Origin of the sequence: Microcoleus sp. B3-A4, from assembly GCF_036705385.1 — a bacterium.
Classification (GTDB): domain Bacteria; phylum Cyanobacteriota; class Cyanobacteriia; order Cyanobacteriales; family Microcoleaceae; genus Microcoleus.
This window is the reverse complement of sequence record NZ_JAUBUI010000046.1, coordinates 1-49,042: the sequence shown is the minus strand read 5'-3', so window position 1 is coordinate 49,042 and position 49,042 is coordinate 1. Positions and strand designations below refer to the sequence as shown.

Genomic DNA, 49,042 nt, shown 5'->3' with positions numbered 1-49,042 from the left:
CACTCATCTTTAACTCGGTTTGAATATATCGATCACTCTCGATCACCAGCAAGCGATCGCTTATTCAGCAAGCCCTAAATAGCTGATTCATAGTACCGCGATCGCACTAACTTTATGCCAGTTAGGGCGATCGTTTTTTTGTGGTGCCAGTTTGAAAAAAGAATGCAACTGTAGACAAGCTCCAAACGACCAGCTTCATCAGTCATTCCCAATTCTAAAATCTAAAATCTAAAATCTAAAATAACCTGACTACTGACTAATCACTAATCGCCACTCGATCGCGCCCGCCAGACTTAGCTCCATAAAGCGCCTTATCAGCAGCTTCAATCAGCATTTTCGGCGAGTTTTGACCTTCAGAAATCGTCGCCACCCCCATGCTGAGAGTCACGCGATCGCTGACAACAGACTTAATGTGGGGAATGGCTAAGGCTTTGACGCGGCTGCGGATTCCCTCAGCAACAGCCTGTGCAGTCACGATATCAGTATTTGGCAAAATAACCGCAAATTCCTCGCCGCCGTACCTAGCAGCCAAATAGAGGCGTTCTGGGGGTGCGCTTGTGCAAGCATCCCCGATCGCCCGCGCCACTTGCTGCAAACAAGCATCCCCCGCTTGATGGCCGTAATTGTCGTTGTAAAGTTTAAAACAGTCAATGTCGCACATAATCAAAGATAGCGGTTCCAAAGAGCTCGACTGCTCCCATTCTCGGTTGATCACCTCGTCAAACCGACGGCGGTTAGCTAGTTGAGTCAGACTGTCCAAATTCGCCAACCCGTCCAGTCGCTGGTTGGCTGCAGCTAGCTGCTGGTAAAGTAAAGATTGTTCGATCGCGATCGCAACTTGAGTACCCAACTGACTCAGCAAATCCACGTCAAACTGCTGCCACTGGCGGGGCGCCGAACAGTGGTGGGCAATCAGCAAACCCCACAACTTCGGCACTTGGCAAGAACCGTTACCTTCCCTAGGTTCTATTCCCTGCTGGACAATCGGCACTACCAAATTGGCCTTCACCTGACACGCCTCCAAAAAATTAAGGTGACACTCGCTCAAATTAGCAGCATGAACATCCTCGATGGCGCGAATGCGGCCCTTTAAATACTGTCCGATGTAAGTATTGGCAAAACAGCAATCGTCAATTCCCATCCCCTTCAGTGGAATCCATCCTTCTCCAACCGACTCCACCACCACATCTCCGTTCCAGTCTGGTCGGAAGCGGAAAACCAGCACGCGATCGGTTGCCAAAAACTCCCGCACTTCCGCTACTGTAGTGTTGAGAATATCTTGTAGATCCAGAGAAGAGCGGATGCGCGATTGAATCTGTGCGATCAGGCGTTCCCTTTCAATTTGTTGCCGCAGCGCAACTTGGGCTTGCTTACTTTTAGTAATGTCCCGACCTTCCGGCAGCAGCAATACTATTTTGCCAGTTTCATCCGCGACCGGTTTAAGAGAAAAATCAACAATTGCCGTCCGATTTACACCTTGAACTTCCACTTCGTAGCGGACAAATTCACCTTTTGCTGATCGAGAAATTGCCTCTTGCAACTGTTCCTGAACTTCCACAGAATCTCCCCACCAAGGCAACTGCCAAAACGGTTTATTGGCAACATCCCGTAGCTTAATTCCCGCAAAATCCAGAGAAGTTTGGTTAGCTTCCAGCAGAGTGCCGTCCGGTTTCAACAAGCTCACAAATTGGAAAGAAGAATCAAAAATTGCTCGGAAGCGCCTTTGAGAATCTCCTAACATTGCCGTCACCTTTTCGCGAGAGGTAATATCGCGGAAGCGCCACACCCTGCCAATAATATTTTGTCCGACTCGAATTGGCTGCGTGTAGCGCTCAAAAGTGCGGCCGTCTTTAAATTCTAGAATATCGCAACCTTGCGACTCCGCATCGCTATAAAATTCTTTAACTCTCTGCAAAAAAGCTTTCGGATCTTTGACTTGCTTAGTGAGGAACGCCAGCCGCACCGTTCTATCCATTGAGTTTCTAACTTCTTCATAAATCCCCCACATTTGAACTAACTTTTCGTTATAACTAATCATTTCTCCGGCGGTAGTAACGGCGAGAATGCCGTCGGCCGTTGCTTCTAAGGTAGCGTGCAGCAAAGACCGCGATCGCTCTAATTCTGCTGCGGTCAATTTGCGTTCTGTGAGGTCTCGGACTGCTTTCACCTGGACTAAACGACCTTCCCAAAATACGAATTTGCTGCGAACGTCAGCAGGAAAAGCAGTTCCGTCTCGCTTAAGAAAAATAGTTTCACAGACTGTATTGCTGGCTGCCGAAATCATTTGTGGCGCCTGTTTGTATGATTTCGGCGACAGTAGTTCCAGCAAGCTCATTCCCGCCATTTCCGCAGGTTCGTAACCGAAAAGCTCGGCAAAATTGCTGCTGACACTCAAAATTGTGTCGCGGTCAGCCACGGCAACTGCTTCAAAATAAGCTTCGCATTCGAGCAAGTGGGATGCTGAGTTGGTGCTGCCATTTTCGCCGGAAGAGCTGTTGTCAATTAGCTGTTGCAATTGCGTATTGGCAGAGTACAAAGCGGTCATGGCTTGCCTGTACATAGCAGTACGTTTCTCGACTTTTTCTGCAAGGCGATCGCGATATTCTCGCAGTTCTTTTTCGACTTTAATTAAATCAGTAATATCTACTGCAAAGACGATTACACCCGCGACTTTACCTGTTTCATCCCGGTAAGGTATTTTATCTGTCCGCACCCAGCATTTTTGACCGGAGGCTGTGGGTAGCAATTCGACTTGGCCTTGTTTGGGAAGGCCAGAATGGATCACTTCCAAATCTTCTAAATAATATTGTTCTGCTTCGTCTGGATAGATTTCATAAAAAGATTTACCTTCTAATTGAGCTGCGGGCACACCTCTCGATGCAGCGGCGGCTTGATTAATTCGCAGCAGGCGACTTTCGGTATCTTTGAGCCAAATCATCGCCGGCACGGAATCAAAAATAATTTGCTGTTCTTGTTGCTGCAGGCGTAGTTCGGCTTCTGCTTGTTTTCTTTTAATTATTTCTTGTTGAAGTTTTTGGTTAGCTTTTTTGAGTTCAGCCGTGCGTCTTTCTACTCTTTCCTCTAGTTGATCGTAGTATTTTGTCAGCAAATTTTGCTGCTGTTCGTGCCGCAGTGCTTCTAATTTTAACTTTTCGCTAGCTGACAAACTTGAGGATACAAAATCTGCTAATATTTGGGTAAATTCGTGTTCTTCTTCCGTCCAATCCCCGTCGGAACCCTGGCGTTCGGCGCTGACTATTCCCGCCATTTGACCTGCTAGCACAATCGGTACGTTTAACAGGGAAGTCGTGCCCTGATCGAGCAAATAAAGACCGACAAGTTCTCGCGTTCTGGGGTCATTTTCTGCTGCCACAGTAGCGATCGCACTTGCAGATTTTAAAGCTTGAAAATATGCCGGACAGTCGGATGCTGTGATGATTATTTGTACGGAATGGAGTTTAGTATTTTGTTCGTAAAGGTCGATGCAGTGAAGCTGCGTTTTGTCTTCGCCATACAGCCAAATACTAGCTCGATCGCAGTTGACAATACTGACAGCGGTTTCTGTTACTTCGCGGATGAAGTCTTCTATATTGTTGCGTTCTTTAAGTTGACTTTTGGCTAATTTTGCGATCGCTAAAGTTGGACTGCGCCAATTTGCTCTCTGGTTGAGCGACGTGGGTGACTGCGAAGCAGCCTTAATTTCTTCGCAAACTAACAGTACAGCCGGCCGCTGGAAATTGGCAATTGAGCGACCATTGGTATTTTCCTCTATTTTCCAATCTACCGCCGGCATTGCGCGCGCGGTTGCTTTTACCCTAATAATCCTGCCGTCTTTGCAAGTCAAGCAGCCTTCCCAACAGGCAATTTTTGGAGTTGGCGTACCGTTTTCCGGCTGGGCCAATCCTGCAAATTCTGCCTGCATTTTGCCTTGCTCTTGGCAGTAAAATATGTTAAAGATTGAATGACAAATTAATTCCTGCGATTTGTAGGCGAGGCGAGACGCGCCGAATTGATTGAGCGAAAAAACTCTGCCCAAAGCGTCTAGAACGAAGTAAATGCCCGGAAAATTATCGTAGAGAGTTCCATACCAATCTGGTTCGACTTGTTGGCTGCACGAAAGTTTTGCTGTCGCGAACTCGCCGTCCGTCTCGATCAACTGAGAATAGTTGGTTTCTGGGTTACTGGAATGACTTTTTTTAGCAAACACTTTTAGCTTAACTCGACTGTAATTAATTTTACTTTCTGGAATTTAACTTTTTTGTGAAACTAAATTAAACCTGTTGTTTGAAAAAAGTTACAAGTTGTAACAAAAATACCACTTGTCCAGCCTCCTGGTTTTCGCTTCCCCATCCAACCACTGTGTTTGTTTCTAGTTGGTACACGGTCTGCAGACGATATTTCCCGCTAGTTGCAATGCCAGCAGGTTTAGCTGCAATTACCGGGTCTGTACTTTTAGCATCCTAGACAATAAAAAAAACCGGCAATCAATAGTTTTAAGTATATATGATAACACTCAAATACCTAGTATTGGGCCTAACCTACTTCGGATTTGGTTTGGGATATTTGCCGGGGCTGCGGGTGAACCGGGCGGCGGTTGCAATTATCGGGTCAGCTTTTGCGGTGGCTTTGGGGATACTCGACCTGAAAACTGCTTGGGAGGCGATCGACCCCAATACGATCGTTTTTTTGCTCGGAATGATGATCGTTAATTCCGCTTTGGGAGCATCAGGTTTTTTTCAACTCGCTTTGGAGTTTTTAACTCGCTTTACTCGTTCTCCTTTCGGCATTATAGTAGCCATTACTTTCGGCAGTGGCATTCTATCGGCATTTTTTCTTAACGACACTACTGCTATTTTGCTTGCTCCTTTAACACTGAGTCTGACTCGCTCTTTGTCTCTCAATCCTATCCCTTATCTTTTGGCTTTAGCAGGAGGTACTAATTTAGGTTCGGTGGCGACGGTGAGTGGGAATCCGCAAAATATTCTCGTCGGTTCTTTTTCGGGAATTAGTTATGTGGAATTTGCCCGGTCTCTGACACCAGTAGCTTTAATTTGTTTGCTGGTTCAAGTAGCTTGGCTATACTGGCTTTATCCAGAAGTGCGTTCTTGCAAATCTTTGCCGGAGGTCACTCAAGTCAGGTATCGATTGTTCAAGCCTTTACTAGCAAAAAGTTTGTGGGTGACAGCAGGACTTTTAGTAGCTTTTTTGGCGGGAGCACCTTTAGCAGAATCTGCCTGGATAGCTGCCAGTATATTGTTAATTACTAGGCGCGTCAAGTCCGATCGCCTCTTGCAGGGCGTCGATTGGAATTTGCTAGTAATGTTTGCGGGATTGTTTGTGGTGACTAAAGCAACTCAACAACTGGGTTTGTTGGACAATTTAACTAATTTGACTGGTACACCGCTGAGTTTGTTAGGAGTAACGGTAATTCTTTCTAACTTAATTTCAAACGTACCGGCGGTGTTAGTTCTGCAATCGGTGATTGTCAAAACAGATAGCCAAGCTTGGCTGTTGTTGGCAGCGGGTTCTACTCTGGCGGGGAATTTAACTTTGTTGGGTTCCGTGGCTAATTTGATTGTAGCTGAGGTTGCAGGGAAATCAGGCGATCGGCTGACTTTTAAAGAACATTTGCGGTTCGGGCTGCCGCTGACTTTCGTTACTTTGGGAATCGCTTATTTTTGGCTCTACTAAAAGAGGATAATCATGAGGCTACGATCCTCATATAATTAAATTTTAGCCTCGCGCTTTTACCTCTCTCTGCGAAGTGGATTGGTTTTCAGGAACCGTACAGGGGGCCGAGGGGAGATGAGAAGAGAATAAATGAGATAGAAAGAGGTAGTTTACAGCCGATCGCCTATTGCGGTATAAAGTCTTTAGGTATCTGTTTTGGACACAATTGTAAAACTCGCGATTTTCCAAGGCTCTATCTTAAATCCTCCTCCTTCGGACAACTTTTCCGACAAATTGCCCGGTCGTTCTAACAAATCTACTAGCCCTACCATTTCTAACCCCAAATCACTCTTGAATTCTAGCACAGCCTCTTTCCCCTCGGATTCGCAACAGCGCAAAATCCACACATTAGAATCGTCTTCCGATTGTTTAAACGCCATCAACACTAAATTGTCTGCCGACAAATTCAAGAATTTACCAACTGCGGGTAAACTCTTGTTTCGATTTTCTCCTAACTGTGGCAACACATTTACTAGCAGCGGCAAATTCAACTCATAGCCGCGCCGAACTGTGCCGGCCGCTTGCCAATTTCCAGCATGGGGATACAGTGCACAAGTAAATTCGGAAACTCCTACATCTGCTTGTTCATCCGGCCAAGTCGAACCCCGAAGCAATGTCAGTCGAATTTGATTCGGTTGAATGTCGCAACCGTATTTGCAATCATTGAGCAAACTGACTCCAAAACCGTCATTGCTGATATCAGTCCAGCGCAAAATCGGCACTTCCCATTTGGCTTTTTCGGCTGGTGTTTGCGGCTTAGTTGTGCGTGCGATCGCACCGCCGGGAATTTCGCAAGTTGCAAAATCTGCTTCTACATTTAACCCAAAGGCTGCTTTTACTAAAACGTGCTTTTCTTGCCAATCTGCAACTGTCTTGATTTTCAGCAGCGGCGAACCTATTTCTACTATATAATCTTGGCAAAACTCCGATTTGCCAATTTGTCGGACTACGCGCAAAATCTGCCGTATTTCTCCCTGTGCTATCCAGGAAATATCTTTGAGTGTCGGGGCGGGTAGTTGATGTTTTTCATAATTTGGATCGATGTTCCAAGCATCCCAATATTGGCCGCTGTCTTGAAATGCTTGCAGTTGATTGCCGCCTGTTGCATTCAGGACTTCTCGGTTATTTACTTTATCCCAAATGCTGGATAAATCCCCGGTTTGTCCGTCTACTGTTGTCCGAATAAATTCATTTTCTAAAACCATTTGTGCGGCTGCAAAATGCGTTTCTTGACTAACTGTGTTTTTTTGTGCTATACCGTATGTAAGTTTTGATAACTCTGTCTTTTTTTCGGTTTCTGGACTCGCGGACGCATTATCCACAGTTTGCGCGTCTTCGCGACACAGCCAAAACACCTGGTAGCCAACGGCAGGGAGATTATTTGCCCAGAATAACAGTGTAGATTGCGATTCGGGTCGATCGCCCCTGACAATCTGCGAAGCCAATCGCTGTCGGGAAAAATCGTAAATTTGCCAAACTGAATCAGCGACATCGGGAAGCGGTACGGCGACAACCTCAGAGCGCGACCAATTGAGAGTATTGAAAATCAAAATCGGTTGAGCGTCTGGCTGGGGGGGATTCGGCAGAGAAATTTGAGCCGAGATTGCATCCAAAGATTTTACCAAGATTTCGCGACAAGTGCGATCGACCTCGGCAAAGGCTAGATTAGCATCCGCGTAGACTTGGGCGATCGCAGAACCGGGCAAAATATCGTGAAACTGGTTAAACAAAATTTGTTTCCAAGCTGATTCTAATTCTGATTTCGGATAAACCGCACCACTACAAATCGTGGCAAGCGAAGACAGCAACTCTGCTTGGTAGAGCAATTCTTCGCAGCGGCGGTTTTGGCGTTTTTGGTCGGCGCGAGTCGTGTAACAACCCCGGTGGAATTCTAAATAAAGTTCGTCTTTCCAAACAGGGAGACTGGGGGGAATAGTTTTGAGTTTTGAGATGGAAGGATTTGCATCCGAAATTGCCGAGAAGTTTGAAAATTCTCGCGCCTGTAAATTCTCCTGGTTGTCCGATTCTGGAACATAGCTTTTGGGCTTAGTTGCCGCAACTTCAGGCAAAAACTGACTCTCAATCAAAGACAAATAATCAACCGCTTTCGCAAACTCCAACCTCGGGAAAAAAGGCGACATTTTCCAGCGTTTCGCCACCTCCAACATATCACGAGTCGGGCCACCGCCGTGGTCGCCAACCCCAGGCAACCAAAGAGCATCTTGCAAACCAGTCTTAACTTGCCAGTCAAAAGCATAACTTGCCATTTTCACTGATTCTATACTTTCGCCAATTGGAGCAGACATCATGCTAAATATTTTAGTACCGTCCAAACCTTCCCACCAAAATGCACCGTGGGGAAATTCCGTTGTATCGTTCCAACGCAACTTTTGCGTCACAAAATAATCAACTCCACCTTGCCCCAAAATCTGAGGTAATTGCCAACCAAAACCGAAAGTATCCGGTAGCCAAGCTACCCGCATCAATTCCCCAAATTTTTCTTTTGCATAACGCTGTCCGTAAAAAACTTGTCGCACCATTGATTCAGCGGAAATCAAGTTTAAATCCGGTTCTACCCACATCCCGCCGACAACTTCCCAACAACCCGCCGCCACCTGTTTTTTAATCGCAGCAAATAAGTCGGGGCGATGTTCTTCCATCCAAGCATAAAGCGCCGGAGTTGAATGGCAGAAAATCAAATCGGGAAACTCGGATTGTAATTTCAATACCGACTCAAAAGTTCGCTGTGCCGCTTGCCAAGTTTCCGGGACAGGCCACAGCCAAGCTAAGTCTAAATGAGCGTGACCCACCAAATAGATTTTACCTGTATATATAGATGTCAACTCGCCGCTTTCTCCTATATATATAGATGTCGGATTGCTATTTTCTCCAACCTCAACAACCTCATCTCTTCTTCCTCCCTCTGCGGCCTCTGTGTCCTCTGCGGTTCCCTCATCTAAATCCCCCGAAAAAGCCCGCAGATATCCCAGTAAATTGTGCCGCAAAACAGACAGCGAGCGATCGAACTTTTCGCGAGCGCCCACCGCCGACCAATCAATTAAATCCATTGCCAAATCAATCTCAGATTTCAGCGTTTCCCCCTTGACAAAGATGGAGCGATTTGCTAATGTTTCACTGGACAGGTATTGGGAATTTACATTTTCTAAATTTAGAGTTAGCGAATTTTGCAAAATCTCTAATTCGGCAGCCACAAAACCCGGGTCGAAACAAAAAGAGTCAGCAGCTTCGTACAAACAAATCGATCGCACTAAAGCACCGTTATCGTGACCCGGACTTACCAACCGCAAAATAACTAAAAATTCATCTCCGGGATGGGCCGACGAACTCAACAAAACTCGATCGGCACAATCAAATAAATCTCCCTGTCCAACTAACTCGCCGTTGACAAAAATTTGAGCATCTTCGGCCCACCAAGTCAAACCCAGCAGCAACCGCAAGCCAACCACAGGATAGCCGTGCAAATTGTCAGGAATTACAAATTGCTGGCCCAAATACAAAACTTGCTTCCCAGACGGCCAAGCAATATGTCCTTTGCTGTTAAGTTCAGCAACAGGGCTGTTACAAATATTTACCGAAGAGACAGCCGAGTCAGAATCGCAGTACCTCCAACCAGACTGAACCTCCACTTGGCTGAGGCGGCGCAACTTCTCGACAGTGGCAGAAATATTGTTGCTAGCAGGTGACACAGAAGCGCTCATATTTCGCTAAAATAGGAATTGTGTATTAATCAAAAATCGGATTGAACCGCCCCGACGCAAAGGACGCGAAGAAATAAAGGTTTCAGAGGGTTTGAAGCTGCGATTAAGATCTCGCTTTGATTTTACAGCAATATTCAGCAATTCCGGCGCGAATCAAAAATCTGAATTCAATAATTAAACTTATGTCCAACGGTTACTACGGCCCATACCAAAGCCGGCTATTAAATTTTATATCGAAACAGTCCCGCCAAGTCGCTGACAATTGCGATCGAACTTGGCGTCAAATTAAAGAAGCAACTCTCACCGCCACCCAAATTCTGCTTTATCCAGCTTATTTGCTGGTGCAAAGTTCCCGACTGCTGGGCCGACAGTTGCGGGAATCAAGTCAAAAAGTAGATTTACCTGAACTGCAAGAATTTGTCGGGGACGAAAATCCCGATGGGCAACAAAATTGGTATCAGGGGGAAACTTCCGACGAAAGTTCGATCGCCGAAATTTTGCACCTCGCCGAAAATTTACTCACCTCGTCGCAAACCGCGAAAACTTTAGCCACCTTCCCGCTGTTAATTAATCAGGGAAATACTGCTAGCGATTTACATCCGGCAATCAATTTTAGCGGGCAACTCACAAAGCATCAAACCACTTCCGTCTTAGAAAACCCGCTTGCTAAAACTGGATTAAAACCGCAACCGAAAGTTGAGGGAATTGCCAGTTTTATCCCAGCCCGCACTTTAGTATTGGTCGGAAGGGAAAATCAGATATTAGATATTTTGACACCCCAACAGCAGGAACTGCTCGAAGGTCGCATAACTTGGGAAGTAGCAAACTGCGGGTCCGAACGGCGGGAAATTACCCAAAAAGAATTAAAATTTAATCTCGGTTTGGAGTCGGCGGCCAAAAAAGCGCAGTTGCCGCCGGTGCGTCGTTTTTGGGAATTGATGGCATGGCTTCAGACGAGTCCGGTTGCCCTCAAAAGAAATCAATTTGGAGAATCAATCCTCGCAGTTAAAAAATCGATCGACCGCAATTCAATCCTAGTCCAAAAAGCCCGCGCCCAGATCGAAGCAAAAACCGCACAGCAGTCAATTGCGGCATCGAATTCGATCGACCGCAATACCCCACAACTAGAAACTAATTTTAACAGCAAGTTCGATCGACCCTCTAGTCCTCTCTCCTTTGTTACATTACTCGATCGCGCCGCCGTCAACCTGGAAGAATTTACCCTCCCGCCCTCGGCAAAAACAATCGCCGCACCCACAGAAAACCCCGGAGTAAAAATTGACACATCCGGCACCGAAACCAATTTAGATTTTTCCGCCCGCGACATCCTCGAAAAATACGCTCGAAACATCGAACAAGTCATTTGGTCGTCAGTAGACCACCTTTTGGGCAAAGAAACGGCTGCCAGCGATAATACGGAGAAATCTGTCGCAATTCAGTATTATTTGAAACAGCGACAAGAACAAGAAAACACACAAAACAGCCCAGAGGTCGATCGACCGTGGCTGAACTGGCAAGACTTATTCGGGGAAGCAGCACCGCAGCATTTAACCGACGGAAGTTCCGAACCCCATGCAGAAGCACAAAGCAGCGCCAAAGTCAAAGATAAAATAGCAGAATTAGGAGAATTGGCAGAAGGTCGATCGACCGCAGTCTCAATATCCCCTTACCCCGAAGCACTTCACAGCCTGCTGGGGCAGCTAAAACAGAGCTTGCTGGCAAAAAGCTCAAAAAGCCAACCCCAAACAGCATCTGATTTATCTGATTTAGCAGTTACTCAAAAAAATAGCTCTGCACTCGCAGCAGAATCAACCCCAGGGCGCGCGCCGGAAACCCAAGTGCCAAAAAACACAAACCCGAACACCGGACAAAAAAACCAATCCCCAGCAGCAATCACCGCGCAAACTAGCAGATACACCGCCGCAACCCCCGCCGCAGCCGAACCAAAAAATCCCAGCGCAGGCGTCCCATCCGAGGGAGACTACTTAGAAACAAAAGCAGAATCGATGGGATATATTAAGCACCCGCTAGAACAAGTGCTCGAATGGCTCGATCGAGTTATGCTGCGGCTAGAAAACATCGCCGAGCAACTGTGGAATTGGGCAAAAATCAACTTGCCAAAAATCCTCAAAAGCAAAGATAAAATTGACTAATCTTTAGCTTATGATAAAAAAGTTGCTGCAACAGCAGCAAATCAGCTCAGTATTATGCCATCTTTGGAGACTCCCACAGTGCTAACCCTCAAAATCGTAGTTAATGTAGTTGTTTTATTTTTTGTTTCCCTGTTCATATTTGGATTTTTGTCCAATGACCCAGCCCGGAACCCCAACCGCAGAGACATGGAATAAACAAGTTATCCCGCCCGGTGGCTGGGGGGTACGCCACCGCAGCCCCCCAGCTAGCCCGCAAACTCGCAAAAATTAGTCGAAAAAAACTTGACCTCGCACTAGCAGCGAGGTTATCTTGTGGCGGAAGCAAGTTCTCAAAGCAGCCATATTTCGGCGCGCCAAAACCACTGCAAATTTTAGATGTCAGATTTAATGTCTAAACAGTTGCCTTTTAGATGCAAAAATTTTCAATAATTTGCACCCTATAAAATCTAAAATCTAAAATCTAAAATCGGATGACTTACCTGTTGTAACTATGCCCTATCCGGTACCGCCGCCAGAACCCTCTGCCATCATCTACATCGCAAAGCCAAAAAAAGTCGCCCTCACTGTGGCGGCCGGCGATGGAGACACCCGCAGCAACCCCGCAGAAATACCGGAACCAAGCCCAGAGATCGTTCAGCCAGAACCCACACCAGCCCCAGCAGAACCTGCCGCCACACTCCTCGGCACCACCCCAGCCACCGATCGGCCTCCAGAAATCGCCGACCCCCTAGCGGAAGTCGAAAGCGGCGAGGCAGTGGTGGGATTTCAGCGTCGGGCCCCTGTGAGAGAACCCGAAACTGCGGAAACTCCGAAAGATTCCTCGTTTACTGCTTACCAGTTGGGTTCGGTAGAAAATGCCATTGCCATTCGCAATCGGAAACGAACCGCAGAGGCGCAGAGAAAACAGGAGAGAAATCTTGTCGCAAAGCAGGAAAGTTGGTATCAGGCCCAAGGCCGGCAGTTAGAAGATAACTCTCCCCAACCTGCTGAAATTCCCGTTCCCGAACCCGCGCCGGAACCAGCACCCAGCGGGCAACAGGAGTTCGACATTCCCGCACCAGCAACCACCCCCGCACCCAGAACACCCCCTGCCCCGACACCGAAACCTAAACCAGCCGTGCCGGGAGTCCGCACCGCCCCTTCTCAGCGGACGGTGCCTTTTCCGGTGACTCCGGCCGATACTATTGAAGTTAAGGCGGACAGCCAAGAATTCGACGACAAGCAGCAAATTGTGACGGCGGTTGGTAATGTCGTTGTGCGGTTCCGGCAAACTGTGATTGATGCCGATCGCGCGATCGTCAACTTAGTCACCCGCCAAGTGGTAGCCTCCGGCAATGTCGCCTATACCCGCGGCCAACAAGTAGTGCGCGGCCAGCGGATGGAGTTCAATCTCGGCCTCAACGCCGGCGCAGTCGAACAAGCCAGCGGCGAAATATTCCTGCCCGCAGCAGGTAGCGAATTGACCCCCACACTGCCGACAGATATCAGTGCCGGGACGATTCTCGAACAGCCCCTGAGCGATCGAATTACCAGCCAGCAGCCCCTGCGCGGAGTCAAATCCCCCGGCGCTGCTACAGTGACTATCGGCGGCGGCGGACAGCTAGCAGCCCCCCAAGTGACCGGCGCCGTCAACCGCGTCCGCTTTGAAGCAGAACGCATCGAACTGCTGCCAGACGGCGCGAGGGTAGCAACAAACATTCGGCTTACTAACGACCCGTTTTCCCCGCCGGAATTTGAATACAGGGCCCGGACGGCGACGATTAGAAGGATTTCGCCCACGGCAGAGGAATTAGTCACAACTAAACCCCGCTTGGTGTTCGACAACCGCGTGAAAATACCCGTGTATCCCCGCAGGCAAGTGTTTGACAGCCGGCAGCAGAGCGGCCCGTGTTTGACCTTTGGTTACGACGGGGGCGAAAGAGGCGGTTTGTATGCCGAGTGCGGTTTTGAGGTGTTGCAAAACGGGCCGGTGCGGCTGACTCTGACGCCCCAAATTTACCTTCAGCGGATTGTGGCAGAGCACGGCGGTAATCCGTTTTTTCCCGACAGCTACGGGCTGAGGGCGAGGTTGGGCGCTAGTCTCGGCCCGCGCACCAGGCTGGACGGATCGGCAATATTTCTGAGTTTTGAAAATTTCCCGAATTTGCCGGAAAACAGCTTTCGGGGCAATTTGCGCCTCCGACAGTTGATCGGCACTCACACTCTGGCAGCAGAATACAGTTATCGCGATCGGCTGTTTAACGGTTCTTTGGGCTATCAAACCGTGCAGAGCAGCCTCGGGGCCGTCCTCACTTCCCCAGTCATCCAACTCGGAGGCACTGGCATCAATCTCAGCTACCAAGCTGGGTATCAATTTATCAATGCTGACACCGATCGACCAGACTTGCTCGAACCAGTGCGGGAAAACAACCGCGTCGATCTGGGCCGTTCCCAAGTTAGCTTCGCCTTGAGCCGCGGCTTCAACTTGTGGGAGGGCGAACCTCTCCCCCGCACTCCCACCCAGGGTTTGAGGTATACGCGGACGCCGGTGGTTCCTTTCTTGCAACTGGCCTTGGGACTCCGGGGAGTTGGTACTTATTACAGCAGCGGCGATCGACAAAATTCGCTCGCCCCCAGCGTCGGCATTCAAGGGCAGTTCGGTCATTTCTCCCGCCCTTTCCTCGATTACACTGGGTTTAACGTGACTTATACCCAGGTGGGGCGCGACGGTATCTCGCCGTTTTTATTCGATCGCTTAGTAGATTTGAGAGTCCTGTCTTTTGGACTTGTCCAGCAAGTTTACGGAGGCTTTCGAGTCGGATTTCAAAGTGCTATTAATTTAGAAAGCGGGGAAACAATCAGTACGAATTACACCTTAGAATACAGCCGCCGCAGCTACGCAATCATTTTGCGTTTTAACCCTGAGCGTCAAGTCGGCAGCCTGACTTTTAGAATTAGCGACTTCAACTGGAATGGGACTCCCCAACCTTTTTCCGGGGACGCGCGAACTGTAGAAGGAGGCGTGCGTTTATCCGATTAATTCAATTGGAAATTGGAAATTGGGAATTGGGCATGAGGAATTGGTAATGGGGAAGTCATAATAGGCAATAGGTAATGGGGAATTGGTAATTGGGTAATTGGAACCAAAAGACAACAGTCAACAGATAACAGTCAACAGTCAACAGATAACAGATAACAGACAACAGTCAACAGACAACAGTCAACAGTCAACAGACAACAAATGACAGAAGTGACGGCAATATCTGCACAAGCAGCGGCTCTGCTGGTTCACTACGGTTTTGACCTAGGTGGCAAAAAAGCCGAGAAATTGGCGGGTGAATGGCTGACCAAGTATCCCGGCTATTGGCTGCGTTTAGCAGTGGTTGAAGCGCTTTATCAAGGGCGCTACAAGGCTGTTTCTGTGGAACAGCTATTGAGTATGTGGCATCGGATAGGTCAACCTCTCTATCATTTCAATCGCGAGTTTGAACGCTTGGTGTGCAATAATTTTCCTCAAAATTTAACGGGGGAAAGTGCTGCTCAACTGTCACCGGAAGATATACTTTTATCGAACCAGGAATCGGAAGTAACTGCAGGAGAGTTAGATTGGCGTGGGCCCTCAGAGGCGCAACTTGATGTGGCGCTTCATGAAAAAGTCCCAAACACAGAGGCAGAGGAAACAGGAAAATTACCTGCCGCCGACGATCGCACAAAAGAAAATACAGAATTTGTAGTATATGAAGATGTGGCTGTTACCGCCATCGCCGATCGAGCCGAAGCTGAGCACAAATTAGCGGACAAACCTGTGGCAAAATCATTTCCAGTTGTCAAACACACTGATTTTCATACCAAGTTAAAAGCGATTGCCCGAGAAGGCACGAGAAGGCAGAAGAAAGAAGGGAGAAAGCAGAAATAGGGTGTAATACCCTTTTCGATTGTCGATTAAAGAATTAGGAATGACTGATGAAGATCGTGATTTGGATCTGCCTACAGTTGCATTTTTTTGTGTAAGTGGTGTAATGTTTGGGAATTACATAGTTGTTTGTGAGAGTTAAGTTGTCGGACTTCCTCCCATCCGAATTTCCGAACAAAAAGAAGCTTGTTCAGTACCGTTAGCTTGCTTAACAACGCTAGTCCGCAACCGCAGATTGGGCATGAGATACCACAGCCTTTCTTCGGCATGAAGGGTGTCTGATTCTGTAATCAATGTCAGCACGTCGTCGCCCATCACGTAGCGGCCGTTACCCTTGTCTTGCAACACTTTGCCTTCGCTGGGATTGTCGGGATTTGGTACGATCGCTAGTATGGTAGAACCGATTTGTTTAGCTTTGTCGCGATCGGGAATACCGTCCCAACTAATCCGAACGCTGGTTAGCCCAGTTGAAGCCGGGTTAATCGAGTGTTGTTGGCAAAGTTTGACCACTGCTGCATCGCTAGCTGTCAGTATTTCTATTTTGAGGTCGGATTTACCTGCCTGCAATTCCCCAGAATTGAGATTGTGTACGGTACGCTGAGAAAACCATTTACCTGCACTTAACTCGAAAAACTCGATAACATCCATGAAATTTGTCTCTAAAGTCAATACTGCTTTATTTGCGATCGTGACTTGCGCGCTATGGAGTCAGAAACCCGGTTTCTTCCTACGTACCTAGCGGTCAAACCAATGATTTTGTTTAGAAATCCGGTTTAAGAGTGCAAGTCCTTTTCTATATTTTAGAGGAAGGGCGCGCACCTGCAAAGCTTTCTGAGAGCTTTGGGCGAAACAGGTTGCAGATGCCGTTGAGGTACAAAACCCAACCAGGGGGACATCTGCCTCGCTGATGCGGCCTAGTTGACACAAAATTAGAGCATCCGCCATCATATTTCGTTATAAAAAGTCTTTTTCGCACTTTAAATAGGATTGCGATACCTAAAATTTTTGAGTTTTGACAGTGTTGATTGAGCGACCATCACCGCCCAAAGACTAGCTATGTTAAGAAAAACAACGATATAAGTGAGCTTGTGTCTATAGATCGGTAAATTGGGCGTTGCTGAGTTGAATTATGTTGGCGACGATTTATTGTAATCGCACTGCTTGAAAATTCTCAAAGCAGACTCGGACTAAAAAACAAGCAATTCATCGAACCATCACCAAACCGAGGACAGCAAGCCCATAGCACAGAGCATTCAAATATGTCATGCTAAGTCTAAGAGAAAAGATTCTCGATCGGCTTTTCGGTAGGGTGCAGCTAGCGATCGCATACATTTAAAAAACACATCCGTAAATTTATGACCGAGTTTACACAAGGGCTGGATAAAATGCAGCCCGCAGAACAGACCCACTACCTGGGAATCCTGCCAAGTCAGCTAGCAGCGACTTCAGACTACGAAAAATTATACAGCTTACTAACAGATTACAATTTTATTAAAGCCAAGCTGTCAGCATCGGGAGTACAGGCGCTAATAGAAGATTACGATTTAGCAACAAGTCCCAATATTATTATCTCAGACCCAAAAGCCGACCAACTCAGATTAATCCAAGAAGCAATTCGGCTGTCTGCCCACATTCTAGCCACAGATAAAACCCAACTAGCTACCCAACTAATAGCCCGCTTGATGTGCTTTGAAAGTCCTGAAATTCAAGCACTGCTAGCACAGGCACAACACCAAACATCCCCCTGGCTGCGACCGCTAACGCCCAGCTTTACTCCTCCCGGCGGGAGATTATTGCGTACCCTCACCGGACATACAGACTGGGTACAAGCTGTAGCAATCACCCCCGACGGCAAGCGGGCAATTTCTGCCTCCTCCGACCACACTCTCAAAATTTGGCACTTAGAAACAGGAGAAGAACTTTCCACCCTCAAAGGTCATCTTACCTACGTCAATGCTGTAGCTGTCACCCCCGACGGCACTAAAGTAATTTCCGGTTCTTGGGACAATACGATTAAAATTTGGGATTTAGAAACTGGACAAGAAATATTTACTTTTGCCGGCGATACTTTTGCCGTAGAAGCAGTAGCAGTAACTCCCGACGGCAAGCGAGTAATTTCAGGTTCTTGGGATGGCAGTATTAAAGTTTGGGATTTGACAAGCAGGGAAATAATTTTTAACTTCAAAGGTCACAGCAGTTTTGTCCAGTGCGTAGCAGTAACTCCTGATAGCAAACGGTTGATTTCCGGGTCAGGCGACAATAGCATGAAAGTCTGGAACCTACAAACCGGAAAAGAACTTTTTACTCTCACGGGTCATGAAGACTGGGTAAAAAGTGTAGCAGTTACTCCCGACGGCGAACAAATAATTTCCGGCAGTTACGACGGAACTGTTCAAGTCTGGAGTTTGTCAGAAAGAAAGCAACTTTTCACTTTAGGAAAACACAGCAGTTTCGTTCAAGCTGTGGCGGTCAGTCCCAACGGCAAACGGGTAATTTCGGCTGCCGGCGACAAAACGCTGAAAGTTTGGAATCTAGAAACAAAAGAAGAACTTTTCACTTTTACCAATCACATTGCCCCAGTGAATGCTGTGGCTGTTACCCCCGACGGCCAGCGGATAGTTTCTGGTTCCTCTGACAAAACTCTCAAAGTTTGGCACTTAGAAAGAGGCAAAGAAAATTTATCATTTGCAGGTCACGATGACTGGGTAAATGCTGTAGCAGTGACGGCGGACGGTACGAAAGCGATTTCCGGTTCAGGAGACAACAGCATTAAAGTCTGGAATCTCAAAAACGGACAGGAAATTTTTACTATTTCGGGACATCAAGATTGGGTAAAAGCGATCGCAATAACACCGGATAGCAAGCGAGTAGTTTCGGGTTCCGGCGACAAGACTGTGAAAGTTTGGAATCTAGAAACCGGAAAGGAAATCTTTACTTTCACTGGTCATACAGACTGGGTAAATTCTGTGGCAGTGACAGCAGACGGAACGATGGCGATTTCCGGTTCGGCCGACAAAACTATTAAAGTTTGGAATCTAGAAACAGGAGAGGAACTTTTTACTTTTTCCGGTCATGAGGACGCGATAAAAGCTGTGGCAGTTACTCCCGACAGCAAGCGGATTATTTCGGCATCCGGCGACAAAACTCTGAAAGTTTGGAGTTTGGGGAAAGAAAAGAACATTTTGGCAAATTTCTGGAATTTAGCCGTCAAAAATCTACTTTTCACTCTCAAAGGTCATGAGAGTTTTGTGAATGCTGTGGCAGTGACGGCCGATGGCAAATGGGCGATTTCGGGGGGGCGGGAACACAATTTGAAAGTTTGGGATTTGTCAAGTAGAAAAGAAGTTTTTACTTTGGCAGGTCATGCTGAGGCGGTAACATCTGTGGCGACTATGGGAACAAAGGCAATTTCTGTTTCGGACGATAATTCTCTCAAAGTTTGGGATTTGTTAAGTCGAGAAGTAATTGCTAGTTTCAGGGGAGATAGTGCTTTGAAAGCTTGCGCTACTGCACCTGATGGGGTGACAATCGTAGTGGCGGAAGCTTCGGGACAGGTGCATTTTTTGAGGTTAGAAGAGGGGAAATAGTCATTGTGGCGATCGCATTTTTGTTTTCTCAAAAGCCCGATCGCCCGTTAGCGAAGCCCTCGAAGAGGATCGCTCTTTTCCCCATCTAGTTTACAATTGTTCCGGGTCAATTCCCATAGATCGCAGTCTTTCTGCCAGTACAGCAGCCCGCTGTTGGGCTTGTTGTGCCCGATATTGGGCTTGTTCCAAGCTACGAGAAACCTCCTCGTAACTTGTAAACAGTTCGCCGTCAGGGCGATAAATTTGCAACTCTTCACCCGACGCTCCTCTGTGGAACAGGCGCCCCGCCTGTGAATTCCTGCAATTCATTAAAAAAAAATCTCATTCACAAAAGAGCGCATCGAAAATAGGGCGGACACCGCCCGCCCTAGAAAACTACTTCCTCAGCAACTTCACCCCGCGAATCGAATAATCCAAAAGCTCAATTGGGTGCATCAAAGTAACTTCCTTTCCCTGCAACTCCAAATGCTTCTTAATTTGCAAAGAACAACCCGGATTAGAAGAAGCAATCAACTCCGCCCCAGTATTCAGCAAATTCTCAACCTTTTGCACTCCCAATTCATCAGCAATCTCCGGCTGAAGCATATTGTAAACCCCCGCACTCCCGCAGCACAAAGCCGCATCCACAGGTTCTTTTAACTTCACCCCCGGAATTTGTTGCAACAACTGACGCGGCTGCAAACTAATCTTTTGCCCGTGCAACAAATGACACGCATCCTGATAAACAATTGTCAAATCTCCCTCAATCAAAGGATTGAGTTTCGCGGTAATTCCCGCACTGGCCAAAAACTCTTGCACGTCCTTAACATTAGCAGCAAATTTCTCAGCTTTCTCTCGATAATCAGGGTCATCTGCTAAAATATGACCGTATTCTTTCAAAGTATGGCCGCAGCCAGCAGCGTTGATAATCACAAAATCAACACCCGTATTTTCAAAGCTATCAATCATTTGTCTCGCCAAAGCTTTCGCCTGTTCCGCTTGGCCTTGGTGTTCCGGCAAAGCAGCACAGCATCCCTGACTTTTAGGAACCACCACCTCGCAACCGTTAGCCGTTAAAACTCGCACTGTAGCTTCATTAACTGGCGAAAATAACAGCCGCTGCACGCAGCCTAAAATCACGCCGACTCGATAGCGTTTCTCCCCTTGTGCCGGAATTACCTCTGGTAAATTATCCCGGAAAGAATCGACAGTAACTTTCGGCAAAATTGATTCCATCGCCGCCAAGCGGGGAAAGACTTTTTTCAGCAAACCTGTTTTGCGGACAAGTTTTGGCAGTCCTAATTTTTGATAAATAAACAGCGGTACAAGTAAAGGTCGCAATCTGTGAGGATAAGGGAAGAGATTAAAAATCAGAGTGCGAATTACATTGTCGGAAAAAGTGCGTTCCTGATTTCTGGCAACTTGGTGGCGAGTTGCAGAAATTAATTTGTCGTATTGAACTCCAGAAGGGCAAGTTGTAACGCAGGCCAAACAGCCCAAACAAGTATCGAAATGCTGTGACGTTGCTTCGTTTAAAGGTGCCTCACCTTCGTTAATTGCATCCATTAAATAAATGCGGCCTCTGGGGGAATCCATTTCTTTGCCGAGTACGCGATAACTCGGACAAGTTGACAAGCAAAATCCGCAGTGTACGCAAGTATCGATTAATTTCGGGTCGGGCGGATTGTTGGGGTCGAAACCTGGGACTTCGAGGGTTTGTAAGTGGGGATTTTGTGCTAAAAAATTGCTTTCTTTGGCAGGTTTTAAATCGTCGCTGGGAACTGGAGATTTTTCTGAAGTTTGCATATATGACAGAAAGAAAGAACAAGGAAAAAGTAATAAAGCCTTAGTTATCTAGGAGAGAAGTTAGAAGCAAGCGACCGCTTATGTTTTAGCAATTAAGAACATCCTAAACGTCGGGCGCGGTTGCTATTCATAGCCAACCTAAATCCGTCAAACAAACAAACACTGCTCTTCATTTCTATTCCTTCGCGGTCTAGCGCTAAGGCGCCTTCGCGGTTCGTTAAAAAACAAATCTGGTTCACCAATAATTCCGACTCGGAATAAAAAACCTGAACTGCGGACTATAAAGTTTAAACTAAATACCGCTTATAAAACGATGTGGACTCAAAATATTTTCCGGGTCAAACTGCTGTTTAATCCGGCGCATTAAATCGATCGCACTTCCAGTATAGCCCCAAACATCTAACTCTTGCTTGATGTCGGTCGGCGCTGCTAAAACAGTCAGAAAACCGCCTTTCGCTTCGCACCCCCTGCGTACCTGCAACAGCGTTGCCGCAGTCGCAGCCTCAAACCGCAAAACCCCCAAACCGCTGCCTGCATGAATCAAAGCGTCCTGTACCGGCAATTCGTTAATTGCCGTTACAGCTTCCGACGGTCTGATTCCTATTTTGCAAATAATTGCCGACTTTGTGCCAGAATCCCACATTGTTTCTGGCAATCTTTGCCATAACTGATGCTCATCATTTTCGCCGCAGCTAGTGCCTTGCAAACCCAACTTTTCGCCAACTTCCAGTAAGCGAGCTGATTGTTGTTTAACACTTTCTGCGATACTTTGAAATCTAACGATTAATCCCGTGCCCTTTCCTAAGCCTAATTTTGCGACTAATTCCGGTGACAGCAAATCGATCGCACTTGGTGTCAAAGCAGAGGATAATAAGATTTGAGCCGTTTGGGACAAAGCATTAATTTCCCCTGTCAGCACTACGGTTCCCGATGATTCAGGGAGGGGATAAACTCGGAAAGTTACTTGAGAAATGACGCCCAAGGTACCGTAAGCACCGGTCAACAGTTTCATCAAGTCGTAGCCGGCGACATTTTTAACAACTCGACCTCCGGCTACCGCAATTTTACCGTCCGATCGCACAAACGTAATTCCCAACAGCAAATCGCGAATCCCCCGATAGCGATGCCGCAAGGAACCCGCATCAGCAGTAGCGACAATGCCACCCAAGGTTGCCTCTTGCGGATAGGCTGGGTCGATCGGCAAAAATTGACCTGCTGCTGCTAAAATTTGCTGCAAATCGGCAAACTTCATTCCCGCTTCCGCAGTCACGGTTAAATCGCCCACAGCGTGTTCTACAAGCCGATTCAGACGCGAAGTGCTGACAGCCACAAGCCCCGCTGCATCAGGAGATACCTTTAAATCCCCCTTCAAAAGACCCACTTTGACAACATCTTGCTCCCCCCTTTTTAAGGGGGGCTGGGGGGGATCGGAGTCTAATTTAACTAAACCACCCCAATCAAGTTTGCTGCCACTGCCACAAGGCAAGACTGCACAGCGATGTTGCTGTGCCCAAGCAATGACAGCCGCCAATTCTTCCTGAGTATTCGGATAAAGGGTACAATCTATTTTCGTGTCGGGGGCAACTGCTTTTTCTACCCGTTCTTGCCAAAATGGCTCTGTATCTTGCCAGCGACAGATGCCAGCAGCCCCGACAATACTTTCTAATTCTTGTATGCTTACGTAATTTTCGGTAGAAAAAGATTTCATGAAGGTTATCAGACGCCCGGTAAAAAAAATTATCAAAACACTGCCTAAAACCATTAAATATTAATACGGGCCCGATATTCAAAACATGAAAAAACAAATGTCTCAAAACCGAATTTCTATGGGAATTACCGGTCTCAACGAAGTGATTGGCGGCGGCCTAATTTCTCAACGCTCTTATCTGGTGCGCGGCGGCCCGGGTACTGGCAAGACTACACTGGGCTTTCACTTTTTGGCAGCAGGTGTGGCTGTGGGAGAAACGCCCCTCTTTATTACTTTAGGAGAACCGGAAGCGCAATTGCGGGCCAATGCCGCAAGTCTCGGTTTTGATATTGAAGCGATGGCGTTCCTCGATTTGAGCCCATCGTCAGAATTTTTTACAGAAGTTCAGACTTATGACATTTTCTCGCCCTCGGAGGTTGAGCGAGAACCGACTACACAAAAGATTATTGAGCGAGTCCAAGCTGTCAAGCCACAACGGGTGTTTTTGGACGCAATTACTCAATTTCGCTATTTAGCTGCGGATGAGTTTCAGTTTCGCAAGCAAGTTCTGTCTTTTCTGCGGTTTTTGGTGGAAGGGGGGGCGACGGTGGTGTTTACCTCCGAAGGCACCTCAAGTGCTCCCGATGACGATTTGCAATTCATCAGCGACGGAGTAATTTATTTAGAACTGCGCCCTGAAGGACGCACCCTGTCTGTCACCAAGCTGCGAGGCTCCAACTTCCGCAGCGGCCGCCATTCGCTCCGCCTGAGTCAGACTGGTATGGAGGTATTTCCGCGACTGCTTCCGGACAACTTTCAACAGGATTTTGTTGCTGAAACGATTTCTGCTGGGGTTCCAGAAATCGACGAACTACTGCACGGGGGACTGGAACGGGGGACTGTGACGGTGATTAGCGGGCCTAGCGGCGTTGGTAAAACGACGGTGGGGATTCAGTTTATGAAGGAAGCCGCAGGAAGGGGGGAGCGATCGGTAGTTTACATTTTTGAGGAGTCAACTTCTACTCTGCTGCAGCGCTGCGAATCAGTTAACATTCCGGTTGGGGCGATGATGGGGCAAGGAAGTCTTTCCGTGATACCTGTGGAACCTTTGCTGTACTCGCCGGATCAGTTTGCCTGTATGGTACGCCAGGAGGTGGAGCAGGAAAAGACGCGGATTGTGATGCTTGACAGTATTTCTGGCTATCAGCTTTCGATGCAGGGGCAAGATTTGGTAAACAATTTGCACGCTTTGTGCAAGTATCTGAAGAATATGGGAGTCACCGTTATCTTGATTAATGAGGTAGAAGCCATTAGCGGAGATTTTCGGCTGACCGAGATCGGGATTAGCTATTTGGCGGATAATCTTCTGTTTATACGCTATCTGGAACGCCAACTGCATAATAGGACAGAAATCCGCAAGGCGATCGGAGTAATTAAAAAACGAGTCAGCAATTTTGAGAGAACTCTGCGAGAACTTGAGATTACTCGCTACGGCATCAAAGTCAGCAAACCGATAGCGGGGCTGCGTGGCATCTTGAGTTCGGCGCCGGTGTGGATTGAGGGGGGAGCGGATGAAGATTGAATCGGGGTTTGTAGTGTTGTTTTTGGGCAAGTGCAGCTAATTTTGCAGTCGTGAATCTACTAATGAGTAGGGGGCGCACCGCGCACCTCACCACTAGCTGTAGGGGGCGCACCGCGCACCTTACCACTAGCCTAAGCCCTGGAAAACTTAAATATATTGGTAATTTTGTGTATTTTTCGACTTTTATCGTAGTGTAGTTTTCAATTCTATAAAATACAGTAGGGGCCCAGGGCACGCGGCCGTGTCCTGTGTCAGATCATCGGTAGTTCACGTAAGTGAAAACCGATGTAATCCCTCGCCGAAAAGTAAGCTAATACCAGATAAAAAAAGAAGCCAACTTTAGGCCACCTCCCAACCCATATATAATCAGTCACTCGCCATTGTAAAATCTAAAATCTAAAATCTAAAATCTAAAATCTAAAATGGTATAACCCGTATTCACAGGAAGCTGATAAATGACTGGCAACTCAATAATTTTAGCCGTAGACCGCAATCAGCGAAACTTGGAACTATTAGCACAATTTCTCAATAAAGAAGGATACCAGATGATCGCGGCTTATAACTTTGAAGATGTTGCACAAGCTATCAGTCAGCCTGCTAGGATCGGGATGGCTTTAGTAGATATTTCTGGTTTCGACCGCCGGATTTGGGAGTGCTGCGAACAACTGCGAAATCACCAAATCCCTTTTTTGATACTCTCGCCCAAACAAAGCGCTGCTATTCAGCACGAAAGCCTCTGCCACGGTGCTCGGAATATGTTGGTAAAACCTTTGATCGTTAGAGATTTGCTGGGAATTGTTCACAGCTTGCTAGGAGAACCTGCGTGAGTCAAATTTTATTGCTTGTCGAACAGAAAGAAAATCGCCGCCTGTTGTTAGAATGGCTAGCTGTTTACTATGAGGTATTGCTGCCACACTCAACAGAAAATAGTGAGGATTTTTTACCATTTAATCAATCTTTTGACCTGGCGATAATTGACGGTATTTCGCTGAAACGCCACTGGCAATGGGTGGCAGCCCAAAAACAGGCAGAACACCCGGTATGCTTGCCTTTTCTTTTGATTACATCCCGCTCGGATGTAGGGATGGCAACGCAATTTATTTGGCAAAGTATTGACGATTTGATTATCGCTCCGATCGAGAAGATTGAATTGCAAGCGCGGGTGGAGATTTTGCTGCGCTCGCGCCAGTTGTCTTTAACTCTTAAATTGTCTCACGACCAACTCGATCGCACTCTGCAAACAGCCCAAGAACTCAACGAGATGAAAACATCTTTGCTGTACATGATTGCCCACGACGTTCGCAATCCTTTGAATTTCATCATCGGCACTACACAACTTCTTACCAAGTACAAGTTGACATTAACAGAGGAGAAAACACAAGAACTCTTAGACAAAACTCAAGCAGCCGCCAAAGGTATCGATCAGTTATTAGACGATGTTCTGCTGCTGGGCCGTGTTGAGTCAGGACAAGCCGGGTTTTGCTTGGTACCGCTAGACTTAGCAAAGTTTTGTAATGAGTTGGTAGGGGAATTTCAGAGCAGCCTGAAGTTGAAACCTCCAAGCGATCCGGTGACGCTGATTTTTGTGAATCACAGTCAATCGGCGATGGTGTCTTTGGAAGTAAGCTTGCTCCGGCGCATTCTGGGCAATTTGCTGTCAAATGCTATTAAGTATTCTCCCCCAAATACCGAAGTAATCTTTGAATTAAAAGTTACTGAAACCGAGGCTATCTTTTCTGTACAGGATACAGGAATTGGCATACCTGTAGCAGACCAAGGACGGCTGTTTGATTCATTTTACCGCGCTAAAAATGTCGGTCGAATTCCCGGTACTGGACTGGGGCTGAGCATTGTTAAAAAATGCGTTGACTTGCACGGTGGCCAAATTACTTTGATCAGTGAAGAAGGCGTCGGCAGTACATTTACCGTAACGCTGCCGATCGCAAAACCTGGAAAAAATCAAATCTCGCCTGCAACGCCTTAAACTAGATGCAGGGATTATGCGAAAATTTACACACTATGCAGTTGTCTGAGCTAAGGCGCGCCTTTTGTGCCGTACAATCAATCAACTGTTGAAGACCGATCGCCTGAGCTTTCAGGCGGAGAGCCCAACTGTTCAACTATTAATGGTTGAAACCTGATGTCTCCAGGTTCAATCGCCACTCTTCTCCACCAAGCGGGCAACAAAAGCAGCCAAAACTTACCCAAAGACACAGAACGCTGCTCGCCAACAAAAACCAAGGGCAGGATAGCCGCCAGTCGTAAGACGGCTGAGAGGGCAAACACCCCTGGCAAGCCACCGAGATTGGTCAAAGTGGCGATAAAGCCACCAAGGGTGATTCCCATTGCCCCAGTGACACCAGGAACCGCCGCCGCGATCGCAAAGTAAAGGGACTGATTGCGTAGTGGTGTCACCGACATCATCAGATTACCACTGCACAGGTCGATCGCCGCCCATGTTGCACCGCCGATGATGTGCAACAGCGGGAACCAGACCCATATAAAAATTGGAGCCGTTCCAGCTTCTAGCCAGAGCACAGGGGTCAGAGCCACCAAGATTCCCACTACTATCATGATGGGGCGGTTCCCAACCCGGTCAGCCAGTTTGCCCCAAAAAACCAGCATCAGTAAGTTAGCACCCGCTCCTAAGCTGTTGTAGAGCGTTACCACGCTGACATCTATATTTATGTCATCGAGCAAGTAAAGGTTAAAGAAGGGAGCGCTGACGTTAACAGCAAAGCTCCATAGGCCAGAGTAAAGCAAAAACTTTAAAAAATTGGCTTCCTTGAGAAAGCTAAAAATTGCCCCTATGGATGATTTTTCGCCTATATCTGAATGCGTTACGTGTACAAGCTTTGGGTTCACATCGGTCATAAAGAACTGACAACCTAGACTGATGATGCCAAGCACAATTCCTAAAACCAAGATGGCACTGTAACCTTGGAGCCTTCCACCGGGCCAGTTCGATACCACGAGAGCCAGCAACGGCACACCAATGAGATTCGTCAAGCTCACAGCACTATTGCGAAAGCCAAAATACCGCCCGCGCAACCGCTGAGGTACTAAAACCGCCAACCAGCTCAAGAAGGAAGCACGACCTAAAGATTCTAAGACTTGAGTTACCCAGATGATTGCCAATGTCAACTGCACTACCTGATGTCCAGCGAGCTGAAATGAGCCTCCCAACCACATTGCTGGCACGAGAATCAGCCACAGCAGTCGCGACAGTCCGAAAATCCAGAGGGAATACCAGTGCCGGCTTTGCAGTCGGTCTCCTATATAAGCTCCCAACGGTTGGAGCAGATTTACCAGTTGAGGAATGGAGGCGAGCATACCAATTTCGACTGGGCCAGCCCCTAAATCCAGCAAGAAATTACTGAGCAACGCGCCGCCGATGATGCTGTAAAAAAGCGTAGCGAAGACACTCTCCAAAGTTAGTGCTCTGAGGCTTGACCGAGTTTCCGGTTTGGAAAGTTTTAGAGGCGGAGTGGTCAGAAGTACCGTCTCTGGTAAGGCTATATCCTCTTGGATTTCCTGAAGAGGGAGAGGACTCGTTCTGTAATCTTCTTCTTGTGTTTCGAGCATACTGGATAGCCAATAGATGAGCTGCTACGCAGCTTAATTGTATAATATAAGATTAAATATTTTAAGTAAGACAGCCCTAGATGCAAGCTAAAAATCACCTCTCTAAAAAGCCAAAAGAAAGATTACTTAAATAAATTAGGGAAAATAAGAATCCCCAAATTAGAGAATAATTATTAATAGCATTATTAAGAGTTAATCAATAAATAGCTAAGTTTTTATAAATTTTATATGCGACAGTAGGTTACTGGATTTTTCAGGGTGAACACGATAAAATAAAGAGCTTTTCCGATAAAAAAAGTCAAGGGAACTTTCGGAAAGCCACCTCTTGGTATGAATAAAGGTTGCTAAAAATGGGAACAAAATCAAAGTTCTAAAGGAGCAAGAGCGTTCAATAACTCTTCTAGGATAAATCGCAGCAAAGATTGAGTTGCTAATATTAAGCCCAAGCGAGATTGGGCGAGTTTGGGCTGTTCTATTTTAACTTTACCCCAAATTCGGCACTGGCTGTAAAAAATCTGAAATGCTTCGCTCAAACTATTGGCTAATTTGAAATAATTGATAGGTTTTTCGCGGTTCTTTACATCAAAAGTAGGATATAAATTGTCTAGCACTGTTAACAGTTGCGATATTAAACTGCGTTCTGCGGGATGCACTAACCGCAGTCGATCGCCCTCGTCAATCCAAGGGATAGGATTTGGATTCGCTAGGAACCAAATTTGCGGCGCTGTAGCCACGTCGGGCTGGGCGATCGAAATTATCCGATCGCGGTGGGCCATTCGCAGCAGGGAACAGCAGCGCGCGTGGCTGTACTGAATGGGAAACAGTCGATCGGCGCATACAGCAGAAGATAATATTTTAGATTCTGAAACTGGAAGGTTCGTTTGAGTTAAACGCTGCAACCAGACGGCTAAACCTGCATCAGTCAACTCCATCTCGATAATTCCCGCCGGCGCTACTTTAACGGCGAAATCCGGGTAGCACAGCGGTTGGAGTGTTTCGGCCAACTGTGCCGCGATTGTCTGCGGTGTCTGCTGCCAAGTTTTAGCCAATTTCAGGGCGATCGCAGACACGTACAGTACCCGCGCGCTATCTTTACTCCGATTTAACGGAAATATTGCACCATTCTCAATTACTTGTTTAGGAACAGGCAAGATGCCCGTTCCACAAGAAAATTCATCTCTTGTGAAATTGGCATCTTGCCCGTTCTTGAGAATGGTGCAATCTATGAGATTTAATGGAATTTCCCCTAGTGTCTCTTGCTGGGCGATCGCGCTTTGGAACTTGGAAAGCAAGAAACACTTCACTGTAACTTCCGGGCACTGCGAGATATTTGCTGTATCCATATCGACCGATCCTACGGTAACAGCGACGATCGACTGTTACCACTTGCACTGTTCTTGTACGTTAAACTGCTGATGTCAGAGATAGTCGATCGGCTCCCCCGGGCGGGGCTACATCGCATTAATGTGCTTTCTAGCGATTTGTTTGCTAACTATACAATAATTTACGACAAATTTTTTGCTGACCTCTACCCTTTTGATGTATTTTTTGCTACATTAAATTTTTAGGTAAAACACAGAAAAGTCAGCATAGTTAAGAAGCGTGCAAGCTCGATCGGGGGTTGGTTGTCTCACTTTGTATCGCACTGCTGGCAGAAGCTGTTTTTCTCACTATTAAATATATCCCAGAGCCTCACTTATGCAATCAACTTCCACACCTCTAGAGAGTATCGATCGACCTTTTATCACTTGGCAGCGAATAATCGACTGGGCCCAGGAACACTACCGCTGCCGGACTTTTAGCAAAGACGAGCGGATTCCCGCAAGACCCGGACTGCTGTATTTAGTCCAGAAAGGTTCTGTGCGACTCGTAGGTAGCGCTCAAGTTAGCGCTGCGGCGGGGAAGTCGAAATCCGTTGACAAAACTACAGAAGAAGCTTTTTTGGGCTTCGTCGGCGCCGGTCAGCCCTTTGAACTCGTTGCTCAGTCTCCGTTTACTCTCCAAGCTTACGCCCACGCCGATCAAACTCACGTAGTGTGGATGTACTGGCACGACTTGGATAATTGGCCTCACTTCCGCAGGGAAATTTTGGATGCGTTTCGCTACCAGCACCAGCGGAAACTTCTCTGGCTGAGCACTTTGGGACAGCGCCGGACGATCGACCGACTGTTGGGATTTCTCACTTTGTTGATCGAGGAGTTCGGCGAACCTTACGTAGGTGACGGCGAACCGGATGTGGTTCGGGGCTATCGGCTGCCTTGGGCCTTGACTCACGCTCAAATTGGCAGCGCCATCGGCTCAACGCGGGTGACGGTGACGAGGCTGATGGGTAAGTTGCGATCGAAAGGTTTGATTAATACTGAGGATGATAATTTAATCTGTTTGCCGGCTAAGTCTAACCCCCAAAAGACAAAAAACCAAAAGCAGGACGTAGATGATTCTCTGGATGATTCCCTGGATGATTCCTTGGATGATTCCTTGGATGATTCTCTGGAAGATTCCCTGGATGATGAAGATTCTCTCGAAGAATCTGCATAAAATCCTGCGGGAAATTGCCAACAAACAGCGGGTCACTATTAGTTTTGGGCAGCCGCGATCGATCGCTCGACAATGTACGATGAATTGTGTAAACTTTTCCCGTTCTCGAAAGGTGCGACTGACAATGACCGATGACAAGCAAAAATCTTCAATCCCGAAACATCAGCAACGGGTGGTATTCTGCGACTTTGACGGGACGATAACTGTTGAAGAAACTTTTGTGGCAATGCTCAAGCATTTCGCACCGGAACTGTCGTCTCAACTAATGCCTGAAATATACGCTAGAAGGCTGAGTTTGCGATCGGGAGTGCGGCAGTTATTAGAGTCTATTCCCTCGGAATGTTACGGGGAAATTGTGGAATTTTCGAGGGGAAGGCTGATGCGGCCGGGATTGTTGGAATTGCTGGATTTTTTGGACGACAAAAAGGTAGATTTTGCGATCGTGTCCGGCGGTCTTCGGATTATGGTAGAGACGGTAATGGGCGATTTGGTACACCGGGCGAGCGTTATTTACGCTGTGGATGTGGACGCTAGCGGCCCTCGGTTGCAAGTCAATTCTGAGTTGGAAGGAGATGAGGAATTGGTGGCTAAGGTGCGGGTGATGGCGCAGCACCCAGCCGAAGAACAGGTGGCGATCGGAGATTCGCTGACGGATTTTAATATGGCTTTGCAAGCTTCGTCGGTGTTTGCGCGCGATCGGCTTGCCGAGTATCTAGACGAACAGCAAAAGCCTTATACTAAATGGGATAATTTTTTTGATATCTTGGAAAGTTTGTCCCAGAAATGGAATTGAAATTACAGTAGGAATTGCGACAAAAAAATCGCACTATGCGGTATGTGTATTTAGTAAAATGCTGATGGCTCACCCTACGTTGAGAGCGATATGTATTGGTAAGCTTTGCACGGATTCCCCTACGTTTAGATAGGTCACCGCAATTCCTATTAATGTAAAAAATAAATGAAAAACTGAGGAATTATAAAGAATGAGTGACGATTTGAGATCGGATTTAATTGCAGCAGCCAAACATTTTTACGATCGCGGTTGGATGGTTGGGACTGCTGGCAATCTTTCAGCCCGCTTACCAGATGGCAGTTTTTGGATTACTGCTAGCGGCCGCGCCAAAGGGCAGTTAACTGAACAAGATTTTATCAGAATGAACTCAGACGGCGCAATTGTTGAGCAACCTGTTGCCGACAGTCGCCCTTCGGCCGAAACCAGCATTCATTTAGCCGTTTACAATTGTTTTCCAAACGCTAAAGCTTGCTATCACGTCCACTCGATCGAGGCAAATTTAGTTTCTCGGCTAACAGTTGGAGATGCAGTGCCTTTACCTGCGATCGAAATGCTGAAAGGTTTGGGGGTATGGGAGGAAAACCCGCAAGTGTCGATACCCCTCTTTACAAATTATTTAGAAGTCCCTAAGATAGCCAAGGAAATTTGCGAATTCTTTGCGATTTGTGCGCCCTCTGTACCCGCTTTGTTAATTCGCGATCACGGCATCACAGTCTGGGCAGATTCGCCAGCCGCCGCTTACAATTACGTAGAAATTGTAGAATACATTTTTCGCTATACGATCGCAGCCCGCCAATTAAATTTAGATTGAAGATTTGGGATTTGAGATTGAGCGGTGCATGAATTCGGAATTATGTAGGGTGCGTCCTAAGTAACTTACCCCTATTACCGCTATGATGAGCCTCTCAAACCACTTTTTGTATCCCGGACTGTAGGAAACAAGCAAACATTCAGCAGAGGCAACAGTTATGGCTCAATATACCAGAATTTTATCCATAGATGGAGGCGGAATTAGAGGGATTATTCCGGCACAAGTTTTAGTTAGTGTTGAGTCAAAGCTGCAACAGAAAAGTGGCAAGCCAGATGCGAGAATAGCTGACTATTTTGATTTAATCGCGGGCACGAGTGCGGGAGGCATTTTAACTTGCATCTATTTGTGTCCCGATGCCGAAAATCCCACCAGACCTCGGTGGTCGGCCGAAGATGCTGTTAATTTTTCGATTGAGAGCGGTCGCGACGTTTTTAAGAGTTCATTATGGCAAAAACTCAGATCTATAGACGGTTTGATAGATGAGAAATATCCAGGCGAGCGCTTAGAACAATTCTTTTTGGAAAACTTTAGAGATTGCCAACTCAGCGAACTGCTGAAACCTTGTTTAATTTCCAGTTACGACATCGAAAGGAGAAAAGCTCACTTTTTCGATCAAATAGATGCTAAACAAGATCCAGCAGAAGACTATTTGATTAGAGATATCGCCAGAGCGACATCTGCAGCTCCCACTTACTTTGAACTTCCCAAAATCCGCTCTTTGACCAACGAACCCTACGCTTTAATTGATGGGGGAGTTTTCGCAAACAATCCCGCACTTTGTGCCTATGCAGAAGTTAGAAATAAATTCAGAATTCCCGACGATCGGCCTGACAAAGGCCCGACAGCAAAAGATATGGTAATTTTATCGCTGGGGACAGGAGAAGCTGAGAAAAAATTTTACTATGAAGAAGCGAAAAATTGGGGTCAAGTTGAGTGGGTTGAGCCTTTGATTAATATCATGATGACGGGAGTTGCTGAAACGGTAAATTATCAGCTAATCCAAATTTATGATGCGATTGAAAGACCCAATCAATATTTGAGAATTAATCCAGATTTGAGCCACGAAGACCCGCTGCCGATTGATGATGCCTCGGAAGAGAAGATATCGGCACTGCTGAGAATTGGCAAGGATCAAGCCGAAAAGAATAATGAACAGTTGGATAACTTTATCGACTTATTACTTGCGGAGTAGTCCTAGGATTTTAGATTTTAGATTTTAGATTTGGAAATGAGTGATGATGACCACAGGATCAATCAGTGCCAATCTAAAATCTAAAAAGGTATACCGCAGCAACCGTAGGGCAGACCGACTGAAAATATATGCTGACAAATCGTGCAATAATTGCTGTAGGATGGCCGAAAATCTATATGTGGCAGTGCTTCCCCCTGTTTGCAATAAATCCCGAGTCCTCAGTCATGGGTTAAGAAATACCAAGAAAAGCGCGATCGACATTTGATCTCTCCGGTTTAAAACTCTCAACTTGAGATTTTAGATTGGAGAAAGGAGGGCGATACACTCGAATTGCCTCAATAGGAACTTTCCCATCTGTTTCGGGGACGATTTCGAGGGTGTGTTTGGAGTTGCTCAAATTCTGAGCCAATGTTGTAGAATACTCGCGGCTTGAATCTGCAATTTGTGGAGGAACGTATGAATCCACAAACATTGGTCGCACCTGCCAGGAAACCTCAAAGCCTTTAGGCGTCGGTTTTTTAGAGTATTCATAAGAATTTTTCAGCCACCAGTTTCTCGGTTCAATCACGACGCGGCCCGAGTTTGAGACAAACAATTTGTCGTTTGTACCGCTGCCGTCGTAACCTGTTTTAGAACCTACAACGTCAAATTTAAACTTGCTGGCGTCGCTGTTAATCTCAGTAATTACGGCTTTCCAATCTTCGACGATTAGCGGTTTTTGGCTGGATACTTGGAGAATAGCGGGCCAAGGAACGCCAAGGCTAGCGCTAGGTCTGGTGATGCTGTAAAGTTCAGGAAATTCTGAGGGTTTTTTGCCGTCGATCGCAATTCTAGCAGACATTGCCTTGCCGTTGAAGGTTTTATCGGCGATCGCATCTATTCTATTCCCTTCAAATTCTAAAACCAACTTGCCATCTTGCCACTTAACATCCCTGCCAACTGTATAGGTTTTCACTAAATCCTGCGGCGGTTGAAAAGAATTTGGCTTGTATCGCAGGTGCAGTTTTATGAGAGCAGCTAGGAGAAAATTTCCCCAATCATTGAGGTGAATTTCATCGCTCAATAGCTGTTTTGGCTGCAAGCGATTATCTTTCAAATACCGCATCCAAGGTTCACGAATTTCGGCGATTTCGCAGCCGTATTTATCGGCCAACTCAGGCAGCCATTTAGTAGAATGAGTGTTGTGCACTTCGTATCTGCTGACTGAATTTGGATCGTCGCTGTTGCCTGTCGGCATCCAGTCGATGTGGTCTGAATGCAAGAGTATTTCGCTAGCAGTGCGGCTGCGGACATTGGCAATTATGGCTTCGTAATCTTCACCGCCTCCGTAGACGTGAAAAATTAGCAAGTCTGGATAAAAAGGATACAAATCGTGTTCGCTGGGACGGATTAAAATTGGGGCCGCAAATCCTCCGATTGCCCGATTTTCCACAATCAAATCTGCATTGGGAAATCGCTGTCTCAAATCCTTCACTACATCTTTCCACCAATCTTGTGCTGTGATGGATTGACCGTAGAATAGGATACGCACTTGGCGACGGTCTGTTGGAGTGCTAGCTGCAAGTAGCCCCATCGTCCTTTGAATCCTCGCTCCAAAAGTAGCATTATTTTCAATAGGAGCGGGTGGGGGGAATGGCGTATCGAGCGCTATTTTTTTGATGAGCGGAACTAACAGAAAGCTCAGACACAAAAAAAGCAGCCACAAGTAGCGATAAATCTTGGATTTTCTGCTATTTCTTTGGTGTTTTGCCATTGTGTTATTTTTCCCTGTCCGTTTCACTTCGCTCAAGGCGACTGTGGGATGAATGCTACGCCTCTAATCAGTAGCTGTAGCGTGCTTGTGGGCGTACCTCACGAGTAGCTGTAGTGTAGGCTGTATGGAATATATTACCAAATTGAGCGCCACAAAAAGTGATATAATGCCAGCTAATTAATTGCAGGAGATCGATCGCACGTCAAATGGATTACAAAACAGCCCGCAGTTTTCTGATCGACCAAGGAACCGCCCTGGAAACCAAGAAAAATCCCGACGCCTTCCTGATGCGTCTCAAACAAGGTCAGCCCCCCGTACCCGGACAGGTGACATCAATTCTATTAGCTTTAAAAATATTGTTTGAAGGGCTGCAAGAATCTCCAATGCTCGATCGACAATTGATTTCGGCACTGCATTTACTCTCAGTAGAAGGTTTGCAGCAATTTGAAGCTGGACTCGGCAGAGGAGTTTCTTGGCCACCGCTGCTGAAGGAAGACTTAAATCGAATTGCGATCGCAGTCAAGAATATCTTTTCCGGCGTCTGGCAATAATTAGCTCGGCAACCACCGCTCCCCATACCCACCGCCAGCATACTCAACTATTTATCAATTTTTTGTAAAATTTTCTGTTAAATTTGCTACCTTTACCCTCGAAGTGTGGCATCTTAATATAAGAATCGGTTCTAACAAGCAATTGGAGAAACTACTCATGAACGCAGAAGAAAAAGCTAGACAACTAATTGCACGAGAAAGGCAGCATAGCGAACACTTGCAAGACTCTATGCTCAACCGTTCCTCCCACGAGCTAGAAACACATAGCGAAGGAATTGCTGAAGAAAAAGCCAGAGAATTAATGGCTCAAGAAAGGCAGCACAACGAACACCTGCACGACTCTATGTTAAGCCGTTCTTCCCAAGAGGTAGAGGCATCGATCGCACCCGATGACACTCACAAATAAATTTTGTTAACACAAGACTTACGCACACACACCAATAAACCGGGTTTTTATACCATTTTTCAAACCATAATAAAGGGCTGTAAAAATGTTCTTGTGTAAACAACCTGGTTTCTGCGTCCCGGAAGAGTTCAGTACCGCAAAACTCAACTCAAATCGAGGATAATTTTAGGTGGAATCAAAACAGCCCCTGCTCGGTTGGCAGCCGCTATCACAAACATCCACGCGCCATATATAGCAATAGAAAAGGCCAAGTTCTACTGCTCGCGAAAGCTTTCGAGGGATGCCAAAAGAGCTGGCAGTCCCGCTAGCGCGGCCGACACCAGAGCCTCATCTTTGTAAACTCGCGATCGGAGAATATTGGTACTGTTAGACGCAGAGGTGAAAGAGCCTCGCCGTTGGGAATTTTCGGTTTCAACCCGCCCTAAATTTTTTGTTTCTCGCGTCACGCCCAACATAGCTGTATCCTCGCAGTATAGTCAATTAACCCTAAATATTCGCCCATAAAATTTCTCAGGGCTTGCTGTATATTTCTATTATTAGTCAGATAGGTAACAGAGCTGAAACCATGAAATAATTATTCACGATAGGCAGGGATAAACTTAAACTTCATCACAACTTTTATTAATTTGTTACACGGCGGGTTTGTTTAAGCCGATCGCCCACAGCGACTCAGCCACCAGGCAGCAAAATCACCGATTTCACAAGAGGAACGCGGATCAATGATGCTAACTCTTAGTCCAGCCATAGTTATAAGTCAAATCCGACCGACTGTCGAAAGCTTGCGCGACGGAGACTACCGCTACCGAGACTCCTTTGTGCTCGATCGACCTTTCAGAGAAATCCAATTTCGCAAACAAGACAGATACATCACCGGCAGCGATTCAGACAAACGCACTGGCAAAAGTTACTGCTTCCGGGGAATTCCCCAGCAAAACAACATTATTAACATTACGGTAGCGAGCGAAATTTCCCCAAAAACAGCACAGAAAACCGAGTGGAAATTAGCACCGGGAAACCCCATTAATTTCGACAAGTTTTATCCGCTGCAAGCTGGATCGGGATTAGAATTATACAAATGTTTGACAGCATTTTTGCCAAACTTGAAGGATTAGTTACTCCTTACTTGTTAGTGGTTATTTTTTAATTGCTTGGGCTTGTTAATAACAATAACATTGGTCAACCGTCAACAGTCAACCGTCAACAGCCAACTTTTAACTCCCTAAGAACCAGCATTTTCCAATTCTTCCCGCAGCATTTCCCGGTAGACTTTCGGCAAACGAGAACTCATAGAATTGTTCTCAATTCCATATCCCAAACTCGTCCAAGTTCCGGAAAGCATCCGCAATACCTCAGTTAATCTTTCCTGCCGCAACATTTCAGGAATATCAGCTTTCCAAAACTTGCGATCGCTCAACCAAGCATAAACCACAGCATCCTGATCTTCGGGTTCAAAACTGTAATCTTCCCAGAATAAAAAATTAGCAGGACGCGCCTGATAGCGCTTCGCCTTCTCCTTCCAAGTCGAAGTCAGAAATTGATACCTGCCCGCTGCCGTAGTACACTTGCCTCGATTCGGGCCCTTAACAATCTTCACGCACCAGTCAGGGTGACGGCTCAAATCTAATATATATTTGCCACCGTAAACAACGTGATAAGGGCGAGAAACATTCGACTCGCTAGCAGAAATAGTTCGCATCAGGGCTCGAATGTAAGGATCGCCGGTTTTCATAGCCAGCGGCGGGAATTTTCCCCGCCCGCTTACCGACTGCGATAACTGCTGATTTCCCCGCAAACTGTCAACCAAAAAAACACCGCCGCCAATCACAGCGCCGATTAAAAGTATAAATCCGAGAATTTGAATCTCCGATCGCCTCAGCAAACCTCTTTTTCGACGGCCAAATTTCTCAACTTCCAGCAAAGTCATTTCCATTTCCGAAATTTCGGCTAATTTGCGAGCCACCCGCATCCGGCGTACCCGAAAATCGTATTGATATAGCGGGGCCGCTACCAGCGTTAGACTCGATAAAACCCCCGCCAATTTAATCAGCCAGAAATCTAATTCACCGGCTACGGCAACATTTGTCAGAGTAGATATTCCTGTTAGTAACTGGGCTGGATCGATCGATCGCGCTGGCCAATAAAAAATCGCAAGTTGCACCAACAGCGACAGATTAAATGCAAAAAAACTCACTACAACAGCATTCAAGCCTTCTCGCAAGTGCGATCGAATACCTGTGTGCCTGCGCTGGAACTTGCGCGCAACGCGAAAGCGCCCCGGCAGCATAATTAGTAAGGGATTTAAGATTTTGACTGCGAACAAATGAAAAACAAAAAACACAGGCAACTGAATCAGCCAAGCCGCCAGCAGTAGAGTCAGAAAGCCGATATCGTCGCTGACAAAAGGAATGCCCCTGCGAAGGACAAAACTAAAACTCTGAGCGAGAGCAAATGCCCTTAACCACGAAATCGGATAGGGGAACCAAGCTGGCCACTTAAGAGTTTTCATGCTGGGAAAACGAAATTTTAAGGTCGAATCGTAAAACTATTAAGATTTTGCCAGATTTGGCGATCGGAAAATTGTTGTAGGGTGCGTCAGCCCAAATCTTTGACCCACATCACATCTTGCACCATTCTCGATAAGCCTTTTTTGGGCGGGCAGGATGCCCACCCCACAAGAAAAAGCACTTTTTGTGGAACAGGCATCTTGCCTGTTCTTGACAATGGTGCAACATCTCAGATCCAAATCAAAGTGTTTTTGGTCTGACGCACCGAACCCAAGGGAGGCTAATTCAATCAAATCACACTGGCAAACAACTCCTCAAAACTCTTTTGCGGAGCCTCCGACTTCGCCACAATTTCCACAACCTTGTTGCGAGAAGTCGGCTGAAACAGCGCCTCCACGCACACTTGGGCTACCTTAGTGCGGGGAATGCTGCTCTCAAACATTTTGTCGGCACCAGTCATGACGATCGCATCTGAATTATCCTCATTTTTGAGACCGCCCGGACGGACGATCGTATAAGTTAGGCCGCTTTTTTGCAAATACTCCTCGGCTTGCTTCTTCCAAACCAGAATCAGCCAGAACAAATTTAGCGGGTGAAAAAACTGAGAGACGCACAGAGAAGTCACAAGCACAAAATGCTCAATGCCCTTAGCCTTAGCTGCATCCACCAAATTTTTAGTACCCTCAAAATCCACCTTGTAAGGCGCTGTCGGGTCAAAACCAGGGGCGGCTCCTGTCGCGCACAGCAATACCGTACTATCGCCGATGGCATCGCCCAGGGAAGTCGCATTTAATACATCCCCAGTCACTAACTCAGCCTCCGGTGGTAAAATTTGTCTAGCTGTGTCTAGATTTCGGACTAAGGCGCGCACGGGAATACCTCGCTTGACCAATTCTGTGACGATGCGGCGGCCAGTCTGACCTGTGGCTCCTGCTACAAATGCTTTCATAAGTCGAGTTATGCTGAACTAGGGTAAGTTTTGTTACTATCAATTTCTCAATTGTAGGGAGGAAACTTCCTTAACACATCCCCAACCAGATTGATTGGCGTGTATAACAGGAGAGCATAATATGAAGCACGATTCCGCTGAATATCAAACTGTTGAAGCTTCTGACGAAAATTACTACCCAGATGCGAGTTTCCGACAGCCCGAAAGTGGAAGCGCGGATGCAGGAGAGGAAGTTGAGCCGATTTGGTTTCACACGCATTTTGAAGACAGCATGGAGATGTACGCGGATGCGGAGACGGTGGGGAACCATTTGAACAACCACAAGACTTGGTTTTGCCACTGCGCTTCGCCGATGAAGGCCGAGCCGCTCGGAGAAAACGGCTATGATTTATTAATCGGGCGTTTTGGGGCTTTCGGCTACCGCGTTGAAGCGAGAATTGGTTTAGAGTTGCTGCCGCCTGACGCTGAAGGCTGCTATTTGATTAAGACTATTCCGGTTCCGGATTATACCTCGCCTGGGTATGAAGTGGATTTTCGATCGGCAATGAAGCTAGTGGAGATACCGTCTCAGGAGTTTGCCGCCGATTGGCCGAGCTCGGAACGTGCTAAGCTGCCGCCTGCGATTACCATTACTAGCTGGAAGCTGGATTTGGCTGTGGGGGTTTGCTTTCCCAAGTTTATTCGATCGATGTCTCAACCTTTAATAGAAAAAACCGGCGATGCGCTTTTGGAAAAAATCATCAAACAAGTTAACCGGCGCTTGACTTATAAAACTCAGGTTGTTTTTCACGAAAGTTTGGGCATTCCTTTTCCGAAAAATCCTAAGAAACATTAACAATACTTACGCTCTAACCTGTACTGCACTTAAATTGTATGTTAAGTGCGGGATCTCCTGCCCGCTCCACAAGAGTAAAAATTTATTTTACTCTGCAATTTAAACGCGGATTAGCTTAACTCACATTTGTAGGGTGTGCGCTGTGCACACCTTACTCATAAGTGCGATCGTAATAACTCCTACCCTTGTAGATTTTAGAGTTCGGCGCGAGCGCTCAGTCGCACAATTTTAGATTAAATTATTGGGAATAACTGATTGTGTCTGGATTGGGTTCACGAGCCTACAGTTGCTTTTTTGAAACTGATATCACTGTCTCAGGGTGGTTAGGGCGCGCCTTATGCCTATGTTTTTGAATCCAACACTTGCTCGATCAGTTAATCCAAATAACTAAGTTATTGCTAATAAAATTTAAGGGTAAGGTCATGATTGCATTTGACATATAGCAATCCTTGCAAAAGTCGTAATTTTTTTATTCCCCCCCAACCCTCCCCGAACCTGCTTAGAGGGAGTAAGACATTCACAAATGATGCGAGGATTGCTATATGGTGATTCCTTATCGCCGGAATTAGTTTTTATTATGGGTCAATTTAGCACAGGGTTGGACACAATACTTTCAAGTCTGATGCCATCAAGTTCGACAACATTGTTATTAAAAAATTCGGCTTCTGTCATAAGGATTTCCCTCTTTATTGCCTGATGATTAAACAATAGCCGGCGCAGTTCAAAGGTGGCTCCGACCGCCCTCGGAAACCAGCAAGTGTCTCAGATCACAAGGCCGATCGATCCCCCTCACTGCCCAAAAACCTAAAATTATGTCACATTAAGTAAGGGATTATAAAATAATTCTTGCCATATCCCTAGAAAGTTATGACAACGAAACTAAGAGCTACACCCACAGAGAAAATGGAGAGAGACTTGCACCAGTTGAGGGCAGACCAAGAACTGATTCTCAACCAAGTAGACAATGCGATCGCTCTGTTCGACTCGTCTGACTGCTTAGTTTTGTTTAACAAAAAATTGGCCCGAATGTGGGAACTGTCCCCAGAATGGCTGGAAACAAAGCCGAAGTGTCACTTGGTGTTTGCGGAAATTGTCGAGCGGGGTTACTTGTCTGTTCAACAGTGGCAAGAGTTTCAGCAAGCACTCGAAAAATCTCAGCATGAAAGTTTATCATTTTATTTCGAGCAATCCAATGCGGTTTGTTTAGAGGTGTGCGCCACGATTACCAACAGCGGCGGACGGCTTTTGACCTTTAGAGACGTTACAGTATATCAAAACTCCCAAGCTAGTTTGAACGCAGAAGTCAGGCGGCTGAGCTTTCTTTTAGGTTTAACCGAACGCCTGCAAAAGTCTGACAGTTTGCAAGAAATAGGTCAGTTTGCCCTCACCTATCTAGTAGAGGCAATGAATGCTGCTTTCGGAGATGTCAAGGTGATTAGCGGCAAGGGAAACGATCGACAAGCGGCGGCGATTTCCAACCAAATTTCTAGTCAATTTTTGGCTACTTACGGGGAACCAGTTGTCGCAGCAATGCAAGAATTGCTCGACCAAGGCATTCCCTACGGCATGGGTTTGCTGTGGGAAGTGGTGAAAACTGGTAAACCTGTGTTCGTAGAGGATTATGCCCACCATCCCAATGCCGTGCCGAAATTTCGGCATCCGGGAATTGGACAACTGGGCATTTTTCCGATCGCAGCTACCGACGGTACAATTATCGGAGTGCTGACGCTGGAGTCCCGCAATGTCAAAAAACTGCAAACCGCCGTCCACCAAGAAGTGCTGGAGGCTGCTTGCCGGACTCTGGGGGCGGCGATCGAGCGGGCTAAGACACAAGAAAACCTGCGCCAAGTTAACGAAGAATTAGAGTATTCTTCTCAGTTGAAATCCGAGTTTTTAGCCTCAATGTCCCACGAATTGCGGACGCCTCTCAACAGCATTCTCGGATTTTCTGACTTGCTGCTGCGACAAACAGCCGGACAGTTGAGCGATCGACAAATCAACTATGTCGAACTGATCGAAAAAAGCGGCCAGCACTTGTTGCAGCTAATCAACGATATTCTCGATCTTTCTAAAATTGAAGCCGGGAAAGTAGAACTAAACTTACAGCCTGTTCGCGTTCAAGAACTCGCGACAGACTGTCTGAAAATGATGCAGCCACGGGCCGACAAAAAGCGAATCGGTTTGTCTTTAGAACTCGACAACCGTATTACTAAAGTTTGGCTCGACGAACGGCGAGTGCGACAAATTGTGATTAATTTACTTTCCAATGCCATCAAATTTACCCCCGAACAGGGACAAGTTAAACTCAGCGGGCGTCTAGCCTACGGCAGCGAAATAGACGGCGACTACCGGCCGGATTGTTCTCCTGTAAATGCCAGCACTCCTTATTTTTGTTTTGAGGTGCAAGACTCCGGCATCGGTATTCCTCAAGACCGCTGGCACTTGCTATTTCGACCTTTTCAACAGGTGGATTCTTCCCTGACTCGGCGGCACGAAGGTACAGGTTTGGGTTTGGCTTTGACTAAGCGTCTGGCAGAATTGCACGGGGGAACTGTTTCTTTTCAATCTGTTTGCGATCGGGGAAGTCTTTTCCGCGTTTGGCTGCCTTTGACGGAGATGCGTCAACAGTTGGGAAGCTTTGCTTCTTGTGCTTTGGATAGCAAGTTAGTGCCGGGTTCTGCGATTGCTTTACCCATTGGCAGGAAGCGGATTTTGGTTGTCGAAGACCAGCCTTTTAACCAATTGTTAATTTCTGAGGTGATGGAATTAGAGGGGTACGGGGTAGAGATACTCGCGGATGGGAAGGTGATGGCCGATCGTATTCTCGCCGCCTCTGCGGCCCCGGAGTTGCTGCCGGATTTGATTTTGATGGACATTCAGTTGCCCGATGTTGACGGCTTTGAGTTGATGCGCCGAGTTAAAGCAGATCCTGTCTGGGACTCGGTACCGATGATTGCGGTGACGGCGATGGCGATGCCCGGTGACAGCGATCGATGTTTGGAAGCTGGCGCTTCTGCTTATTTGAGCAAGCCACTGGATTTGAATTTGATGATCGCTACTGTCCGTTCTTTTCTGGGCTAACAATAATTATTTGCAGTTCCAGCACTGCCATTTATGATAATTGATAACAACAAAGGTTAAACTCAAGAGTAGATAAATATGTATATGACTTGCCCGCACTTGCCTGCGAAAGCTGGTTCCTACGAAAAATATCGAGTTTAGTAACGAGAAATATACGAATCAACCAGTTTTCGAGCTTCCCCACGCGCAAATCCCGAGCTAAATTCAATATATTATATCATATTCGATGTCAAACAAGTCGCCCTGCATCATGTTGGTTGATGACGAGCCAGCTAATCTGACTTTACTGGAAGAGTTATTGCACCTGAAAGGATACGCTACAGTATCAGCCCTATCTGGCCATGAAGCGCTCTCGCTTGCCCGCGCCTCTCGACCCGATTTAATTTTACTAGATATTATGATGCCGGAGATGGACGGTTTTGATGTGTGCGAGATCCTGCGGAAGGATACCGCATTGCAAACTGTACCGGTGATTTTTTTAACTGCCCTCGATGACGATATGTCTCGCATCAAAGGGTTAGAAATGATGGCCGATGATTATTTGACAAAGCCTTTTAACAGTCGTTTGTTGCTGGCGAAAGTGGAAAATATTTTGCAGTTGAGTCAAATGCGATCGCAAGCTGTATCTTCCCAACTCAACCAGCAAGTCAAAGAGCAAAGCAAACGCCAAATCGCCGCAGCTTGGGAAGCCAACGAATATCTTTCAGAAAAATTTCAGCTATTTGTGCCAGAGCAACTTCTCGGACGAATTGCGCCGCAAGGAATAGAATCTATTCAGTTGGGCAATGTCACAGAAGAAGAGCTGACTGTTTTATTTTGCGACATTCGCGGGTTTACTGCGATCGCGGAATCTCAACAAGCTCGCGAGACTTTTGAATGGTTGAACGCTTTTTTTACTAAAATGAACGAGTGCATAACGTCTCACGGCGGGTTTATTGACAAATACCTAGGCGATGCAATCATGGCAGTATTTGACAAGCCGAATTCTCACGCTATGGATGCGATCGAAGCGGCAGTAGCAATGCAAGAAACTTTGCAAAAATTTAATGCTAGTCGCCACCAATACAATTTAGAATCTCCCGTCAATATTGGTACGGGAATTAACACAGGTATCGGCATGATCGGCACTTTAGGTTCCGATCGCCGCATGGACTCGACAGTCATCGGCGATGTGGTAAATACAGCTTCTAGGTTAGAAAATTTAACTAAAACATACGGTTGCCAAATTATTGTTAGCGAAAATGCGATCGTTCATGCAAGAGAATTTCTACATGGCATAAGTTCCAACTCAAAATCAAAAGAAAGTCTATTATTAAAGTGCGACTTGGAAGTGGAAACACAGGAGAGTATTATTTCTACTTCTGGGGCGACTCCTGGTGACAGCCATTTGCCCAGCAACAATTATTACTATCGCTGGATCGATCGAGTAACTCCGCGCGGCAAGCAGCAAGCTATTGAAATCTACGAAATCTGGGCAGCCTCCTGTCCCGACTCTGAGGCAAAGCAGCTTACCCAGGGTTTATTTGACAAAGGAATTCAAGGATGGCAATCTGAAAGGTTTGTCGCCGCGTTGAGGTATTTTCAGCAACTAATCGAACAAAACCCTGCGGATACAGTTGTCCGTTTTTATATAAATCGCTGCCAGGAAAAACTAGGTTTTCTACCGGGAAATAGCACTTCATAAAGATTTAACTTTTAGGGCGAGCTACAAGCCCACCCTACAAGAGTTTAGACTTATTGCAAAAGTCTTCAACTATCCTGCGTTGCGTCTGTGGTTTCCCTATCAATGAAAGATTTATCCAATAAGTCTACTCTAATTGGAGTTAGCATCAAACAGTCGTCAAAACTTGCTCTCTCAACTTCCCGATCAACTCATTCACACCTCCGGTATTCAAACGGTAACTCAAAGGATGAGCGATTAAATAAGCCGAACTTTCAAACAAAACATCAATTTCCACCAAACCATTTTCCCGCAAAGTTTTGCCAGTCGAAACCAAATCCACAATTGCCTCCGACATACCCGTAATCGGCCCCAATTCCACAGAACCGTAAAGCGGCACAATTTCCACCGGCAAATTCAAATTGTGAAAATATTCCCTTGCACAGTGTACGAACTTAGAAGCAACTCTACCGTGAGGAGGCAAATCCACAGTTCGTCGGTAAGAACTAGATTCCTTCACCGCCACCGACAGCCGACACTTGCCAAATTTTAAATCAATTAAATTGGCAACTTTCGGCTTTTTTTCCCGCAAAACATCATAGCCAGCAATCCCCAAATCTGCTTGACCGTATTCCACATAAACCGGCACGTCGTGCGTCCTTACTAGCAAAGCTTTGGCCGTACCGGTAGGGTCATATATTTGAAGTTGTCGGTTAGAGGAATCGAGAAAAGCACTAAAGTCTAATCCAACCGATTTAAACAGGCGAATGCTATCTCCTAACAATCCGCCTTTGGGAAGTGCAACAGTAATCATGTCAATTTTTAGAGTGTAAATTGCTCAATTTGGGAAGGGGGCGATCGCGGTCTAAGCAGAAACAGCTTTTACCAAACTCAGAATAACACATAGAGTTCATAGCGAAAAATAAATTTTGGCTATTGCTCGATCCTTTGTTTGGGTATATATTATATTGAGTAAGTTTTTATGTCGTCACGTTTTTCAATGGCGGTCAGTATGGAAAACAATCAAGAGTTTGAGAGTCAACAAGTTGACAGAAAATTTCACAATGTAGACCCAGCTTCCCTAAAAAAAATTACAGTAGATGAAATCCTCTCAGGCGGTGGTGTAGAGGCCGAGGAAATGCACTATACAGTGACCGTACCTACCGCTAACGATGCCAAAATCCACAGAGGCAGATCATTGGATGCCAAATCAAGTGTGTTCGATACGGCCCCCCGCTCGAAGTTTGCAGAAAAACGCGGAACGCTGGGAGGCTGTTAATCTAAAATGCTTGCAGAGGCTAGTGCAGAAAACGGGCCGATCGCGCGTTAGGGTTAGCGAAGCGATCCGAAGGAAAGCCCTCGAAGAGGCTCGTCATTCATTCAGTCTCATGCCTTTGTGTATTCAACTCTAAAACTTAAAATTTAACTGGCGATTGCAAATAGTTGAAAGCTAAACTATGACCGAATTGACACTTGTTATTGGTAATAAAAATTATTCGTCTTGGTCGCTGCGTGCTTGGCTGGCGATGAAACAAGCTGGACTGGAATTTGCCGAGGTGAGAATCCCCTTAGACTGGCCTACAACGCATGAAGAAATTCGGCGCTATTCTCCCTCGGGAAAAGTGCCAGTTTTAATCGACGGCGATCTGAAAGTGTGGGAATCATTAGCAATTTGCGAATACGTTGCCGATCGCTTTGCCAATGATTTGTGGCCGGCGGATGTAGCGGAACGGGCGATCGCCCGTTCGATTGCCGCCGAAATGCACGCGGGGTTCCAAAATTTGCGCGACAATATGCCGATGGACTGCCGCAACCGCTATCCGGGAGAAGGGATGACTGCCGGTGTAGAAGCAGAGATCGATCGCATCTTTGCCATTTGGCGCGAATGCCGCCAAAAATTCGGAACAGGCGGCGATATGCTGTTCGGGAAATTCACAATTGTTGACGCTATGTTTGCCCCCGTTGTTATGCGTTTTGTTACCTACGGAGTCAAATTAGATTCATCAGCAAAAGCTTATGCGGAGGCTATTTTAGCCTTACCTGCCATCCAGGAATGGGTAGCAGCAGCTTGCAGCGAAACGGAAAGTATTCCACACATTAAAATCTAGGAAAAATCAGTTTACTTAACCTAAAATCTCAAATCTCAAGTTTGAAATCAGGATGCGGATTCTTTTAGTTGATGATGAAGTTGAGTTAACTGACCCTTTGAGTCGAGTCTTAACCCGCGAAGGTTATACAGTTGATGTGGCATTTGACGGAGCAAGCGGCAGCAATTTAGCAATGCAGGGCACTTACGATTTACTAATTTTGGATTGGATGCTGCCGAGACAAACCGGACTGGCAATTTGCCAGAAGTTGCGATCGCAAGGAAGGAGTACGCCCGTGCTATTTCTCACCGCCAAAGATACCGTAGACGATCGCGTACAAGGACTCGACGCCGGTGCAGACGACTATTTGGTCAAACCTTTTGAACTGCGAGAACTGCTAGCCAGAGTCCGCGCCTTACTGCGGCGGCCTCCTACTATTGACGCCGAGGTTGCTGTCGGGCGGCTGCAAGTTGCAGATTTACAGCTAGACTACGACAATCAATTAGCTTATCGGCGCGATCGCACAATTGACTTATCTGAAAAAGAATGCCAGTTATTAGAATACTTAATGCGCCATACCGGTCAATTGCTAACACACGAACAAATCCACCAGTATTTGTGGAGTGAAGCAGAAAAACCCAGCAGCAATGTATTAGCCGCTCAAATCCGCCTGCTGCGCCGCAAAATAGAAGCCCCGGGCGAATCGGTGCTAATTCACACAGTCTACGGGAGAGGCTATCGCTTTGGAGAAGCAAATTAAAAATAATAGCAATTGTACAAAAATCCCTCTTCCCTCTTCCTGATATCCATTACATCCGTTACATCCTGTACAGTGCTCGTTGCCGAACTTCCCTCTTCCTGACATCCGTTACATCCGTTACATCCTGTACAGTGCTCGTTGCCGAACTTCCCTCTTCCTGTCTATTATCGGGAAAGTGTGCACCCTAAACCCGCCCTTATCTATGTTGACAAACCAAAGTAATTACTGTCACCTCCGGGGGACAAAATAGCCTTCCCGGCGAATAAGTTCCCAAACCCCGATTCACGTACAGCAAATTACTCCCCACCTGATGCAAACCGCTAGCCCATTCCCAGTGAGTAACTACTCGATCGCAAGCCGACAGCAAAGGAATGAACTTTCGGATTCGTTTAGGGATCATATAGCCAATTTTTCTGACCCAAGCGTACAAAGGCCCGATACCGGGAATAACGATTTGACCGCCGTGAGTGTGTCCAGACAACTGCAAATCAATCCGCCAATTTTGCAGCTTTTCAGCAGTATCGGGATTGTGAGACAAGACAATCCGAGGAATCGCGGGATTTATGGATGCCATTACAGGTTTAGGCGCAAAATCGCCCGACCAAAAATCTGCCAACCCAACTAAAGCCAATTCTGATCCCAAAGGATAGATTGCTTCGTTGTACAAAACCCGAATCCCGACGCTATTTAAAGCATTAGTAACCTCTGTTTTTGCCCTCGGCCAATAGTGGTCGTGATTGCCCAAAACCGCGTAAATTCCCAGCCGACTTTGCAAGTTTTTCAATCGCTGCACTAAGGTGTAAATAGGCGCGGGATCGTAGGTAATAAAGTCACCGGTTAAAAAAATCAGGTCGGGTTCGGCTTCATTGGCCGCAGCAATCGCCTCTTCTAGCAACCCTTCCGATAGCCGCACCCCGTCATAGTGAAAGTCAGTAAGCTGTACAATTTTAGTACCGGATAGATTTGCTGGAAGATTGGCGATCGGTATTGTTAAATACTCTATTCGCAGTTTCCCAGTTAATAACCTGTGCATAAATCTAAAGTTTATTGAGGACAGAGCGCCACCTTTAGCTTAGCAAATAAACAAGCAAGACTGCCAAACTAGATCTTCTTCTCTTTTCCTTCTGTCATCTAAGTAATGACTACTAATTGCTTACTAATGACTACAGTCCTGGACGCAAAAACCGGGATTAATCAAGAAAATTGCAACAGAAATTCCCAATCTTCATTTAGGCTTTCTTTCAAAATAGTTGGGGTATTACGCGCCCAACTATAGCAATCCTAAATGATTTTCTATATCGAGAGCAATCCTAAATGATTTTCTGTGTGTAAGTATATTGACGTATTTTGGGGAAATCAAATTTATGTTCGTTAGTAAAAAACTCAAATAAAAATTTGACAA

At 46.4% G+C, this 49,042-nt stretch carries 37 protein-coding genes; 22 read left to right on the top strand and 15 right to left on the bottom strand.

Annotation, left to right across the window (positions count from 1 at the left end):
* Window positions 1–74 precede the first annotated feature (74 nt).
* Together QUB33_RS18480 and QUB33_RS18475 are read right to left on the bottom strand one after the other, a co-directional pair.
* The gene (locus QUB33_RS18480) at window positions 75–206 is read right to left on the bottom strand and encodes a hypothetical protein (protein WP_333352294.1); all 132 of its coding nucleotides are present in this window, start codon (window positions 204–206) and stop codon (window positions 75–77) included.
* A 50-nt stretch (window positions 207–256) separates the two neighbouring features.
* Complete coding sequence (locus QUB33_RS18475) at window positions 257–4,207, bottom strand: PAS domain S-box protein (protein ID WP_333352291.1); 3,951 nt, start codon at window positions 4,205–4,207, stop codon at window positions 257–259.
* 296 nt (window positions 4,208–4,503) lie between these two features.
* Here QUB33_RS18475 and QUB33_RS18470 point away from each other — a divergent pair, with 296 nt between their 5' ends.
* Window positions 4,504–5,691 carry an anion transporter gene (locus tag QUB33_RS18470; protein WP_333352288.1) on the top strand — a complete coding sequence of 396 codons (1,188 nt, stop codon included), beginning with the start codon at window positions 4,504–4,506 and terminating at the stop codon, window positions 5,689–5,691.
* Between the two features lie 182 nt (window positions 5,692–5,873).
* On the opposite strand, the gene QUB33_RS18465 is transcribed toward QUB33_RS18470, so the two are convergent.
* Window positions 5,874–9,449, bottom strand: a complete 3,576-nt coding sequence (locus QUB33_RS18465) for an alpha-mannosidase (protein ID WP_333352284.1) — start codon at window positions 9,447–9,449, stop codon at window positions 5,874–5,876.
* 182 nt (window positions 9,450–9,631) lie between these two features.
* Between QUB33_RS18465 and QUB33_RS18460 the strand changes: the two genes are divergently transcribed.
* The 4 genes from QUB33_RS18460 to QUB33_RS18445 all read left to right on the top strand — a co-directional run bounded on the left by QUB33_RS18460 (window position 9,632) and on the right by QUB33_RS18445 (window position 15,497).
* Complete coding sequence (locus tag QUB33_RS18460) at window positions 9,632–11,602, top strand: hypothetical protein (RefSeq protein ID WP_333352281.1); 1,971 nt, start codon at window positions 9,632–9,634, stop codon at window positions 11,600–11,602.
* A gap of 78 nt (window positions 11,603–11,680) precedes the next feature.
* Window positions 11,681–11,797: a photosystem II reaction center protein I gene (locus QUB33_RS18455; protein WP_039887172.1), complete on the top strand. Its 117-nt coding sequence runs from the start codon at window positions 11,681–11,683 to the stop codon at window positions 11,795–11,797.
* A gap of 295 nt (window positions 11,798–12,092) precedes the next feature.
* Entirely contained in the window at window positions 12,093–14,621 is a 2,529-nt protein-coding gene (locus tag QUB33_RS18450; RefSeq protein ID WP_333352278.1) for a DUF3769 domain-containing protein, read from the top strand.
* Window positions 14,622–14,822: 201 nt separating this feature from the next.
* A complete protein-coding gene (locus QUB33_RS18445; RefSeq protein WP_333352274.1) occupies window positions 14,823–15,497 on the top strand; it encodes a hypothetical protein in 675 nt (224 codons plus the stop codon).
* A 135-nt stretch (window positions 15,498–15,632) separates the two neighbouring features.
* On the opposite strand, the gene QUB33_RS18440 is transcribed toward QUB33_RS18445, so the two are convergent.
* Window positions 15,633–16,142, bottom strand: a complete 510-nt coding sequence (locus QUB33_RS18440; protein WP_333352271.1) for a phycobiliprotein lyase — start codon at window positions 16,140–16,142, stop codon at window positions 15,633–15,635.
* 695 nt (window positions 16,143–16,837) lie between these two features.
* Here QUB33_RS18440 and QUB33_RS18435 point away from each other — a divergent pair.
* A complete protein-coding gene (locus QUB33_RS18435) occupies window positions 16,838–19,081 on the top strand; it encodes a beta-propeller domain-containing protein (protein WP_333352297.1) in 2,244 nt (747 codons plus the stop codon).
* 90 nt (window positions 19,082–19,171) lie between these two features.
* Here QUB33_RS18435 and QUB33_RS18430 read toward each other — a convergent pair whose 3' ends face one another.
* From QUB33_RS18430 to QUB33_RS18420, 3 genes are all read right to left on the bottom strand, one after another.
* Entirely contained in the window at window positions 19,172–19,390 is a 219-nt protein-coding gene (locus QUB33_RS18430) for a hypothetical protein (protein ID WP_333352268.1), read from the bottom strand.
* A 66-nt stretch (window positions 19,391–19,456) separates the two neighbouring features.
* Entirely contained in the window at window positions 19,457–20,866 is a 1,410-nt protein-coding gene (locus tag QUB33_RS18425) for a heterodisulfide reductase-related iron-sulfur binding cluster (protein WP_333352264.1), read from the bottom strand.
* Between the two features lie 292 nt (window positions 20,867–21,158).
* Window positions 21,159–22,574 carry an FAD-binding oxidoreductase gene (locus tag QUB33_RS18420; protein ID WP_333352261.1) on the bottom strand — a complete coding sequence of 472 codons (1,416 nt, stop codon included), beginning with the start codon at window positions 22,572–22,574 and terminating at the stop codon, window positions 21,159–21,161.
* A gap of 97 nt (window positions 22,575–22,671) precedes the next feature.
* Between QUB33_RS18420 and QUB33_RS18415 the strand changes: the two genes are divergently transcribed.
* The 3 genes from QUB33_RS18415 to QUB33_RS18405 all read left to right on the top strand — a co-directional run bounded on the left by QUB33_RS18415 (window position 22,672) and on the right by QUB33_RS18405 (window position 26,119).
* Entirely contained in the window at window positions 22,672–24,135 is a 1,464-nt protein-coding gene (locus tag QUB33_RS18415; protein WP_333352257.1) for an ATPase domain-containing protein, read from the top strand.
* A gap of 455 nt (window positions 24,136–24,590) precedes the next feature.
* On the top strand, window positions 24,591–24,962 hold the full coding sequence (locus tag QUB33_RS18410) for a response regulator (protein ID WP_333215812.1): 372 nt from the start codon (window positions 24,591–24,593) through the stop codon (window positions 24,960–24,962).
* Window positions 24,959–26,119 carry an ATP-binding protein gene (locus QUB33_RS18405; RefSeq protein WP_333352254.1) on the top strand — a complete coding sequence of 387 codons (1,161 nt, stop codon included), beginning with the start codon at window positions 24,959–24,961 and terminating at the stop codon, window positions 26,117–26,119. The genes QUB33_RS18410 and QUB33_RS18405 overlap by 4 nt, the downstream gene beginning before the upstream one ends.
* Before the next feature lie 77 nt (window positions 26,120–26,196).
* Here QUB33_RS18405 and QUB33_RS18400 read toward each other — a convergent pair whose 3' ends face one another.
* On the bottom strand, window positions 26,197–27,720 hold the full coding sequence (locus tag QUB33_RS18400) for an MFS transporter (protein WP_333352251.1): 1,524 nt from the start codon (window positions 27,718–27,720) through the stop codon (window positions 26,197–26,199).
* Between the two features lie 362 nt (window positions 27,721–28,082).
* Window positions 28,083–29,063, bottom strand: a complete 981-nt coding sequence (locus QUB33_RS18395) for a DALR anticodon-binding domain-containing protein (RefSeq protein WP_333352247.1) — start codon at window positions 29,061–29,063, stop codon at window positions 28,083–28,085.
* Window positions 29,064–29,418: 355 nt separating this feature from the next.
* Here QUB33_RS18395 and QUB33_RS18390 point away from each other — a divergent pair, with 355 nt between their 5' ends.
* The 4 genes from QUB33_RS18390 (at window position 29,419) to QUB33_RS18375 (ending at window position 33,054) form a co-directional block, all read left to right on the top strand.
* Window positions 29,419–30,258 carry a Crp/Fnr family transcriptional regulator gene (locus QUB33_RS18390; RefSeq protein WP_445299535.1) on the top strand — a complete coding sequence of 280 codons (840 nt, stop codon included), beginning with the start codon at window positions 29,419–29,421 and terminating at the stop codon, window positions 30,256–30,258.
* The gene (locus tag QUB33_RS18385) at window positions 30,155–31,051 is read left to right on the top strand and encodes an HAD-IB family phosphatase (protein WP_333352244.1); all 897 of its coding nucleotides are present in this window, start codon (window positions 30,155–30,157) and stop codon (window positions 31,049–31,051) included. The genes QUB33_RS18390 and QUB33_RS18385 overlap by 104 nt, the downstream gene beginning before the upstream one ends.
* A gap of 190 nt (window positions 31,052–31,241) precedes the next feature.
* Window positions 31,242–31,862 (top strand): methylthioribulose 1-phosphate dehydratase, encoded by a 621-nt coding sequence (gene mtnB / locus QUB33_RS18380; protein WP_333352241.1) that lies wholly within the window; start codon window positions 31,242–31,244, stop codon window positions 31,860–31,862.
* Between the two features lie 157 nt (window positions 31,863–32,019).
* Window positions 32,020–33,054: a patatin-like phospholipase family protein gene (locus QUB33_RS18375; RefSeq protein WP_333352236.1), complete on the top strand. Its 1,035-nt coding sequence runs from the start codon at window positions 32,020–32,022 to the stop codon at window positions 33,052–33,054.
* A gap of 229 nt (window positions 33,055–33,283) precedes the next feature.
* Here the strand turns inward: QUB33_RS18375 and QUB33_RS18370 are convergent, their stop codons facing one another.
* Window positions 33,284–34,807 (bottom strand): SGNH/GDSL hydrolase family protein, encoded by a 1,524-nt coding sequence (locus QUB33_RS18370; protein ID WP_333352234.1) that lies wholly within the window; start codon window positions 34,805–34,807, stop codon window positions 33,284–33,286.
* A gap of 206 nt (window positions 34,808–35,013) precedes the next feature.
* Here QUB33_RS18370 and QUB33_RS18365 point away from each other — a divergent pair, with 206 nt between their 5' ends.
* Both QUB33_RS18365 and QUB33_RS18360 read left to right on the top strand, forming a co-directional pair.
* The gene (locus tag QUB33_RS18365; RefSeq protein ID WP_006633144.1) at window positions 35,014–35,358 is read left to right on the top strand and encodes a hypothetical protein; all 345 of its coding nucleotides are present in this window, start codon (window positions 35,014–35,016) and stop codon (window positions 35,356–35,358) included.
* A 157-nt stretch (window positions 35,359–35,515) separates the two neighbouring features.
* Window positions 35,516–35,764, top strand: a complete 249-nt coding sequence (locus tag QUB33_RS18360; protein ID WP_333352231.1) for a hypothetical protein — start codon at window positions 35,516–35,518, stop codon at window positions 35,762–35,764.
* Window positions 35,765–36,018: 254 nt separating this feature from the next.
* On the opposite strand, the gene QUB33_RS18355 is transcribed toward QUB33_RS18360, so the two are convergent.
* On the bottom strand, window positions 36,019–36,219 hold the full coding sequence (locus QUB33_RS18355; RefSeq protein WP_333352228.1) for a hypothetical protein: 201 nt from the start codon (window positions 36,217–36,219) through the stop codon (window positions 36,019–36,021).
* A 264-nt stretch (window positions 36,220–36,483) separates the two neighbouring features.
* On the opposite strand from QUB33_RS18355, the gene QUB33_RS18350 reads away from it, so the two are divergent.
* On the top strand, window positions 36,484–36,876 hold the full coding sequence (locus QUB33_RS18350; RefSeq protein ID WP_333352225.1) for a hypothetical protein: 393 nt from the start codon (window positions 36,484–36,486) through the stop codon (window positions 36,874–36,876).
* 107 nt (window positions 36,877–36,983) lie between these two features.
* Here QUB33_RS18350 and QUB33_RS18345 read toward each other — a convergent pair whose 3' ends face one another.
* Window positions 36,984–38,270: a glycoside hydrolase family protein gene (locus QUB33_RS18345; RefSeq protein WP_333352222.1), complete on the bottom strand. Its 1,287-nt coding sequence runs from the start codon at window positions 38,268–38,270 to the stop codon at window positions 36,984–36,986.
* Between the two features lie 287 nt (window positions 38,271–38,557).
* Entirely contained in the window at window positions 38,558–39,217 is a 660-nt protein-coding gene (locus QUB33_RS18340) for an NAD(P)H-binding protein (protein WP_333352219.1), read from the bottom strand.
* A 121-nt stretch (window positions 39,218–39,338) separates the two neighbouring features.
* Here QUB33_RS18340 and QUB33_RS18335 point away from each other — a divergent pair, with 121 nt between their 5' ends.
* The 3 genes from QUB33_RS18335 to QUB33_RS18325 all read left to right on the top strand — a co-directional run bounded on the left by QUB33_RS18335 (window position 39,339) and on the right by QUB33_RS18325 (window position 44,817).
* Window positions 39,339–40,052: a DUF1997 domain-containing protein gene (locus QUB33_RS18335; RefSeq protein ID WP_333352216.1), complete on the top strand. Its 714-nt coding sequence runs from the start codon at window positions 39,339–39,341 to the stop codon at window positions 40,050–40,052.
* Window positions 40,053–40,919: 867 nt separating this feature from the next.
* The gene (locus tag QUB33_RS18330; RefSeq protein ID WP_333352212.1) at window positions 40,920–43,133 is read left to right on the top strand and encodes an ATP-binding protein; all 2,214 of its coding nucleotides are present in this window, start codon (window positions 40,920–40,922) and stop codon (window positions 43,131–43,133) included.
* Between the two features lie 226 nt (window positions 43,134–43,359).
* Complete coding sequence (locus tag QUB33_RS18325) at window positions 43,360–44,817, top strand: response regulator (protein WP_333352209.1); 1,458 nt, start codon at window positions 43,360–43,362, stop codon at window positions 44,815–44,817.
* 145 nt (window positions 44,818–44,962) lie between these two features.
* On the opposite strand, the gene hisG is transcribed toward QUB33_RS18325, so the two are convergent.
* A complete protein-coding gene (hisG, locus tag QUB33_RS18320) occupies window positions 44,963–45,607 on the bottom strand; it encodes an ATP phosphoribosyltransferase (protein ID WP_333352207.1) in 645 nt (214 codons plus the stop codon).
* A 168-nt stretch (window positions 45,608–45,775) separates the two neighbouring features.
* Here hisG and QUB33_RS18315 point away from each other — a divergent pair, with 168 nt between their 5' ends.
* The 3 genes from QUB33_RS18315 (at window position 45,776) to rppA (ending at window position 47,640) form a co-directional block, all read left to right on the top strand.
* Window positions 45,776–46,072 carry a hypothetical protein gene (locus QUB33_RS18315; protein WP_333352204.1) on the top strand — a complete coding sequence of 99 codons (297 nt, stop codon included), beginning with the start codon at window positions 45,776–45,778 and terminating at the stop codon, window positions 46,070–46,072.
* A 178-nt stretch (window positions 46,073–46,250) separates the two neighbouring features.
* The gene (locus QUB33_RS18310; RefSeq protein ID WP_333352200.1) at window positions 46,251–46,901 is read left to right on the top strand and encodes a glutathione S-transferase family protein; all 651 of its coding nucleotides are present in this window, start codon (window positions 46,251–46,253) and stop codon (window positions 46,899–46,901) included.
* 52 nt (window positions 46,902–46,953) lie between these two features.
* On the top strand, window positions 46,954–47,640 hold the full coding sequence (gene rppA, locus QUB33_RS18305) for a two-component system response regulator RppA (RefSeq protein ID WP_333352197.1): 687 nt from the start codon (window positions 46,954–46,956) through the stop codon (window positions 47,638–47,640).
* Between the two features lie 196 nt (window positions 47,641–47,836).
* On the opposite strand, the gene QUB33_RS18300 is transcribed toward rppA, so the two are convergent.
* On the bottom strand, window positions 47,837–48,673 hold the full coding sequence (locus QUB33_RS18300) for a metallophosphoesterase (RefSeq protein WP_333352194.1): 837 nt from the start codon (window positions 48,671–48,673) through the stop codon (window positions 47,837–47,839).
* Window positions 48,674–49,042: the final 369 nt, after the last annotated feature.

What these genes read in the sequence shown, in the direction of transcription:
- QUB33_RS18480 (WP_333352294.1), bottom strand. Translation starts at nt 206, where the DNA reads ATGACTGATGAAGCTGGTCGTTTGGAGCTTGTCTACAGTTGCATTCTT.
- QUB33_RS18470 (WP_333352288.1), top strand. Translation starts at nt 4,504, where the DNA reads ATGATAACACTCAAATACCTAGTATTGGGCCTAACCTACTTCGGATTT.
- QUB33_RS18465 (WP_333352284.1), bottom strand. Translation starts at nt 9,449, where the DNA reads ATGAGCGCTTCTGTGTCACCTGCTAGCAACAATATTTCTGCCACTGTC.
- QUB33_RS18460 (WP_333352281.1), top strand. Translation starts at nt 9,632, where the DNA reads ATGTCCAACGGTTACTACGGCCCATACCAAAGCCGGCTATTAAATTTT.
- QUB33_RS18450 (WP_333352278.1), top strand. Translation starts at nt 12,093, where the DNA reads ATGCCCTATCCGGTACCGCCGCCAGAACCCTCTGCCATCATCTACATC.
- QUB33_RS18445 (WP_333352274.1), top strand. Translation starts at nt 14,823, where the DNA reads ATGACAGAAGTGACGGCAATATCTGCACAAGCAGCGGCTCTGCTGGTT.
- QUB33_RS18440 (WP_333352271.1), bottom strand. Translation starts at nt 16,142, where the DNA reads ATGGATGTTATCGAGTTTTTCGAGTTAAGTGCAGGTAAATGGTTTTCT.
- QUB33_RS18430 (WP_333352268.1), bottom strand. Translation starts at nt 19,390, where the DNA reads ATGAATTGCAGGAATTCACAGGCGGGGCGCCTGTTCCACAGAGGAGCG.
- QUB33_RS18425 (WP_333352264.1), bottom strand. Translation starts at nt 20,866, where the DNA reads ATGCAAACTTCAGAAAAATCTCCAGTTCCCAGCGACGATTTAAAACCT.
- QUB33_RS18420 (WP_333352261.1), bottom strand. Translation starts at nt 22,574, where the DNA reads ATGAAATCTTTTTCTACCGAAAATTACGTAAGCATACAAGAATTAGAA.
- QUB33_RS18415 (WP_333352257.1), top strand. Translation starts at nt 22,672, where the DNA reads ATGTCTCAAAACCGAATTTCTATGGGAATTACCGGTCTCAACGAAGTG.
- QUB33_RS18410 (WP_333215812.1), top strand. Translation starts at nt 24,591, where the DNA reads ATGACTGGCAACTCAATAATTTTAGCCGTAGACCGCAATCAGCGAAAC.
- QUB33_RS18400 (WP_333352251.1), bottom strand. Translation starts at nt 27,720, where the DNA reads ATGCTCGAAACACAAGAAGAAGATTACAGAACGAGTCCTCTCCCTCTT.
- QUB33_RS18395 (WP_333352247.1), bottom strand. Translation starts at nt 29,063, where the DNA reads ATGGATACAGCAAATATCTCGCAGTGCCCGGAAGTTACAGTGAAGTGT.
- QUB33_RS18390 (WP_445299535.1), top strand. Translation starts at nt 29,419, where the DNA reads ATGCAATCAACTTCCACACCTCTAGAGAGTATCGATCGACCTTTTATC.
- QUB33_RS18385 (WP_333352244.1), top strand. Translation starts at nt 30,155, where the DNA reads ATGATTCTCTGGATGATTCCCTGGATGATTCCTTGGATGATTCCTTGG.
- mtnB (WP_333352241.1), top strand. Translation starts at nt 31,242, where the DNA reads ATGAGTGACGATTTGAGATCGGATTTAATTGCAGCAGCCAAACATTTT.
- QUB33_RS18375 (WP_333352236.1), top strand. Translation starts at nt 32,020, where the DNA reads ATGGCTCAATATACCAGAATTTTATCCATAGATGGAGGCGGAATTAGA.
- QUB33_RS18370 (WP_333352234.1), bottom strand. Translation starts at nt 34,807, where the DNA reads ATGGCAAAACACCAAAGAAATAGCAGAAAATCCAAGATTTATCGCTAC.
- QUB33_RS18365 (WP_006633144.1), top strand. Translation starts at nt 35,014, where the DNA reads ATGGATTACAAAACAGCCCGCAGTTTTCTGATCGACCAAGGAACCGCC.
- QUB33_RS18360 (WP_333352231.1), top strand. Translation starts at nt 35,516, where the DNA reads ATGAACGCAGAAGAAAAAGCTAGACAACTAATTGCACGAGAAAGGCAG.
- QUB33_RS18355 (WP_333352228.1), bottom strand. Translation starts at nt 36,219, where the DNA reads ATGTTGGGCGTGACGCGAGAAACAAAAAATTTAGGGCGGGTTGAAACC.
- QUB33_RS18350 (WP_333352225.1), top strand. Translation starts at nt 36,484, where the DNA reads ATGATGCTAACTCTTAGTCCAGCCATAGTTATAAGTCAAATCCGACCG.
- QUB33_RS18345 (WP_333352222.1), bottom strand. Translation starts at nt 38,270, where the DNA reads ATGAAAACTCTTAAGTGGCCAGCTTGGTTCCCCTATCCGATTTCGTGG.
- QUB33_RS18340 (WP_333352219.1), bottom strand. Translation starts at nt 39,217, where the DNA reads ATGAAAGCATTTGTAGCAGGAGCCACAGGTCAGACTGGCCGCCGCATC.
- QUB33_RS18335 (WP_333352216.1), top strand. Translation starts at nt 39,339, where the DNA reads ATGAAGCACGATTCCGCTGAATATCAAACTGTTGAAGCTTCTGACGAA.
- QUB33_RS18330 (WP_333352212.1), top strand. Translation starts at nt 40,920, where the DNA reads ATGACAACGAAACTAAGAGCTACACCCACAGAGAAAATGGAGAGAGAC.
- QUB33_RS18325 (WP_333352209.1), top strand. Translation starts at nt 43,360, where the DNA reads ATGTCAAACAAGTCGCCCTGCATCATGTTGGTTGATGACGAGCCAGCT.
- hisG (WP_333352207.1), bottom strand. Translation starts at nt 45,607, where the DNA reads ATGATTACTGTTGCACTTCCCAAAGGCGGATTGTTAGGAGATAGCATT.
- QUB33_RS18315 (WP_333352204.1), top strand. Translation starts at nt 45,776, where the DNA reads ATGTCGTCACGTTTTTCAATGGCGGTCAGTATGGAAAACAATCAAGAG.
- QUB33_RS18310 (WP_333352200.1), top strand. Translation starts at nt 46,251, where the DNA reads ATGACCGAATTGACACTTGTTATTGGTAATAAAAATTATTCGTCTTGG.
- rppA (WP_333352197.1), top strand. Translation starts at nt 46,954, where the DNA reads ATGCGGATTCTTTTAGTTGATGATGAAGTTGAGTTAACTGACCCTTTG.
- QUB33_RS18300 (WP_333352194.1), bottom strand. Translation starts at nt 48,673, where the DNA reads ATGCACAGGTTATTAACTGGGAAACTGCGAATAGAGTATTTAACAATA.